The organism is Desulfobaculum bizertense DSM 18034, assembly GCF_900167065.1.
In the GTDB taxonomy this organism is placed as follows: Bacteria; Desulfobacterota; Desulfovibrionia; order Desulfovibrionales; family Desulfovibrionaceae; genus Desulfobaculum; species Desulfobaculum bizertense.
In genome coordinates, this window is record NZ_FUYA01000002.1 from 42,817 (window position 1) to 99,581 (window position 56,765).

General features: G+C 52.6%; 51 protein-coding genes, 5 tRNA genes and 1 other RNA gene (1 of these 57 running past the window's edge). 24 read left to right on the top strand and 33 right to left on the bottom strand.

Annotated elements, in window-relative coordinates; genetic code table 11:
- Positions 1-3 precede the first annotated feature (3 nt).
- The 16 genes from B5D23_RS03110 (at position 4) to B5D23_RS03185 (ending at position 14,555) form a co-directional block, all read left to right on the top strand.
- Positions 4-79 (top strand) — tRNA-Lys (locus B5D23_RS03110).
- A 185-nt stretch (positions 80-264) separates the two neighbouring features.
- Positions 265-1,203, top strand: coding sequence for an ABC transporter substrate-binding protein (locus tag B5D23_RS03115; protein ID WP_159445886.1), 939 nt, complete (start codon positions 265-267; stop codon positions 1,201-1,203).
- 116 nt (positions 1,204-1,319) lie between these two features.
- A tRNA-Lys gene (locus tag B5D23_RS03120) sits at positions 1,320-1,395 on the top strand.
- Between the two features lie 407 nt (positions 1,396-1,802).
- On the top strand, positions 1,803-2,171 hold the full coding sequence (locus B5D23_RS14890) for a DUF5658 family protein (RefSeq protein WP_144012522.1): 369 nt from the start codon (positions 1,803-1,805) through the stop codon (positions 2,169-2,171).
- Positions 2,172-2,310: 139 nt separating this feature from the next.
- A complete protein-coding gene (locus B5D23_RS03130; protein ID WP_159445887.1) occupies positions 2,311-3,252 on the top strand; it encodes a MerR family transcriptional regulator in 942 nt (313 codons plus the stop codon).
- A gap of 18 nt (positions 3,253-3,270) precedes the next feature.
- A complete protein-coding gene (locus B5D23_RS03135; RefSeq protein ID WP_078683954.1) occupies positions 3,271-4,641 on the top strand; it encodes a glycosyltransferase in 1,371 nt (456 codons plus the stop codon).
- Positions 4,642-4,760: 119 nt separating this feature from the next.
- Positions 4,761-5,603: a ribonuclease H-like domain-containing protein gene (locus B5D23_RS03140; RefSeq protein ID WP_078683955.1), complete on the top strand. Its 843-nt coding sequence runs from the start codon at positions 4,761-4,763 to the stop codon at positions 5,601-5,603.
- A 27-nt stretch (positions 5,604-5,630) separates the two neighbouring features.
- Positions 5,631-6,269 carry an HAD family hydrolase gene (locus B5D23_RS03145; protein ID WP_078683956.1) on the top strand — a complete coding sequence of 213 codons (639 nt, stop codon included), beginning with the start codon at positions 5,631-5,633 and terminating at the stop codon, positions 6,267-6,269.
- 3 nt (positions 6,270-6,272) lie between these two features.
- Entirely contained in the window at positions 6,273-6,914 is a 642-nt protein-coding gene (locus tag B5D23_RS03150; RefSeq protein WP_078683957.1) for a phosphatidylserine decarboxylase family protein, read from the top strand.
- A 17-nt stretch (positions 6,915-6,931) separates the two neighbouring features.
- Positions 6,932-7,687: a CDP-diacylglycerol--serine O-phosphatidyltransferase gene (gene pssA, locus B5D23_RS03155; protein WP_078683958.1), complete on the top strand. Its 756-nt coding sequence runs from the start codon at positions 6,932-6,934 to the stop codon at positions 7,685-7,687.
- 285 nt (positions 7,688-7,972) lie between these two features.
- The gene (locus B5D23_RS03160; RefSeq protein WP_078683959.1) at positions 7,973-9,964 is read left to right on the top strand and encodes an ATP-binding cassette domain-containing protein; all 1,992 of its coding nucleotides are present in this window, start codon (positions 7,973-7,975) and stop codon (positions 9,962-9,964) included.
- Between the two features lie 64 nt (positions 9,965-10,028).
- Positions 10,029-10,427, top strand: a complete 399-nt coding sequence (locus B5D23_RS03165; protein WP_078683960.1) for a (deoxy)nucleoside triphosphate pyrophosphohydrolase — start codon at positions 10,029-10,031, stop codon at positions 10,425-10,427.
- A gap of 11 nt (positions 10,428-10,438) precedes the next feature.
- Positions 10,439-11,326, top strand: coding sequence for a methylenetetrahydrofolate reductase [NAD(P)H] (gene metF / locus B5D23_RS03170; RefSeq protein ID WP_078683961.1), 888 nt, complete (start codon positions 10,439-10,441; stop codon positions 11,324-11,326).
- 50 nt (positions 11,327-11,376) lie between these two features.
- Positions 11,377-12,411 (top strand): aspartate-semialdehyde dehydrogenase, encoded by a 1,035-nt coding sequence (locus B5D23_RS03175; RefSeq protein ID WP_078683962.1) that lies wholly within the window; start codon positions 11,377-11,379, stop codon positions 12,409-12,411.
- Positions 12,412-12,433: 22 nt separating this feature from the next.
- A complete protein-coding gene (locus B5D23_RS03180) occupies positions 12,434-13,375 on the top strand; it encodes an aminotransferase class IV (protein ID WP_078683963.1) in 942 nt (313 codons plus the stop codon).
- Between the two features lie 91 nt (positions 13,376-13,466).
- Positions 13,467-14,555 (top strand): glycosyltransferase, encoded by a 1,089-nt coding sequence (locus tag B5D23_RS03185; RefSeq protein WP_078683964.1) that lies wholly within the window; start codon positions 13,467-13,469, stop codon positions 14,553-14,555.
- A gap of 50 nt (positions 14,556-14,605) precedes the next feature.
- Here B5D23_RS03185 and uvsE read toward each other — a convergent pair whose 3' ends face one another.
- Positions 14,606-15,541 (bottom strand): UV DNA damage repair endonuclease UvsE, encoded by a 936-nt coding sequence (uvsE, locus tag B5D23_RS03190; protein WP_078683965.1) that lies wholly within the window; start codon positions 15,539-15,541, stop codon positions 14,606-14,608.
- Between the two features lie 38 nt (positions 15,542-15,579).
- Positions 15,580-16,230, bottom strand: coding sequence for a Tim44 domain-containing protein (locus B5D23_RS03195; RefSeq protein ID WP_078683966.1), 651 nt, complete (start codon positions 16,228-16,230; stop codon positions 15,580-15,582).
- Positions 16,231-16,505: 275 nt separating this feature from the next.
- Between B5D23_RS03195 and B5D23_RS03200 the strand changes: the two genes are divergently transcribed.
- Positions 16,506-17,042, top strand: a complete 537-nt coding sequence (locus tag B5D23_RS03200) for an MFS transporter (RefSeq protein ID WP_144012523.1) — start codon at positions 16,506-16,508, stop codon at positions 17,040-17,042.
- Positions 17,043-17,062: 20 nt separating this feature from the next.
- Here B5D23_RS03200 and B5D23_RS03205 read toward each other — a convergent pair whose 3' ends face one another.
- Together B5D23_RS03205 and ffs are read right to left on the bottom strand one after the other, a co-directional pair.
- Positions 17,063-17,836, bottom strand: coding sequence for a DUF4198 domain-containing protein (locus B5D23_RS03205; protein ID WP_078683968.1), 774 nt, complete (start codon positions 17,834-17,836; stop codon positions 17,063-17,065).
- A gap of 207 nt (positions 17,837-18,043) precedes the next feature.
- Positions 18,044-18,139: signal recognition particle sRNA small type (gene ffs / locus B5D23_RS03210), an RNA gene on the bottom strand.
- 143 nt (positions 18,140-18,282) lie between these two features.
- Between ffs and B5D23_RS03215 the strand changes: the two genes are divergently transcribed.
- Positions 18,283-18,645: a hypothetical protein gene (locus tag B5D23_RS03215; RefSeq protein ID WP_078683969.1), complete on the top strand. Its 363-nt coding sequence runs from the start codon at positions 18,283-18,285 to the stop codon at positions 18,643-18,645.
- A gap of 452 nt (positions 18,646-19,097) precedes the next feature.
- Here the strand turns inward: B5D23_RS03215 and B5D23_RS03220 are convergent.
- The 12 genes from B5D23_RS03220 to B5D23_RS03275 form a co-directional block, all read right to left on the bottom strand.
- A tRNA-Ser gene (locus tag B5D23_RS03220) sits at positions 19,098-19,189 on the bottom strand.
- A 127-nt stretch (positions 19,190-19,316) separates the two neighbouring features.
- A tRNA-Ser gene (locus B5D23_RS03225) sits at positions 19,317-19,408 on the bottom strand.
- A 107-nt stretch (positions 19,409-19,515) separates the two neighbouring features.
- Complete coding sequence (locus B5D23_RS03230) at positions 19,516-19,710, bottom strand: hypothetical protein (protein ID WP_078683970.1); 195 nt, start codon at positions 19,708-19,710, stop codon at positions 19,516-19,518.
- A gap of 75 nt (positions 19,711-19,785) precedes the next feature.
- Positions 19,786-20,907, bottom strand: coding sequence for a DegT/DnrJ/EryC1/StrS family aminotransferase (locus B5D23_RS03235; RefSeq protein WP_078683971.1), 1,122 nt, complete (start codon positions 20,905-20,907; stop codon positions 19,786-19,788).
- A gap of 136 nt (positions 20,908-21,043) precedes the next feature.
- Positions 21,044-21,808, bottom strand: a complete 765-nt coding sequence (locus B5D23_RS03240; protein ID WP_078683972.1) for an enoyl-ACP reductase FabI — start codon at positions 21,806-21,808, stop codon at positions 21,044-21,046.
- 95 nt (positions 21,809-21,903) lie between these two features.
- A complete protein-coding gene (locus B5D23_RS03245; protein WP_144012546.1) occupies positions 21,904-22,995 on the bottom strand; it encodes an NAD(P)H-dependent flavin oxidoreductase in 1,092 nt (363 codons plus the stop codon).
- A gap of 336 nt (positions 22,996-23,331) precedes the next feature.
- Positions 23,332-24,231, bottom strand: a complete 900-nt coding sequence (locus tag B5D23_RS03250) for a phosphoribosylaminoimidazolesuccinocarboxamide synthase (RefSeq protein ID WP_078683973.1) — start codon at positions 24,229-24,231, stop codon at positions 23,332-23,334.
- A 105-nt stretch (positions 24,232-24,336) separates the two neighbouring features.
- On the bottom strand, positions 24,337-25,641 hold the full coding sequence (hisD, locus tag B5D23_RS03255; protein WP_078683974.1) for a histidinol dehydrogenase: 1,305 nt from the start codon (positions 25,639-25,641) through the stop codon (positions 24,337-24,339).
- A gap of 233 nt (positions 25,642-25,874) precedes the next feature.
- Positions 25,875-27,287 (bottom strand): outer membrane homotrimeric porin, encoded by a 1,413-nt coding sequence (locus tag B5D23_RS03260; RefSeq protein WP_078683975.1) that lies wholly within the window; start codon positions 27,285-27,287, stop codon positions 25,875-25,877.
- A gap of 309 nt (positions 27,288-27,596) precedes the next feature.
- On the bottom strand, positions 27,597-28,961 hold the full coding sequence (locus B5D23_RS03265) for an outer membrane homotrimeric porin (protein WP_078683976.1): 1,365 nt from the start codon (positions 28,959-28,961) through the stop codon (positions 27,597-27,599).
- Positions 28,962-29,315: 354 nt separating this feature from the next.
- The gene (locus B5D23_RS03270; protein WP_078683977.1) at positions 29,316-30,662 is read right to left on the bottom strand and encodes an outer membrane homotrimeric porin; all 1,347 of its coding nucleotides are present in this window, start codon (positions 30,660-30,662) and stop codon (positions 29,316-29,318) included.
- 444 nt (positions 30,663-31,106) lie between these two features.
- Positions 31,107-32,393, bottom strand: a complete 1,287-nt coding sequence (locus B5D23_RS03275; RefSeq protein WP_078683978.1) for an outer membrane homotrimeric porin — start codon at positions 32,391-32,393, stop codon at positions 31,107-31,109.
- 389 nt (positions 32,394-32,782) lie between these two features.
- Between B5D23_RS03275 and uvrC the strand changes: the two genes are divergently transcribed.
- Together uvrC and B5D23_RS03285 are read left to right on the top strand one after the other, a co-directional pair.
- The gene (gene uvrC, locus B5D23_RS03280; protein ID WP_078683979.1) at positions 32,783-34,612 is read left to right on the top strand and encodes an excinuclease ABC subunit UvrC; all 1,830 of its coding nucleotides are present in this window, start codon (positions 32,783-32,785) and stop codon (positions 34,610-34,612) included.
- 107 nt (positions 34,613-34,719) lie between these two features.
- On the top strand, positions 34,720-35,157 hold the full coding sequence (locus B5D23_RS03285; protein ID WP_078683980.1) for an RrF2 family transcriptional regulator: 438 nt from the start codon (positions 34,720-34,722) through the stop codon (positions 35,155-35,157).
- 489 nt (positions 35,158-35,646) lie between these two features.
- Here B5D23_RS03285 and B5D23_RS03290 read toward each other — a convergent pair.
- Positions 35,647-35,723: transfer RNA gene (locus B5D23_RS03290), tRNA-Arg, on the bottom strand.
- A gap of 137 nt (positions 35,724-35,860) precedes the next feature.
- Here B5D23_RS03290 and B5D23_RS03295 point away from each other — a divergent pair.
- Positions 35,861-36,478, top strand: coding sequence for a UbiX family flavin prenyltransferase (locus tag B5D23_RS03295; protein ID WP_078683981.1), 618 nt, complete (start codon positions 35,861-35,863; stop codon positions 36,476-36,478).
- Positions 36,475-37,176 carry a metal-dependent hydrolase gene (locus tag B5D23_RS03300; RefSeq protein WP_078683982.1) on the top strand — a complete coding sequence of 234 codons (702 nt, stop codon included), beginning with the start codon at positions 36,475-36,477 and terminating at the stop codon, positions 37,174-37,176. The genes B5D23_RS03295 and B5D23_RS03300 overlap by 4 nt, the downstream gene beginning before the upstream one ends.
- A 77-nt stretch (positions 37,177-37,253) precedes the next feature.
- On the opposite strand, the gene B5D23_RS03305 is transcribed toward B5D23_RS03300, so the two are convergent.
- Complete coding sequence (locus tag B5D23_RS03305) at positions 37,254-38,405, bottom strand: hypothetical protein (RefSeq protein ID WP_078683983.1); 1,152 nt, start codon at positions 38,403-38,405, stop codon at positions 37,254-37,256.
- Between the two features lie 307 nt (positions 38,406-38,712).
- On the opposite strand from B5D23_RS03305, the gene B5D23_RS14895 reads away from it, so the two are divergent.
- Complete coding sequence (locus tag B5D23_RS14895; protein ID WP_144012524.1) at positions 38,713-38,934, top strand: hypothetical protein; 222 nt, start codon at positions 38,713-38,715, stop codon at positions 38,932-38,934.
- A 42-nt stretch (positions 38,935-38,976) separates the two neighbouring features.
- Here B5D23_RS14895 and B5D23_RS03310 read toward each other — a convergent pair whose 3' ends face one another.
- Both B5D23_RS03310 and B5D23_RS03315 read right to left on the bottom strand, forming a co-directional pair.
- On the bottom strand, positions 38,977-39,330 hold the full coding sequence (locus tag B5D23_RS03310) for a hypothetical protein (RefSeq protein WP_144012525.1): 354 nt from the start codon (positions 39,328-39,330) through the stop codon (positions 38,977-38,979).
- Positions 39,331-39,463: 133 nt separating this feature from the next.
- Positions 39,464-41,281, bottom strand: a complete 1,818-nt coding sequence (locus tag B5D23_RS03315) for a methyl-accepting chemotaxis protein (RefSeq protein ID WP_159445888.1) — start codon at positions 41,279-41,281, stop codon at positions 39,464-39,466.
- A gap of 385 nt (positions 41,282-41,666) precedes the next feature.
- On the opposite strand from B5D23_RS03315, the gene B5D23_RS03320 reads away from it, so the two are divergent.
- A complete protein-coding gene (locus B5D23_RS03320) occupies positions 41,667-42,278 on the top strand; it encodes a flavodoxin family protein (RefSeq protein WP_078683986.1) in 612 nt (203 codons plus the stop codon).
- A gap of 172 nt (positions 42,279-42,450) precedes the next feature.
- Here the strand turns inward: B5D23_RS03320 and B5D23_RS03325 are convergent, their stop codons facing one another.
- The 13 genes from B5D23_RS03325 to B5D23_RS03385 all read right to left on the bottom strand — a co-directional run.
- Positions 42,451-43,065, bottom strand: a complete 615-nt coding sequence (locus tag B5D23_RS03325; RefSeq protein ID WP_078683987.1) for a histidine phosphatase family protein — start codon at positions 43,063-43,065, stop codon at positions 42,451-42,453.
- Positions 43,066-43,102: 37 nt separating this feature from the next.
- Positions 43,103-44,221 carry a DVU_1551 family NTP transferase gene (locus B5D23_RS03330; RefSeq protein ID WP_078683988.1) on the bottom strand — a complete coding sequence of 373 codons (1,119 nt, stop codon included), beginning with the start codon at positions 44,219-44,221 and terminating at the stop codon, positions 43,103-43,105.
- Positions 44,218-45,264, bottom strand: a complete 1,047-nt coding sequence (locus B5D23_RS03335) for an XdhC family aldehyde oxidoreductase maturation factor (protein ID WP_078683989.1) — start codon at positions 45,262-45,264, stop codon at positions 44,218-44,220. Before B5D23_RS03335 ends, B5D23_RS03330 begins: the two co-directional genes overlap by 4 nt.
- Positions 45,261-46,586, bottom strand: a complete 1,326-nt coding sequence (locus tag B5D23_RS03340) for a DVU_1553 family AMP-dependent CoA ligase (RefSeq protein WP_159445889.1) — start codon at positions 46,584-46,586, stop codon at positions 45,261-45,263. The genes B5D23_RS03335 and B5D23_RS03340 overlap by 4 nt, the downstream gene beginning before the upstream one ends.
- Positions 46,567-47,928, bottom strand: a complete 1,362-nt coding sequence (trsS, locus tag B5D23_RS03345; RefSeq protein ID WP_078683991.1) for a radical SAM (seleno)protein TrsS — start codon at positions 47,926-47,928, stop codon at positions 46,567-46,569. Before trsS ends, B5D23_RS03340 begins: the two co-directional genes overlap by 20 nt.
- Positions 47,918-48,379 (bottom strand): DVU_1555 family C-GCAxxG-C-C protein, encoded by a 462-nt coding sequence (locus B5D23_RS03350; protein WP_078683992.1) that lies wholly within the window; start codon positions 48,377-48,379, stop codon positions 47,918-47,920. Before B5D23_RS03350 ends, trsS begins: the two co-directional genes overlap by 11 nt.
- Positions 48,369-49,061, bottom strand: a complete 693-nt coding sequence (trsM, locus tag B5D23_RS03355) for a DVU_1556 family methyltransferase (RefSeq protein WP_159445890.1) — start codon at positions 49,059-49,061, stop codon at positions 48,369-48,371. Before trsM ends, B5D23_RS03350 begins: the two co-directional genes overlap by 11 nt.
- A gap of 2 nt (positions 49,062-49,063) precedes the next feature.
- Positions 49,064-49,279, bottom strand: coding sequence for a DVU_1557 family redox protein (locus tag B5D23_RS03360; RefSeq protein ID WP_078683994.1), 216 nt, complete (start codon positions 49,277-49,279; stop codon positions 49,064-49,066).
- The gene (locus B5D23_RS03365; RefSeq protein ID WP_078683995.1) at positions 49,276-51,543 is read right to left on the bottom strand and encodes a pyridine nucleotide-disulfide oxidoreductase/dicluster-binding protein; all 2,268 of its coding nucleotides are present in this window, start codon (positions 51,541-51,543) and stop codon (positions 49,276-49,278) included. The genes B5D23_RS03360 and B5D23_RS03365 overlap by 4 nt, the downstream gene beginning before the upstream one ends.
- A gap of 69 nt (positions 51,544-51,612) precedes the next feature.
- Positions 51,613-54,345: a molybdopterin-dependent aldehyde oxidoreductase gene (locus B5D23_RS03370; protein ID WP_078683996.1), complete on the bottom strand. Its 2,733-nt coding sequence runs from the start codon at positions 54,343-54,345 to the stop codon at positions 51,613-51,615.
- Between the two features lie 75 nt (positions 54,346-54,420).
- The gene (locus B5D23_RS03375) at positions 54,421-55,440 is read right to left on the bottom strand and encodes a molybdopterin-binding protein (RefSeq protein ID WP_078683997.1); all 1,020 of its coding nucleotides are present in this window, start codon (positions 55,438-55,440) and stop codon (positions 54,421-54,423) included.
- A 364-nt stretch (positions 55,441-55,804) separates the two neighbouring features.
- Entirely contained in the window at positions 55,805-56,530 is a 726-nt protein-coding gene (locus B5D23_RS03380) for a Rossmann-like domain-containing protein (protein WP_078684312.1), read from the bottom strand.
- A gap of 23 nt (positions 56,531-56,553) precedes the next feature.
- On the bottom strand, positions 56,554-56,765 hold the final stretch of the coding sequence (locus tag B5D23_RS03385; protein WP_078683998.1) for a molybdate ABC transporter permease subunit. It continues 463 nt past the right edge of the window; only the last 212 of its 675 coding nucleotides appear in the window; its start codon lies beyond the right edge, outside the window; the stop codon is at positions 56,554-56,556.

The window sequence follows — 56,765 nt, forward strand, 5'->3', positions numbered from 1 at the left end:
CGTGGGTCATTGGCTCAATTGGTAGAGCAGTGGACTCTTAATCCATTGGTTCGGGGTTCGAGTCCCTGATGACCCACCACGCATATTCAGCGCTGTAAGCATTGCTTGCAGCGCTTTTTTTATGCCCAAAGATTGGGAGAGAAGTTTCGCAATTACGACCACTTGCGTGATGTGCTGGATAATTTTATATGTGATATAGCGAGGGGAAACAGACGAACGAGTGTAGGGCAAGAGTCTATGAATGTGTTGAAGAGTGTAGTTTTAATGCTGGCAATGCTTGTGCTGGCAGACGTTGCGGAGGCCCGTCGGCTGGTTGTGGCGACGGGTTCGGGCGAGATGGCAGGAGCCATATCCGTAGCGATAGCGCGTGGTTTTTGTGCTGAGGAGCGGGTTGATGTGGCAATCCGTCCATATAGTAATAGCTTTGAGGGGCTAAAAGGGATGCTTCGGGGGGAGGCAGACCTTGTAGCTGTGAACCGTACGGGATTCGTGCTGGCAGATCCTGATCCTCAACGCGTCTGTATCCTTGCGATGCTGTCGACGACGGAAAATCAGACAAAGATTTTGTGCCGTCAAAAGTCAGGGATCAACTCCATGAGGGATCTTTTGGGGAAGAAGATTGGTGTTGTGTATGGCTCAAGCGGCCACTATTACCTTGATGCTTTTCTTGAGGCGCATGGGCTGAATCCTCAAAAGCTGCGCATTGTGGAAATGAAGAAAAAGGAAATGCCGTGTGCGCTGGCAACGGGTGAAATTGATGCAATGGCGCAACATGGGGTTCCGACAGAGACGGCGCTTCGCCTGATGCGTGGGCAACCAGTGATAATATTCTGTGAAAACGGGATTGATGTGAAAACGGCATGGCTGGTGAGTACGCGACAGACGGCGCGGGAGCAGGCGGTCAAGATAAAGAGATTGCTGCGGGCGATTGAAAAGGGGAATCAGTATATTCCTCGACGTCCTTATCAGGCGAGCCGACTGATTTCTTCAATTCGGGGCCAAAGCTATACGGGCGTGCTGAACTATATTTCGAATGAAATTCGCTATACGCTGAAAGAGGGGCGTGGCCATGTCCGGGATTTTTCTGTCCTTGAGGAGTGGGCGGAGGAGCACGGATACCTTGAGCGAAGATCGCGCCGCAACTACTCACTTTTCTGGGAGCCGAAGCTCCTGCGGGATGCTTTTCCGGGGGAAATTCGTTAAGATTCGCCTGTGAGCCATGCTGAATTCTAGTTGGAGAAAAAAGAGAAAAATTATTGACAAGGTCCACGTGGCTGAGTAGTTTCTCTCTCACTCCGACGGCATGCCGTCCGAATTGTGGGTCATTGGCTCAATTGGTAGAGCAGTGGACTCTTAATCCATTGGTTCGGGGTTCGAGTCCCTGATGACCCACCACGCATATACAGCGCTGTAAGTTTTTGCTTGCAGCGCTTTTTTTATGCCCGAAAACCCCCGTCGTTTCGGGTGATTCAAACGCCTCCCCCCTCACGCTAGAAGAAAAAAGCGTCACTCTCGTCATCGTCGTGACATAATTCACATTCGGCCTGTGTTAGCCAGGGAAAGTCCCTCTGCTGCTTGTCTCGCGGGTATTTCCGCGAGTTTTTTTTAGATCTGTTAAACACCGATATTGCGCCTGCCGCGACTTTATATACCCTTCTCCTGCTATGGATTAAAAAGCACTTGCATAAAATGAGAAATGCAAGAAGTATGAAGAATGAAAGAGTTAAAGGGCGTGAGCACTGCAATAGAATGTGACAAAGCGGTCTGTGCAATAGGGGGTCAGTTCTATACGGAGGTATATAATGACTGGAACGCAGACTGTGCTTGCTGTTTCGGTGTTCATAGTGTTTGCGGCTTTGCAGATTGCAGACGTGGTGACTACTTCTCGCGTGTTGCGAAATGGAGGTTGGGAGACCAATCCGATCGTGAGGATGCTGATGCGATGCTGTGGAGCTTGGTGGTGGGTGCCAAAGCTTGTTTTGGCGACGGCATGTGGCGCATACATGGCCTTTGTTTCATGGCCAGAAGGACCTGCATTGCTTGTCTTTTTGTGCCTTGTGTACTGCTGGGTGGTGTGGAGCAATGTCCAGCAGGAAAGACGGGGTCGTGTGCATATGTTGCGCGTTGAAGAGCTTCGAGCACAACGCCGCCGTGGTCTTGAACTTTCTTAACACGGTGTTTTGGTGGGGTGAGAGCCGAGTGTGCCTCACCCCGGCGGGCGAAAGTACGTGTCCTGCGGGCGAAAGCGTGGTATGCATGGGATGGGAGTATCTTTCTTTTTTTGCCATGCACGTGCACTGGAGGGCCGCAATGAAACTGCACCTGCCATGTATGAGCCTGCGCGAGGTATCGCGTCAGCTCGACATCCCCGCATCGACAATAACTGCATACCGTGAGCGTTTTAGTACGTTCATCCCCTATGTTCGGCGTGGCATGCGTCGATCGTATCCCCCTGCCTCTCTCGAAATTTTTCGTGAAATCCGTGAGCTTTCTCAACAAAATTTAACGCATCGACAAATCGAACGCCGCCTTGCGATACGCTACTCGAAGCTGCTGCGCCGAGGTGGTGGGGCGGATGGAATTTGGTGCCGAAATGTTCCTGAACTGGCTCGTGCGCTGACCGAAGTCCTGAGCAAGGTGAGTGAGTTGCTCACGGAACAGTGCCAGCTTGATGACCAGTGCGGAGATCTGCAACAGGCTCTGAGGGCTTTGCGCCGTGAAAAGGAACAGCTTGAGGCCCGTATGCAAAAGGATGTAACGGCAAAAGCAAAGGCGCAGGCGAGCCTGACTCATCGTGTTCAGGGCTTGCGGCAGGAAAATCATACCCTGCGTGCGCTGTTGCTGCGAACGTTGAGTACGGCAGGCGGCAGCCAGCATATGCCTCCGGAACAGTTCTTGGTGCTCCCCCTTGTTATCCAAAGCTCTGGTGGTGAATTTCTTGGGGTAACAGGGCAAAAACGCGAGTCGTTCACGTTGCGTCACTTGCTGGACCTTATTCAGGCAGGCTCCGAAGCAAGAGAGGCAGAGTTGCATTCCACGTGGCGGCGCTTTGAGGGGCAATGGAGTTTGTCTGTGCGAATGGAACAGGAAGAAACTCTTGTTCGGGAGCTTGAATTCTCTTTTGAGGAAATGCTGACGCCAAGCTGGAATCTCGTGGCGTGCCTGCGGGATATGCAGCTCGATCAGTCGCCTGTACCGTCAGAGCATGTGGCAGAATTTTTGCGTAAGGTTCGAGACCAGTTCGGAGGCTAGGAGGCCTGGGAGAGCGTCATGTCGGAATCTCGTCAGCTTCATTTGGAAAGCGTGGACCCTGAGAGCGTCCGCTGGCCACAGGAGTATGAACCTGTCGTTGGTCGCAGTGTGATTGAAGAGTTGCGACGCCTGAGTCGCCCCTTGCAGGAAAAAAGCTGGGCGAATGTGAATTCGACAGCGGATGGCGGGGGAGTGGCAGAAATGCTTCGGGGGCTTGTGCCGCTGGCGAGAGGCTTGGGAATAGATTCCCACTGGCATGTGCTTCAGGGGGATGAGCCTTTTTTTCGGGTCACAAAGAAATTTCATAATATGTTGCAGGGCAAAAACCTGCCGTTGTCGCTGGAAGAAATTTTTGGGGCATACCTCGGGACCATAGATGAGAATGCCCGCCGAACCTTCATTACTTCTGATCTCGTTGTTATCCATGACCCGCAGCCTGCTGCGCTCGTGATGAATGGGGTGATCTATGGCAATATGCTGTGGCGCTGCCATATTGATACCTCAGGCCCACAGGAGATTGTCTGGCGTTTTTTGCTCCCATATATCAATCACTGTGCCGGGGCGATTTTTACGATGCCGGAATTTGTGGGGACTGGGTTGCAAATCCCTGTGTACCAGATTCAGCCCGCAATAGATCCGCTTTGTGAGAAGAACCGGGAGCGAACGCTTGAAGAATCGCAGGACACACTGGATGCGCTGTTTGAGCAGGAAGGCATTGACATGGAGCGTCCCATTCTTGCTGCAGTGTCGCGGTATGATATTCACAAGAATCAGGCCACGCTGGTCCGGGCTTTTGCTCAGCTGAAAAAAGAGCATCGGTATGACCCGCGCCCACAGCTTGTTTTTCTTGGCAACACGGCCAGCGATGACCCGGAGGGGCTGGAGGTCTTGGAAGACTTGCAAAAGCTGGCTGATGGCGACCCAGACATTTTCTTTTTCGTGAATGTTCCGGACAACGACGCTGTGGTTGGGAGCCTGCTGCGGGTGGCCGCGGGCTTTTTGCATGTTTCGACCCGAGAAGGCTTTGGGCTGGTCGTGAGTGAAGCCCTGTGGCAGGGCACGCCTGTTGTTGGATCTCGGGTTGGTGGTATTGCTGCCCAGATTTTGGATGGCGAGACTGGGCGTGCTGTCGACCCTCTGGATATTTCAGCTATTGCTGAGGCCATGCACGAGTTGCTGACAGGGCAGGAGCGTTGCGTTGCCACTGCCAGAAAAGGAAAAGAACTGGTGCGTCGGCAGTTCCTTGTGACTGAGCAGATGCGGCGCTATCTGTGCCTGCTGCGGTATTATTCGCATATTGATAGACGTGCTCCAGAGTTTCGACTTTCGGAACTGACCTACAGTGAAGTCCTTGGCGCGATGCGTCCTCGACCCCCGTATTTCCCGTAAATCCTCCTGCACATGCGCTAAAGATCGGAACCCTGCCCGGAGGGGCAGGTCTTGAGTTTTCTCTGTGCTCTGCGTACAAGCTTCGAACAAACACTGTTTTCAAAAAGGACCATATCCGAATGCTTGAACATTCTTTTTGCCTTATTCCGCGCGTTGGCGTTGGCACGGAAGAAAAATACTGGAACGCTGGACTCAGCTCTTGGGATGATGTCTTTGCGCCAGAAGCAGAGCGCCTGCTGAAGACCAAAACCACATGGGTACGGCAGTATGTGGAGGAGGCTCGTGAACGGCTGAATGCTGGCGATGCGTTGTATTTTCAGCGCCTTTTGCCGAGCGCACAGCACTGGCGGCTTTTTCGGGCATTTCGGGATGATGCGGCGTATGTGGATATTGAAACCACTGGCCTTGGCATCGGAGAAGACCACATTACGTCTATTGCCCTGTATGGGCATGGAGAGGTAAAAACCTACGTATATGGTCAGAATCTGGAAGATTTTCAGGATGATATTCGGGACTTTTCTTTGCTTGTGACGTACAACGGCAAAACGTTCGATGCCCCGTTTATTGAGCGGTACTTTCAGATCAAGCTGAATATGGCGCATCTGGATTTGCGTTATATTCTCAAAGCGCTTGGTTTTACCGGTGGACTCAAGCAGTGCGAAAAGCAGATAGGAATGGACCGCGAGGAACTTGATGGTGTGAATGGCTATTTTGCCATTGTTCTGTGGAACGAATACCAGAGGACTCGCGACCCGGAAGTGCTGGAAACGCTTTTGGCCTATAATGCGGCTGATGTCGTGAGCCTTGAGCAGCTTTTGGTACATGCCTGGAACTGCCTGTCTGCCAAAACGCCATTCGGATGCGATTTGCAGCTCCCCAAGGCGACAGAGCCTGTGGTGCCACACACTGCGTCCCGTGCAGTTGTTGAGCGTTTGCAGTCGCGTATGGGGCAGATGTTTTAGCCTCAAGTGTAAAGTGGAGAGAGTGCAATGAGTGCAAGTGCTCGCAAGAATTGTGATGCCGTGATATTTGATTTTGGTGGTGTTCTTGCCGAAGAGGGCTTTTTCAATGGTTTTATGGCGCTTGGTGAGCGCTATGGAAAGGATGGGAAAGAACTTGGTGACATCGCTGTAGATATTGTGCGGAAAGATGGCTTTGCTGTCGGCCGCATTGACGAGAAAGAGTTTTGGACGCGTTTTCGTGAACGGACTGGAATCAGCGATTCTGATGCGTTTTTGCGTCATGAAATTCTTTCCCGATTCATTATCCGTGATTTTATGTTTGCGTATGTGGAGCAGCTTTCCAAGGCTGGTTACAAGGTCGCCATACTGAGCGACCAGACCAACTGGCTGGATGAAATGAACGAGTCCAAGGGCTTTTATCGTTTCTTTGACGTCGTGCACAATTCCTACCGGACTGGCACAACGAAAAAGGAACTCAAGGCCTTTACTGCGCTTTTGGAAGAGCTGGACCTTGCTCCTGAGCGTGCGCTGTTTGTGGATGATTTTGCTGGACACATTCGCCGTGCCCAGTCACTTGGTTTGAAGACCATCCTGTATACGGACCGCGAGTCCTTTGAAAAAGAATTTTTAGCGTTGTGCCCCGATCTGGGGAAAGAACAAGGATAGTACATGCAGAAACCCTCCATTGGAATGAGTCTCGAAGGTATGCCCTTCTTTGGGCTTTGTGTCCTGTTGACTTTGGTTCTCGCTATCTGCGAGCTGCCATTTTTGGCGCTTCTGGCATTTATCGTCACCGCGTTTGTCGGACACTTTTTCCGAGATCCTGCCCGCGTTGTGCCGCAGGACAAGGGCGTTGCTGTTTCTCCTGCTGATGGCAAAATCTGCAAGATTGCCCGCGAAGCTGATCCGCTGACTGGCGAAGAGCGCACGGTCGTCTGCGTCTTTATGAATGTTTTCAATGTTCACGTGAACCGTATCCCGGTGACCGGAACTGTTAAGAAACTGCTGTACATCCCCGGCAAGTTCTTCAATGCTTCTTTGGACAAGGCCAGCAAAGACAATGAGCGCCTTGCTATGGGTGTTGAGGACGAAGACGGCCAGCACTGGACTGTTGTGCAGATTGCAGGTCTCATTGCCCGCCGCATTGTATGCTGGGCAGAAGAGGGCGATAGCATTGTCCGTGGTAATCGTTACGGACTTATCAAGTTTGGTTCACGGCTTGACGTCTATTTACCCGAAGACTATGTCTCTGACGTTCAGGTAGGCGATATCGTCTTTGCGGGTCAGAGTGTTCTGGCTCGGAAAAAATAATGAGGAAAGGGGAAGAAATGCACGCAGAAAAACACAAGCCCGTACGTAAGGGCGTTTATGTCTTGCCCAACCTGTTTACAACAGCAAGTCTGTTTGCAGGATTTATGGGGATGATGTGGGCGTTTGAAGGTCGTTTTGAAATGTGTGGCATTGCCATTCTCCTGAGTGGTCTTTGTGACGGTCTTGATGGAAAGGTTGCTCGTCTGACAGGCACGTCCAGTGATTTTGGCGTGCAGTACGACTCTTTGGCAGACCTTGTTGCCTTTGGCGTCACCCCCGCTATTTTGACCTATCAGTGGCTGCTGCATGATTACGGTCGCCTTGGTCTTATGGCTTCGTTCTTGATTATTGCCTGTGGTGCTTTGCGTCTGGCCCGATTCAACGTTGCGGCCCCGACAGCATCCAAAAAGTATTTCATTGGCCTGCCTATTCCGGCTCAGGCCTGTACTTTTGCAACACTGGTTCTTTTTGCTCCGTATATTCCGGCAGAAATGCAGCGTTTCCTGCCCGGCTTTGTGCTGGTGCTGACGTATGTGCTGTCCTACCTGATGGTCAGCCGGGTTCGCTACATCTCTTTCAAAGAATACGGTTTCCTCAAAGCGCATCCGTTCTCTTCGGCTGTGACTGCGACCCTGATTTTTGTCATGGTGGCATCCGAGCCTAAGGTTCTGGGCTTTGTGGGAATGTTTGCCTATATTGTGTCAGGCCCTGTTTTGAGCCTGATGCTCATGCGCCGTACAAGCATGTGCGACGCTCAGGAAAAGCTCTCCTAAGTTTTTCCGTGCCGGGATGACCGGCGTTTTCCCTACGAGGAATTCCGAGGCGCTCACGTGTACCGCACAGGTCATGTGCGCGCCTCTTTTTTTTCTTTTTTGCAGGGCGTCGCGACGCTGGAGCAGGGCTTTTTCGTTTTCCATACAGGAAACACTTTCGTCGCAGCGTATTCCCTGTTACGAAGCGAAGCTGTGGCGCACTCCGCGCCATATTCAAATAAACACCACACAGTGCCCCAAAGCAGCAAAACTTTGCGTATTGGGGAGATATAAGCAGATATTTTTATGTCGAGAGTTTCTATTCAGAGTCTTTCCAAGTCCTTTGGGGGCCGGGATCTTTTTGAAGCCTTTTCCCTTGAGATTACCCCCGGAATGCGTCTTGCTGTTTCTGGCCCGAATGGCTGCGGCAAATCGACGTTTATCAAAATCCTTGCAGGCATCGAAGGTGCTGACACAGGCAAGGTGAACATGGCCAAGGACGTACGCCTTGGGTATTCCATGCAGGAGCTTGCCCCGCAGGACCTGAAGCGGACGGTCCTGAACTTTGTTCTGGATGTTCTGCCGTCATGGCAGGAGTTCTGGGACAAATGGGACCGGGCAACAGAGGCCGGAGACCAGAACGCACTGAATGCGCTGAGTCTGGAACAGGCCGCGCTGGAACATACCTATGGCTACAATCCTGAGCACAAGGCCAAGGCTGTGCTGTCTGGACTTGGGTTTTCTGAAGAGAAATGGAACTCGACGCTGGAAGCCCTGTCCGGTGGTTGGCGTGAGCGTGCAAAGCTTGCCCGTATTCTTGTTGCAGGTGCTGACGTCCTGCTGCTTGACGAACCGACCAACCATCTGGATCTCGAAGCTGTTGAGTGGCTTGAAGATTATCTTCGCTCTTTTGCTGGCGTTATCGTCTTTGTTGCGCATGACAGGGTTTTCTTGGACCGCGTGGCAACGCATGTTTTGTTCCTCGGTGGCAACAGGGCTGTCCTGCGGCCCGGTACCTTCTCGCAGTTTCTGAGCTGGTACGCAGAGACCGAAGAGCAGCGCAAGCGCGAAGAGCGCCGCATTGCGGGTGAGATTGGGCGCAAAATGGATTTTGTGCGCCGCTTTCAGTACAAGGCAACAAAGGCTCGGCAGGCGAATAGCCTCAAGAAGCAGGTCGCCAAGATGGAGAAAGAGCTTGAGGGAGTGAAAAATCCCCTCATCAAGAAGCAGCGTGAGCTGTCATTCCGCTGGCCAGAGCCTGCCCGCGGGAACAAGACTCCGCTTGCTGTTCTGAATCTGTCGCTTTCCTATGGGAATGGCCCGCGCCTGTGGAACGATATTTCTTTTAATGTGTATGACGGGCAGAAGATCGCGCTTGCTGGTCCGAATGGCTGCGGCAAATCTTCTTTGCTCAAGTGCATCATGGGGCAGCTCCAGCCTGATACTGGGCGCATTGAAATCGGAACAAACATGGTGATTGGCTATTACAGCCAGCATCAGGCCGATACCCTGCAGCTCGACAAATCGGTGATTTTTGAAATCCATCGGCTTTCTGACCCCAGAACTTCCGAGGAAGAGCTTCGAAGCGTTCTTGGTTTGTTTATGCTGGGTGAGGAGTTCTGGGAGCGTCGCGTTTCCGAACTGTCTGGTGGTGAAAAAAATCGTCTGATTTTGGCAACGCTGTTTTTGAAGCGCGCCAACTTCCTTATTCTTGACGAACCCACCAACCATTTGGACCTTGAAAGCCGTGAGGCACTGATTCAGGCCTTGCAGGACTATACAGGCACAATTTTGATGGTTGCACATGACCGTCATTTGCTTTCTGAGGTTGCAGAGCAGGTCTGGTGGTTGCGTCCGGATCGGGTTCAGGTCTTCCTTGATGGCTATCAGGGCTATGACCGGGCCAGAAAAGACGAGGCGCAGCTTGGGCAGAATGGTGATTCTGAGGCTGACGATGAGAAGAAGTCCGCGCGGGCAAGCCTGAGCCGGGCTGAGCAGAAAGAACTTAAGCGCAGGCAGGCCGAAGCTCGGAATGTGATTTATCGGGAACTGAAACCCAAGAAAGCCGCCTACACCAAGCTTGAGGAAGAATTTGAAGCTGTGCTGGAAGAGCAGGGGGATGTTGAGCAGGAACTTGCTGACCCCTCTGTGTACGCTGATGTTCCTCGTTCCACGGACCTGATGAAGCGCTTTAAGGAGCTTCAGGACCTGTCTGAGAAAAAGATGGTGGAGCTGGAGGAACTGGAAGCTGAAATTCAGGAGCTGGAAGCCCGTCGCGAGGAGCTTGGTGGCGCTTGATTTTCAGAAACTTCCGTCCTACGCTGTTATGTTTAGTAACGAATTCAGTGTGTAAGGAGTTCCTATGTCTGGACAACTTGATGTTGTCGCTGCCATCCTGTGGAAAAATGGACGCTTTTTGGCAATTAAACGTCCCGAAGGAAAGCCGCAGGCAGGTTTTTGGGAATTCCCCGGAGGAAAAATTGAAGCGGGGGAAAGCCCTGAAGAGGCGCTTTCGCGTGAGCTTCAGGAAGAACTGAACCTGACCCCGCTGAGCTTTCGTTTCTGGACAGAAAAAGTTCATGCCTATGATAATTTTCGCGTTCGGCTTCGCTTTTTTCATGTTGATGAATTTCGCGGGCCGCTCGTGGCGCATGAAGGGCATGAGTGGATGTGGATTGAGCCAAAAGAACCAGTGACTGTGCCATTTCTTGCCGCAGATGTGGACATTGTTCATGCCTTGCAGGAGCAGACAGTGGCATAAGGGAGCAGGATGTGCGCATAAAAGATCTCATTCCCCAGAAAAAGCCGTTCATTTCGCTGGAGTTTTTCCCGCCCAAGAAAGAGGAGTCCCTTCCGGGATTTTTTGAGACGGTTGAGAAACTGCGCGCCGTGAATCCGCTGTTTGTGTCTGTGACCTATGGAGCTGGTGGCAGCACACAGGATAAAACACTGGAAATTGTCCGCCGCCTCAAGCAGGATCACGAGCTGGAGCCTATGGCCCACCTGACCTGCGTTGGCGCCAGCCCGGAGCGGATTCAGCGCTTTTTGAATCAGCTCGAAGAGGCTGAGGTGAGCAATGTTCTGGCTCTTCGTGGCGATCCGCCGCAAGGTCAGGAGCGTTTTGTCCCGGACAGCGAACATTTTTGTCATGCCTCGGATTTGGTGCGGTTTATCCGCGAGCGGCACCCGGAAATGGGTGTTGCTGTTGCCGGATACCCGGACGGACACCCCGAGTGCACGACCTTTCGTGAAGATTATGGATATTTGAAGAACAAGCTTGCTATGGGCGGTGACTTTGTCATGACCCAGATGTTCTTCGACAATCGGTTGTATTGGAATTTCGTCGACATCATGCGTTCGATGGGCGTGACAAAGCCCATCATTCCCGGCGTGCTGCCCATTATGAGTTTGCAGTCGGTGAAGCGCATTCTGCAATTTTGCGGAGCGAGTATCCCCGGAAAGTTCCTGCTCGACCTCGAAGCCGCGGACGCGCGTGGAGGTCAGAAGGCCGCCTATGAAGTGGGTATGGCATGGGCTAGAAAGCAGGTCCGTGAACTTCTGGAAAAAGGTGCTCCCGGTGTCCATCTCTATACCCTGAACAGGGCAGAGGCGGTTCTGGATATTGTAGGGTCACTCGGCAGCAGTGCCGAAGTCGACTAAAAAAAGCTCAACCCGTCGTGTCGCAACCGTCGGGAAAAGGAGTTATTCGCATGGGTAAGGATTCTTTTGTAGTCGCAGTGGTAGGTGCAACCGGAGCCGTTGGTCGTGAGATGCTCAAGACTCTCGAGGCTCGCAAGTTCCCTGTCAGCAAGATCGTTCCTCTGGCCTCCAGCCGTTCTGCTGGAAGTGAAGTGGAATTTAATGGTGAAAAAGTGATCGTTCAGGAGCTGACCGAAGACTCTTTTGAGGGTATCGATCTGGCTCTGTTCTCTGCTGGTGGTGCTGTTTCCGAAGAGTATGCACCTCTGGCAGCCCGTAGCGGCTGTGTTGTTGTTGACAACTCCAGCACCTGGCGCATGGATGACCAGTGCCCGCTGGTTGTTCCTGAAGTTAACCCAGACGATCTGGACTGGCACAAGGGCATTATTGCCAACCCGAACTGCTCCACCATTCAGATGGTGGTGCCGCTCAAGCCTATCCATGACGCTGCAAAGATCACGCGTATCGTTGTATCGACCTATCAGGCTGTTGCTGGTGGCGGACAGAAAGCTATGGACGAAATGACCACTCAGGTGCGTCAGATGTTCAACTTTGATCTGGAGTCCATCGAGCCGAAAGTCATGCCGTACCGCATTGCTTTCAACTGCCTGCCGCAGATCGACGTCTTCCTTGAGAATGACTACACCAAGGAAGAGATGAAGATGGTCCACGAGACCCACAAAATTTTTGGTGACGACAGCTTTGGCGTTTCTCCGACAGCTGTTCGTGTTCCGGTATACATTGGCCACAGTGAGTCTGTGAACATTGAGACCGAAAAGAAAATGACTGCTGCTGAATGCCGCGCCCTGCTTTCTCAGGCTCCGGGCGTGCGCGTGCTGGATAATCCTGCTGAGAAAATTTATCCTATGCCTATTGAGGCTGTGGATGAAGATGATACCTTTGTCGGTCGTATCCGCGAAGACAATACTGTTGAAAACGGCCTGAACATGTGGATTTGCGCTGACAACCTGCGCAAGGGCGCTGCACTGAATGCTGTGCAGATTGCCGAAGAGCTGGTGAAGCGGGATTTGGTCCGCGTGCCCTAGGTCGGAAGCTCGAGGAGGGGAAATGATTCCTGTTCTGGATTCCGAAGAGTACCTGAAAAAGATGCTTTCGGTGCGTCGCCCGGGTTCGGATGACGTGCTTGCATTTTATGAGCACCGCCTTGGTGCCATCTGCAAGGACCCAAAGCTGATGCTTATGCCGTGGGATGACCATCTGGTTCACCGTGGTGATGGCGTTTTTGAAACGCTGAAATTCACGGGGCGTCGGATGTATCTTGTGGAGCAGCATCTCAAGCGTATGAAACGCTCGGCTGAAACCATCCACCTCCAGCCTCCCTGTACGTGGGAGCGTCTGCGCGAAGTGCTTTTTGACGTCGCAAAGGCAACTGGGAAGGATGACGGGCTGATTCGTGTCTTGCTGGGACGTGGTCCCGGTGGCTTTGGTATCGCTATGGATGAATGCCCCCTGCCAAGCCTGTATGTGGTTGCCTATGCCCTGCATGACAAGCCAGAGGAGTGGTACGAGAAAGGCGTTACTGCTTTCCGTACCTCTTACCCGGCCAAGCAGAGCTGGATTGCCACCATTAAGTCAGTCGACTACCTGCCGAATGCCCTCATGAAGCAGGAAGCAACTGACAAAGGCTATGACTATCCGATTTGTTTTGACGAACATGATTTCCTTGCCGAAGGCGCAACGGAAAACATGTGCATTGTTGACCAGAGCGGCACTATCATTGTCCCTGAGTTTGACCGTGCACTTGCCGGAACAACCCTGTTCCGCGCTCTGGATCTTTTGGATGGCGAAATTCCCGTCGAGTTCCGTAAGATTCAGGAAAATGAGCTGTATGGAGCACGCGAGATTCTGGTGTTCGGCACCACCGCGGAATGCCTGAGCATTGTTCGCTACAACGGCAAACCCATTCAGGACGTGCGTCCGGGTGCGGTTGCCCGCAAGCTGCGAAAGCTCCTGCAGGATGATATTGCGAAAAACGGCGAGGCGTTTTAGCCCCGCTGACTCGTGCCCAGTATGGGCGTTTTGAGGCGCCGGGGTGAGGTTCACCCCGGCGCTCATGCTTTCTCTAAAGGACAAATTTTTCATGCCTAAACCTGAAACCATCCTCCAGCTTGACCTTGGGCGGGAATGGCGAGGCGGCCAGCGGCAGGTCTTGTACCTGTGCCGTCACCTTGCGCATTCTGGAAAGTATCGCCCCATTATTGCGACCCCAGAGGGAAGCCCTCTGGCAGACGCCGCCCGCGAAGCCGAAGTGGAGGTGATTTCTCTGCCCTCACGCTTTGAGTGGCACCCCGGCAGCATATACAAGCTGTTGCGCCGCATTGCCTCGGACCATATTCGCTTTGTGCAGACGCACTGCGCTCGGAGTGCATCCCTTGGAGCCGCGCTCAAGGTTCTGAGCAGAGAAGATTTTGCGCTCATTCATTCCCGCCGTGTCTCGTACCGGCCGGGCAGGGGATGGAGCCATAAAAAATACGATCTGGCTGACGCTGTTGTCTGTGTCAGCGCAGAAATTGCCGAAACCATGCGCGAAAGTGGCCTTGAGCCTGAGCATGTGTCGGTGATTCACAGCGGTATTGATCCGCGTCGCTATCCTCGGCATGTCATTGAGTCAAAGAACTCGCTGCATGTTGGTATGGTTGGCGCCCTGACCCCGCAGAAAGGACATGGCGTCTTTTTGAATGCCCTTGGGCTGATGAACGCAATGCGTGATGTGCCAGACTGGCATGCAAGTATTGTGGGCGATGGCCGCCTGCGAAAAGATTTGGAAATGCAGGCCAAAAAGCTTGGGCTTGAGGCTTCCGTGCGTTTTCTCGGGTACAGGGAAAGTTCCAGCGTTTTGCCGGACTTTGACCTTTTGGTCGTCCCCAGTGTGGATGGCGAAGGATCAAGCGGCGTCATTAAGGAAGGCTGGGCCGCAGGTGTGCCTGTGGTCTGTTCTGACCTGCCGTCGAACCTTGAGCTTGTCGAACCCGGCAAGAGTGGCGAAAGTTTTCGGTCTCAGGATACGGAGGCTCTGGCGCTTTTGCTTGCCGACCTGATGCAGGATGCCCAGCGTGAAGGCGACTGGCTTCCGAATCTTGTTGCGCAGGGTGATGAGCGGCTCAAGCTCTTTACGGATGTCGCTATGGCTGAGTCGTATATGCGGCTGTATGCCCGATTTGTTGCGTAGCGCTTGCCGCAAACAGAAAAACGTGAGGCCCGGATATTCCGGGCCTTTTTTTATGCATCTGGGGGAATGTGGCAGCCTGCGTTGAGAAGCTGTTGCTGCACCTCAAAAGCGGCGTCCTGTTTGCCCTTGGCTTCGACCATAAGGTCTGCGTCAAAAGGCAGTGCCTCGCAGAGCTGGGCCGTATCAGGAGGATCAATCATGATGGAGTGTTTACCAATCCGTGCATCAGGCATCTGTGAGGAGAGGTGGACTTTGGGGCGGCCGTGCCTGCTGTCGACACGCCACAGGGCGTGGACGCGTTGCAGAAGCCGGGTCAGAGCATCTGGAGAGCTGGCATTCCCTGGAAAAAGATTGTGGTGGAAAATATCGAAAACAGGCGGTGCTCCGGTCTCCTCACACAGGGCAAGTATTTGCTCAAGGGTGAAGACGTGTTCATCATTTTCAAAGATGATGCGGTCTTTTAGGCAGTCCGGAAGGGTGTGAAAAACCTGCGCTGTCTGAGCAAGGGCCTTGTCATGGTCGCCGTAGGCTGCGCCGCCATGAACAACAAGCTTGTGAGACGTATCTAGGCCCATCATTTCCAGAATTTCACAGGAGTAGGAAAGTTCGGCAATGGTATTTTTTACCACTTCTGGACGAGGGGAGTTCAGCACTGCAAACTGGGCCGGGTGCATGGAGTAGCGAAAGCCTTTGGGGACAAACTTTTCGCCTATGGCAGCGAGAGGTTCCCGGAGTACCGCACGCCAGTCAAAAGCTGGATTGTCCCGAACGGCGGGGTGTGAGGCAAAGGGAACCAGAGACTGACCTATCCGAAAAAGACGAAAACCGCCCTCAAGCATCAGCTCCGAAATTTTCTCCAGAGCATCAACATTGCGAAGGGCGGTCTCTATTTGCTTTTCTGGGCTGAGGCTTTGCAGACGAAAGGTGGTGTTGGTACTTAAACCACGCTGGTACGTCACACATGCCCAGCCAATTCGGTGAATCATACGGCCTCACAGGGACTTGCGGCCGTCTGGAAAGGGGGTTACTGCGTGAAGTTCTCTGCTCCTGCCTTGCGCGTTGACGCAAGTTTCCAGTGTGAATTCTGATCCCCGGTATCCTGCTCAAAAATCCAGACTTCCTGTATTTTTGTGGACTGTGTGCTGCTGCCCACGCGCAGGAGCACATCAAAATGGACTGTCGCCTGTTCAATAAGTCCTTCGCGGCTTTTGTCCATCAGGTTTGCATTCACAAGCAAAAGCTCAGTCTTTGCGGAACGGGGTTCATTGATTGAGCGCTCCGTAAACTGCTCGTACGCCTTTTCGGTCGTAAACTGACGCAGGTCATCTAAGTCGCGTGCATCCCATGCTTCACGTATACGGGCATAAGCAAGCTTGGCTCCAGCAATGAACTCTCTGTCATTGTCTTCTGACTGGTGCGCGTGCACATCTGGCCGAAGATCCTCAGGGCGAGGGCGAGAGTTTGCTTGCTGCATGGACGAGTCCGGACCATGAGCTTTGTCGTTTCGCAGGGCATCCCACGAGCGTTCTGCCCGCTTGTATGCGTCCAGAGCACGATGCTTGCCATCACCCTGCTGCTGGTCTTCTTTGTCCTGCGTGTTTTTGCCTGCAAAATAGCGAAGCACAACATAGATGCCTACGCCAATGAGTATGAGGTCGAGAAGATTTGCTCGCATGATCTGTGTCCTAGTGCTTAGGGAAACGGATTGAAGAAGGGGCCTGTTCCGGAGTTCTGTTCCGTGTGGAGAACCCTGCGACCGTGGCAAGCTTGGACCATACGCCGCACATGGCGTATTTTTTGAAACATGAAAAACCTACGGGCGCACTGTGCTTTACTAGCTCAAGTATGCCATTAAGACTGCGCGAAGTACACACCCCTTTTGCCCATCCAGCGCGTAAGGCGCTTGCTGAGCGTGTATACTCATGCGTATAGTTAGGCTGGGAGACTCTCTTGATGGGATTACATGTCATTGAATCTAAGTTACGCATCAGAAGCTTTTTGGGTGCCAATTTTGCTGGAATCATCGCGGGCTGTGTTGATGCCTTTGCGCTTTCTTTGAGTGCAGACCAGTATTTTGCCTACGCTGTGCTCGGTGCGTTTTTTCTTGTGTTTGCCGGGTATGTCGGTGGATTCTCCGGCGCCTATGCAGCAGCTTTTTGGAGCTGGGTCAGGCGGGGGAAGCTTGTCGACATGAGTACAGACGGCGTGCTGATGTTCTTTTGTTATGGGAGTTTTTTGGGCTTTATTGCAGGCTTGCTTTTTTCGGACTGGACCGTTGTCCGGTATTGGACGGCTGGTGGTGCGTTTATGGGAGGATTTTTAGCGGGGATGATGAATACCAGCTCTGCGCTGCTTTTTGAGCTGGCAGTTGCAGACGATTCTCCAGAGCAGGCTCACAAAGATGCTCGACGCAGAAGGGCTCATGAACGACTGGACCCCTCCGAGCCTCGCAAAAGCAAGACCCGGAAGGGTGGCAGTGGGATGTAGAGCATCGACGTTATGGGATTTTATTTTTTCCAGGCGTGCATGTAGGTCCAGAATACGGCACCGAGTTCCACGCTTTTCTTTTTTCCGTCTGGGGCAGGAAGTGTAAAATCTGCTTCCGTCAGTGCTGCAAATCCCCACCAGCCGGGCTGTGGGCATGTGAAGTGAAAAACACCGTTTTGGTCGGCTATGATGACCTGGGTTTCACTAAAGGGTGTTGCTGGGCTGAAGCGGCCCTTATTATACAGCTCGACTTCAACTTCGGCGTTTGGCACGGGTTTGCCGTCAACAATCACCTGACCCACAAATGTGTTCCCCGCCATGTTTCCAAAGGGGCGGAGCAGAGGAACAATTTCAGTCTTCAGTCCAAGAGGCTCATCCCAGCCGGTATCAGCACCAAAAGCAGGGACGCAGACTTTTGTATAGTGCTGGATAAAGCAGTCCTCAGCTGGCTCCCAGTAGGGCTTTGGCTGCATAAAAAATGAATATACTCCCGGGCGCTTAAATGTATAATCAATGCTCCACGCGCCGTGCTTCATCACTTTTGTGGCCTCAAGCTTTTGCGTCAGGTCATACATTTTCCCGTTGACGAAGACGCCAGCTTTTTCAGGTCGCACAAGCTCCATTCCGTCACCTGCAAATGGGTGCGAGAATGAGTAGGTGATTGTGGCTGTTTTTTGCTTCATGGTGGCAAAATCTGTGGACGGAATGACCATTCCAAAGTGGGCAGAAGCAGGAAGGGTTAGGCCAAGGATACAGGCCACGGTCGCAAGCAGGGCAAAGAATCGGGCTTTCATAGCGCCTCCGGTTTGAGTTGGAGTGAATAGCACTGCATACGATATTTAAATTAGTATGTAAATAGGGTTTATTAAAACCTATAGTGTCAAACTCTGTGCTATGAAACCATAAAAAGTGATTGTGTGGCGGGGGCGAAAGGGGGGTGCTTTTCGGTGCGCAGAAGAATTTTGGGCATAAAAAAAGTGCCGATTCTTTCGAATCGGCACCTTCTAGGGAAACCGAGCACCCAAGACCAACCGTTACCGCTGCTCCTTCTCAGGCCTGACGGGGTTGGCGGCGACCTTGCCACCCGGCTTCCCTCGTGGGCAACATCTATTGCGGTTTTTCCGCAAACTGTCAAGTGATTGTTTGAATTCATCAGAATTTCAGGGCATACTTACTCTGGTAAGATTGCAGGCTGATGCCTTGGGACATTCGTTCGTTTAAATTTCAGGAGGAAGCTCGTATGCGTATATTTTGGATTGTGGCGGTTTGTCTGAGCCTTTTGGCTATCACTGGCTGTGCCCATCAGAAAAGAACGCTCAAGTCGACTCGGGGACTGTGTTATGCCTATTCTGGTGGCGGTGACATGGACCGTGGCCCCGGTGGCTGCATGTATCAAATGGATATTTGTGACGAGTTCATGATGAATGTTGACGGTTATGACGGTAATCTTCCCGAAGCCTTACAGAGCATTGACGAAACCTATCAGCGCTTGAGCCGCATTCACGGCAACGACGGGTGTTTGCAGTATGTCCGGAGAGCTCGCGATCTCGCTCAGCAGTACTGCCGCGCCCATGCGAAGCCTACTGCTGATATGACTGAGTAACCGGGGGTGGGATTTTATTGGGACGCTGTCCCAAGCCCTGCAAGGGGCGCTGCCCCTTGACCCCGCCCAAGGACGAGGCCCTTGGGAATCCCGCTATCGCTCAAAAAAACGGCTGAATGGGATGAAAGCTTTGCTTTCCTCTCCATCAGCCGTGTTTTTTTTGAGCTAGTGGGCGTCCCGTGTGTTCTTTTTCTTTGCGCTCCAATCCTTTCTTTCTGAACGCGAGCGTTCAAAAAGAAAATGGTGGCGAACGCACGGGAAAGAGACTCTCGACGTTATGCCCAACAAGTTTGAATTCCATTCACGCGAAGCGTGGATGGAATTCAAACTCGCTGAGGATACGTAAGGGAATCATTCCCTTACGCGGGGTCCGGGGCTGGCCCCGGTTTCTTCTTCTTTGGGCACAAAAAAAGCGACTTCTGAAAACAGAAGTCGCTTTATTGTAGTCATACTGGCGGAGAGGAGAGGATTTGAACCTCCGATACCCGTTAGGGTATACACGCTTTCCAGGCGTGCTCCTTAAGCCAGACTCGGACACCTCTCCGCGTCGTTTCGACGAAGAGGATTACTATAGGAGTCTTTTGGTCTTGGCAAGAGAAAAAATGAAAAAAGTTTCAAACATATAAAAAAACGGCCTCTGTAAAAAACAGAAGCCGTTTGTATAATCACGGTGGCGGAGAGGAGAGGATTCGAACCTCCGATACCCGTTAGGGTATACACGCTTTCCAGGCGTGCTCCTTAAGCCAGACTCGGACACCTCTCCGCGTGAAGAGAGTTGTTAAGGAATCTCTGCAGCTTTGGCAAGTGTTTTCCGTAAAAAAAGCGAAAATAAATTTTGTGTAGCGAAAAGGGGGAGGGGGTGAGCCACACTTATTCAGGCTTTTTTTCTTCGGTTTCTTCTTGTTTGAGCGGAGTTTCCTGCTCTTTGTCGACTGGTGGTTGTTTTTCCCACTTGCAACTCCCTGGCAAAGAACCGCAATTTTTAATTCCAAGCTTAGGGAGAATGACCTTGTTGAGCAAAAAATACAGTGCAACAAGAATGATAATGGCAATTATATAATCCATAAACGGTCTCCTTGGCTGAAGGTCTTGGAAACAAAATTCATTTCCATAATACCGTTCATGGACGATACGTCAACATTATCGAGAGGACTTCCCGTAGAAAGCTCGTATTGCGTTACAAACTGTATGTATTTCAGACTCTTCGAGTCCTGGATACATGGGGAGACTTAAAATTTCTCCAGCGATGCGTTCTGTGATGCTTAGGTCATCGGCAGAGAAGGGTGTTTCTCCATTGGCGAAGAGGGTCTGCCTGTGGCCGGGGATTGGGTAATGGATAGCAGTTCCAATTCCCTGTTCCTTGAGGGCAGCCATAAGCTCATCGCGACGCTCGGCGCGAATCACATAGAGATGATAGACGTGCTCACATCCTTTGCGAACTGCGGGGGGGGTGACCTGTGGGCAGTCGGAAAGTGTTTCCGTGTAGGCTTTGGCAATTGCCTGACGCTTTGCGGTTTCATCGGCAAGGTGCTGGAGGCGAATGCGTAAAAATGCTGCCTGCATTTCATCCATGCGGCTGTTCAGACCGGGAGTGACACTTTCATAGCGGTGGGCTTCGCCATACTGCTTGAGCAGTCGCAGATGCTCTGCAAGATCATCACTGTTGCAGACCACAGCACCGCCATCGCCAAGAGCACCAAGGTTCTTGGTTGGGTAGAAAGAGAAGGCGGCAATGTCACCTGTCTGGCCAGCTTTTGCTCCGTTGTACACAGCTCCGTGAGACTGGGCGCAGTCCTCAAGCAGGGGGATTTTGTGCGAAGAGCACAGCTCGCGAAGCGGGCCAAGATCGCAACACTGGCCATAGAGATGTACCGCCATGACGGCCTTGGTGCGTGGAGTTATCATGCGCTCGACGCTGGCAGGCGAGAGCGTGTAATAGGCTTCTTCGATTTCGGCAAAAACCGGAGTCGCACCTGCGGCGAGCACGGCGTGATAGCAGGGGAGCGCCGTGTGTGAGGGAAGAATGACTTCGTCGCCTTTTTTGAGTTTCAGGGCGCGAAGGGCGAGAATGAGGCCATCAGTGCCGTTGCCAACTGTGACAGCGTGCTTGAGGCTGAGCCAAGCGGCAAATTCAGTTTCAAAGGCGTCGACTTCGGGACCCATGAGGAACCAGCCGCGATCCAGGATGTCTTCAAAAGCCTGCCGAAACTCCGTGTGGTACGGGGCAAGCTGAGTTTTTAAGCTATTAAAGGGAATACCCATATGTACGTTCTCCGTTCGTGATACGTGTCTTCTGTGTTTGTACCTGTGGACCATGTGCTTTGTAAATGTTCGGCACAAAAAAGGGGAGAGCAAAAGCTCTCCCCCTGTCGGGACAAAAGAATCTGTTCGAAACGGACTAGATGCCCATAATGTTGTATCCGGCGTCGACGTAAACGACTTCGCCAGTTGTTCCAGAGCCAAGCTCTGAGGTCAGATAAATGGCAGTGCGGCCAACATCTTCCTGCGTCACATTCCGGCCCAGAGGGGCGTTTTCTTCAATGTGAGACAGGATGTGCTTGAAGCCGTGAATGCCAGAAGATGCAAGAGTTTTGAGCGGGCCAGCGCTGATGGCGTTGACGCGAATACCTTTTTTGCCAAGGTCGGCAGCAAGGTAGCGGACGCTGGCTTCGAGGGCTGCCTTGGCAACACCCATAACGTTGTAGTTGGTGATGACCTTCTGGGAGCCGTGATAGGTCATGGTAACAACTGCGCCGCCTTCGGACATGAGGTCTTCGAATTCGCGGCAGACAGCAACGAGTGAATAGGCAGAAATATCGAGCGCAAGCTTGAATCCGTCACGGGAGGTTTCAACAAAGCGTCCCTTGAGATCCTCGCGATCAGCAAAGGCAACCGAATGGATGATGACATCCACGGAACCCCATTTTTCGCGAACTTCATCAGCGGCTTTTTTGACTTCGGCATCGTCAGAAAGGTCAGCCTTGAACGTGAAGTCGCCGTCAAGCTCTTCGCAAATGGGTTCAACGCGTTTTTTGATTGCGTCGTTGACGTAGCTCAGAGCGATCTGTGCGCCGTGTTTTTTACATTCCTTAGCAACTGCGTAAGCAATACTTTTCTGGTTTGCCACGCCAAAAATGAGAACTTTTTTCCCTTCGAGCAGCATTCGTGTGTTCCTCCTTTGAGGTGCAAACATAAACGTGGCTGCTCGGATAGGCAACCGAACAGCCACGTTTTTTTTAGCGTAAAAGAGAATGCTGTCTATGCAGGCTGCAAAGCTGGGGCAGACTGCGCAAACTCTTCTTTAAGAGTTTGGACAAGCTCCCTTACGGGAATGATTTTGTCGATGCGCGGAACATTGGCCCCTGCAAAGGCGAACCCATGCTTGAGCTTTCCGCGTTTTGCGTTCGCCAGTGCTCTGGCAATGCAGTACGGACTTTTTTCCGGGTCGCAGGTCTTTACGCAGTGGAAGACGCATTTGAATGGCTTACGTTCGCCATTTTTGCATGCCGTAATCATTTCACTCCGAATGGCACGGCCGGGGAGGCCGACGGGGCTTTTAATGATCTCAATATCGTCTTCGGTGGCGTTGACGTATGCTTCTTTGAACTTGATGTCTGCGTCGCATTCATCCGTGGCAACAAAGCGGGTGCCCATCTGCACACCTGAGGCGCCAATGGAGAGCATTTTTCTGATGTCTGCGCCAGAGAAAACGCCGCCAGCGGCAATGATCGGGATGCGGCAGCCGTGCTTTTCTTCAAAGGGCTTTACTGCGGCAACAACTTCCTGCACCAGATTTTCGAGTCTGAAAGCAGGGTCATCAATCTGCTCAGGCTTGAAGCCAAGGTGCCCACCTGCTTTAGGACCTTCAACGACAAAGGCATCAGGGATGTAATCAAATTTTTTCAGCCATTTCTTGCACAGAATCGTGGCGGCTCGGCCAGAACTGACAATAGGAATGAGACGTGTTTTTGCGCCGTCCGACAGATATTTCGGGAGGTCGAGCGGAAGTCCGGCGCCAGAAATAATGACGTCTGCACCTTCTTTGATGGACGTTTTGACCATGTCGGCAAAGTTACTCAGTGCCACCATGATGTTGACGCCGATAAGGCCGTTGGTCTTTTCGCGGGCAGTGCGAATTTCGCGTGCCAGCGCATCCGTGTGTGCTTTTTCGGGATTTTTAGCGAGTCCCGGCTCGTCGGTTCCAATCATAGCGGCCGCAATAACACCAATGCCACCTTCGTTGGCAACGGCGGATGCAAGGCCAGAAAGGGAGATTCCTACTCCCATTCCACCCTGGATAACAGGGATTTTGGCGACCAGATCAGCAATATGCAGCTCAGGCATTTTGATGTCTGGCATCTGGAAATCCGGCACCCTGAGATTCAGGTGCTTCAGATCTGTCAACTTCATATGAATTTCCTATCTTATTGCGTACGCAATAGTTACGTACAGATATAACGCATGCGCAACGGGTGCGCATTGCAGTTATGGCCTGCACAGGTGGTCCTGTCAAGCAGACAGACTTGTGTACAGCGGAGAGTGGAAAAAATGATGGGGAAAAGGAGGATAAGCTACGCTTTTTCTATACTGCTTCAAACAAATAAACACGAATTGCAGAGTTGGGAAGGGGATCGTGTGGCTTTTGTGTGACAAAAAAGGCCTGCGCAGAGCGCAGGCCTTGTGGAACTACTTTGTAGAGAAGGGGGTTCCTGTCAGGATTTCAAAGGCTTCAGCATATTTGCTGAAAGTCTGGTCAATCACATCCTGAGGCAGAGTAGGTGCCGGAGGCGTTTTGTCCCAGTCCTGAGCAGAAAGCCAGTCTCTGAGGTACTGTTTGTCGAAGCTCGGCTGAGATGCGCCGGGCTTGTAGCTCTTGGCAGGCCAGAAACGGGAGGAATCAGGTGTCAGCACTTCGTCAATGAGAATCAGCTCGCCGTCAACGAGGCCAAATTCAAACTTAGTGTCGGCAATGATGATGCCCTTTTCTGCTGCGTAGTCGCGAGCTGTGGAATAAATCTGGTGAACCACGTCATTAACACGGTCGAGGAGTTCCGCTCCAACTCGCTCGCGTGCCTGCTCCAGAGTGATATTCTCGTCGTGTTCGCCAAGTTCCGCCTTGGTCGAGGGAGTGAAGAGAACTTCCGGGAGCTGCTCGGATTCCTGGAGACCAGCCGGAAGGGCGTAGCCGCACAGGGAACCATGAGCCTGATAATCTTTCCAGCCAGAGCCTGTGATAAATCCACGAACGATGCATTCGATGGTCAGGGGTTTGGCCTTTTTGACGATCACAGAACGACCCTCAAGCTCCTCTGCATAGGGAGCAAGTTCCGCAGGGAATTCTTTGACGTCAGCGGTGATGAGGTGGTTGGGGATGATGTCTTTAAATTTGTCCATCCAGAACAGGGTGATCTGGTTCAGAATGGCACCCTTGTAGGGGATAGGCTCATTCATGATGACATCAAAGGCAGACATGCGGTCTGTCGTTACAATCAGCAGACGATCTTCACCAAGATCATAAATATCACGGACTTTACCGCGCGAAACAAGAGGAAACTCCTGAATTTCGGTACGTGTCACGACCTTCATGAAACTGTGCTCCTTAAAAATGGAAATTGGTATTGGGTGTGTCAGACATACTCAAAATGCGCTGACTTTGAAAGTGCAAAAGACACACCCAAATTCCATAAAGAGCTACTTGGAGCGTTTTTCGACGCTTCGCGCATGTGCTTCCAGCCCCTCGAGGCGTGCAAGCTGGGCAATTTTATGCGCATGCGCTTCCGTAAATGCAGGCTGCGCAGCAATAATGCTTGTTTTTTTACAGAAGGTCTGCACCGAAAGCGCTGAGGAGAAACGGGCTGTCCCAAGCGTCGGGAGGACGTGGTTTGGACCGGCAAAATAGTCACCAACAGGCTCTGGAGTGTGGTGCCCCATGAAGATGGCTCCTGCGTGGCGGATGCTGCCAAGTGTTGCCCATGGATCGCTCACGGCAAGCTCAAGGTGTTCAGGTGCAATGCGGTTGACGATGCCTGCACCAGCTTCGAGTGAGTCGCAGACAATGATTGCGCCCCAGTCCTTGAGGGATGCAGCGGCAATGTCTTTGCGTGGAAGCTCCTCAAGCTGCTGTGCGAGCTGGGCCTGAACGTTTTCGGCGAGCGCCTTGTCTGGTGTAATCAGAACTGCGCTGGCCAGACTGTCGTGCTCGGCCTGAGAGAGCATGTCCGCAGCAAGCCATTCAGCAGAGGCTGAGTTATCTGCAAGAATGGAAATTTCACTGGGACCAGCAATCATGTCGATACCGACTTTGCCCGTGAGTAGCCGCTTTGCCGTGGTTACAAAAATATTGCCGGGTCCTGCGATGACATCAACCGGGGCAATGCACTCTGTCCCGTAGACAAGGGCTGCGATGGCCCATGCACTTCCTGTCTTGTAGATTTCCGTAATGCCGAGCAGGTGAGCCGCGGCCAAAAGTGTCGGGTTGATCGTGCCGTCGGCACGAGGTGGTGTCACGACAGCGATTTCAGAAACACCAGCAACCTGAGCCGGAATGGCATTCATGAGCAGGCTGGAGATAAGCGGTGTTTCGCCTCCCTGTCCGCCGGGGACATAGAGACCGACACGTTCAACAGGTGTCACGCGCTGGCCCAGAATCGTGCCGTCTTCTTTGGTTGTCCACCACGATTTTTCTTTTTGCTGGCTGTGGAAACTGCGGATGTTTTCAGCAGCTTCAGTCAGAATTGCGAGGGTTTCTTCAGAAACTTCGGCTAGGGCAGAAGTGATTTCATGATGATGGACACGCAGCTCGCCCGCCGTGAGGGTTTTGCAGTCAAATTTGCGGCAGTACTCTGCAAGAGCTTCGTCACCGCGTTCCCGAACCGTATCGATAATCTCCTGAACGAGAGCATCGACGTTTTTTCCGGGGTCTTCGCGCCCGGAAAGCCATTCCTGAATGCCGTCGAACTGTGAGGCATCAGGGCAGGCAATAATGCGGCAGGGCATGTGCGTCTCCTTAGAATGTTGAATGTGTGCGCAAAACCATACTGTTGGATGCGCAGAAAAACCTTGTAGGAGAACAGGTATAGAAAAGAGTTGCAGAAAAGTCGAGCGGTCATGGAGTGGGTTGTGGAGATGGGTAGAGGGATTTGGGTAATGTTCTTGAGCCCATCGCAATAAAAAGGGCCGGAGCTTGCGCACTCCGGCCCGGATTGGCGTGGAGAAATTCGGGACTGACCCTAGAAGTCGTACTTCAGGTAGAAAGCAGCCTTGAATGCGTCGTCGTCGGCGTCTTCAAGGTCGGAACCCTTCCAGGTGTCAGAGTCACGATCCATGTAGATGTAACCCAGCTCTGCGATAGCAGCGAGGTTTTCATAGATCATGTACTGAGTGTCAAAGTTGACTTCCACGAAGGAGTCTTCATCAGAAAGAACTGCGCCCAGATCAAAGGGATCTGTGCCAGCAGTAACTGCATCTTCAATAGCTTCGCTATCAGAGGTGCCCTGACCGTAAACAACGATCAGTTTGTGAGTAAGGTCTTCGATGAAGGTGAAGTCAGCAAGGTATGCACCAATGGCCCACATGTCGTAACGTGCGGTGCCAAGAGCGGAATCAAAGCCGCCAGTAACGGCGCCAGAGAAACCAAAGGTGGTCAAGCCAAAGCCAGAGTCGTTCAGGACAGGCATGGCTTCGGAACCATTGTCGAGATCATCGTCTTCACCAGAGCCGTACATACCCATGAGACCAAAGGTACCCCAGCTCACCTTGTATTCGATACCGAGGTCTGCGAACCAACCGGAGCGGTCGTTTTCAGACTCGTCAGCATCAACAGAACCGTAGATGAAATCACCCTTGATCACGATAGGATCGAGGACGGAAACATCAAAGTTCAGGCCGGTCCACCAAACATACATGTCGTCGTCTGCACGGTAGTTCGGGCCAAGAGGTGCCAGGCCGTTGAAGGCAAAGATATCTTCTTCAGCAGTGCTGTTTGCAGGGCTCGGGAACTGACGTTCATACATGTCGTTCCATGCATTGTGGCCGAGGAAGCTGAAGATACCGTAAGGAGTCACGCTCCAGCCGTCGCCCATGAAGTCGAGGCTAAGAGTGATGAGATCCATGGAATCGTCGGGACGAAGTTTGTTTTCGTCGTCAGCGAGGTTGTCATATGCGCGGACCCAACCCAGAGAGGCGGAGAACCAGTCTGTGAAGGGAGCGTTCATGATGATGCCAGCAGCGTCGTCATCAAAGATGGGGGATCCATAAGCGCCCTTCCATGCGACAGGCTGCAGACCAACGCGAACGGAAACAGGGGTGTGAGGAATAACAAAGTTGGTGTAGGCGTGCTTTACGAGAACGCTCAGACCGTCAGTACCGAGGTCGCCACCTTCGTCAACATTACCCCACTGGGAGTTGATTTCAAAACCAAGAACTGCGTTCAGGGCTTCGGAAGAGATGTAGTCAAAGTACACGCGGATACGCTGATCAGCGCGGAACTCGTTTTCGCTGTTGTCCTTAGAGAAGTCAGCATTGTCCAGCCACGTTACGTGGTGAACAAACTGGCCTTTCATCTGGACTTCTTTAGCAGCTGACATGCTGGCAAGACCCAGCACGAACATGGCTACCAAAGCCAGAGTCATAAAACGTTTCATGAGAAAATCCTTCTTTGTTTTGCAGTTAAAGGAACTTCAACCACGCCAAAAGCTCACAATAAGCGAACTTTGAAAGAAGAATATATGTATTTAAGGTTTAAAACAAGTATTTATAAATATTTTGTATGAACTTTTCTATTTATCTTGTGTGGTGGGGGTATTTTCTTGTTCTGTAAAGTTATTTACTTAGTGCAAATTACAGTAATAAACCGGAGTAAGTGTGGGGCAAAAGAGGGAAAAAGAGCAGAAAAAAGGCCGGAGTTTGCGCACTCCGGCCTTTGTAATGGCATTGGTTTTTTTCAGAAAGACCTAGAAGTCGTACTTCAGGTAGAAAGCAGCCTTGAGAGCGTCGTCGTCGGCGTCTTCGCGGTCAGTGCCCTTCCATGTGTCTTCGTCACGATCCATGTTGATGTAACCAAGCTCAACGATAGCAGCGAGGTTTTCGTAGATCATGTAGGTGGTGTCGAAGTTGACTTCGATGAAGGAATCTTCATCAGTCAGGGTCGGAGCGAAGTCGTTGTTGTAGTTAGCAGCATCGATAGCTTCGCTGTCGGTAGTACCCTGACCATAAACAACGATCAGTTTGTGGCTGAGGTCTTCGACGAAGGACAGGTCGAGCAGGTAAGCACCAATGGCCCACATGTCGTAGCGTGCTGCGCCGAGGAAACCGTCCTGGCCACCGGTGGTTGCACCGGAGAAACCAAAATGGGTCAGGCCAAAGCCGGAGTCGTTCAGGACAGGCATAGCTTCGGAGCCGTCGTCGAGGTCATCGTCGTCGCCGGAACCATACAAGCCCATGATGCCGAGAGTTGCAAAGCTGAATTTGTATTCAACACCGAGGTCTGCAAACCAGCCAGAGCGATCATTCTCTTCCTGGTCGGCACGGACGGTGCCGTAGATCACATCACCCTTGAAGGTGAAAGGATCGAGCATGGAAACCTCAAAGTTGAGGCCGCCCCACCAGACATCAAGGTTGTCAGTAGCGTTGACAGGTGTCATGGAGCCAACACCCTTAATGGTGTCGGTAGACGAGAAAGCAGAGTCGCCAGTGAGGTCCATAAGATCTTCACCGAGAGCGGAGTAAATGACGTAAGGAGTTACAGCAAAGCCGTCACCCTTGATGGGCAGCAGTGCGGTAAAGATATCCATGTCGTCATTAGGCTTTCTGTCACTAATGTTGACGTCGTCATAGCCACGGACCCAGCCGAGGGTGATGGCAACGTTATCAGTGATGGGAGAAGAAACGAGGATGCCAGCAGCATCGTCGTCAAAGATCGGGGAACCGTAAGCACCGGGCCATGCGACCGGCTGGAGACCAACACGGACGTTAACCGGAGTGCTCGGCACAACAAAATTGGTGTAAGCGTGCTTGACCAGAACGGTGTTGCCGTCTGTGCCAAGATCGCCACCTTCGTCAATGTTACCCCATTCGGAGTTGATTTCGAAACCAAGAACAGCGTTCAGGGTTTCAGAAGCAACGTAGTCGAAGTACACGCGGACACGCTGGTCAGCAGTGAAGTCGTCTTCTGCGTTGTCATCCTGGAAATCTGCATTGTCAATCCAGGTCAGGTTGTGAACGAACTGGCCTTTCATCTGAACTTCCTTAGCGGAAGCGAATCCAGCCAGTCCCATCACGAAAGCAGCGACCAAAGCGAGGGTCAGAATGCGTTTCATTTTGAGATCCTTGAGAGTTTTGCGTGAATGAACTCTGAGAAAGAACCAACGCCATGTCTCTGTAGGAGACACTGTGTGCGTATAACGAAAAAATGTATGTTTCAAGTGGTATAGCTATATTTCATATAGAAAAGTACAAAAAATTATACGGTTAAAAAAAATAAACAATACAATATCCTTACGCGGCAGGTCTTGTTGTAAATGTGAGGAAAAACAGAAGATAAAAGATTTTTTTGAATCAAGGGAAGCTGTGTCAGGATTTTTTTGGCGCTGAGCGACTTTTCAGAGAGCACAAAAAAGGCCGGGGTTTGCGCACCCCGGCCTGTATTGGCGTCGGATTATGAAAAGAAATCTTTAGAAGTTGTACTTCAGGTAGAAAGCAGCCTTGTATGCATCTTCTGCATCGTCGAGGTCGCTTGCCTTCCAGGTGTCGTCGTCACGATCCATGTGGATGTAGCCGAGTTCTACGATAGCAGCGAGGTTCTCGTAGATCTGGTAGGTGGAGTCGAAGTTCACTTCGATGAAGGAGTCTTCGTCGGTCAGGACTGGAGCAAAGTCATTGCCGCTTACGTCGGTACCTTCAACAGCTTCGCTGTCGGTGGTGCCCTGGCCGTAAACAACGATGAACTTGTGGCTCAGGTCTTCAACAAAGGAGAAATCAGCGAGGTATGCGCCGATTGCCCACATGTCGTAGCGAGCAGAGCCAAGCAGGGAGTCGGCACCGGTGCCAGTAGCGCCGGAGAAGCCGAAGGAGGTCAGGCTGAAGCCAGAGTCGTTCAGGACCGGCATAGCTTCGGAACCGTCGGAGATGTCGTCGTCGTCACCAGTACCGTACAGTGCAGCAACACCGAGGGTACCAAAGCCGAGCTTGTACTCAACGCCGAGATCAGCAAACCAACCGGAGCGGTCGTTTTTGTCTTCGTCAGCAGCAACAGCACCGTAGATCACGTCACCCTTAATGGTGAAGGGATCAAACATGGTGACTTCGTAGTTGATGCCAGCCCAGTATACGTCTGCATTCTCTTCTGCGTCGATAGCACCGATGGTAGCGAGACCAGCAGCTGTATCGTGAGCGTAGAACTCAGAATTGCTTTCGAGAGCGTTCTGGCCAAGTGCGCCGTAGACAGCGTAAGGGGTCACGGCAAAGCCTTCACCCTGAATGTCAGCAGCGAGAGTGAACAGATCGAAGTCTGCATCGTTCTTGTCGCCATTAGCATTGTCAAATGCACGAATCCAAGCAGCGCTCAGAGCAACAGCGTCGTTGATAGGAGCGTTGATGACGATGCCAGCAGCGTCGTCGTCAAAGATCGGGGAGCCATATGCGCCTTTGTAGGCGAAAGGCTGGAGACCAGCGCGGACAGCAACTTCGGTTCCAGGAACAACAAAGTTGGTGTATGCGTGCTTAACCTTAACGTTGTCGCCATCGGTGCCAAGCTGTGCGCCTTTCTGGCCCCAGGAGTGGGAGATTTCAAGACCGAGAACTGCGTTGAGGGTCTCGGAAGCAACATAGTCAAAGTAGACGCGGACGCGCTGCTTTGCGGTGAAGTCATCTTCGCCGTCATCAGCCTTAAAGTTGTGGTTGTCGGACCACTGCAGAGATTCGATGAACTCTGCCTTCATGTTCACTTCCTTAGCGGAAGCGAAGCCGGCCATGCTGAGCACGTATGCTGCAACGAGAGCCAGAGTAATAATGCGTTTCATTTTAGAATCCTTCTTTGTTTTGCGAAAAAGAGGTCTTTTCAGGCCTCCGACGCCTGTCCCCATTGGGAACACTGTCGGACTATATTGGTTTTTCGCAGATTTCAAGGGGATTTCGTCTGGAAATGAAAAAAAGTATAAAAATTTTTACCGTAAAATATTTTATACTTGAATTTCGGTGTATATTTATCGATAGGACGAAATGATTAAGATAGTTATCTATTTTTAAAAAAATAATTTCATACCAAATTATTCTAAAAGAAATGGAAGCGTGCTGTTTTATTTTATGCTTTGTTTTACAAAAATGTACAAAGAATAGAAAGAAAGGCTATGCGGAAAAGGGTACTTTATGTGGAGACTGCCGGATGCTGGACTGGATTTTGGGCATAAAAAAGGCCGGGGCTTGCGCACCCCGGCCTGAAATGGCGTCGGAAAACTGTTTTCTACTTAGAAGCTGTACTTCAGGTAGAAAGCAGCCTTAGCAGCGTCGTCGTCAGAGCCGTTGTCCTTGTCCATGTAGATGTAACCAAGTTCAACAACTGCAGCGAGGTTCTCGTAGATCTGGTAGTTGGAGTCGAAGTTCACTTCCAGGAAGGTGTCATCATCGGTGACAGCGCTGTAGGAAGCGTCCTCGGAGGTACCAGTACCGTAGAGAGCGATCACTTTGTGGGACAGGCCTTCAACGAAGGACAGGTCGGTGATGTAAAGACCAGCAGCAGCGATGTCGTAGCTAGCTCCACCGGAAAGGATGGAGTCAGTACCGGTCCACTGTCCGCCGGTGAAACCGAAGGAAGTCAGGCCAAAGCCGGAGTCGTTCAGGACAGGCATAGCCTCGGAGCCGTTGTCAGCGTCGTCGTCGTTGCCGGAACCGTATACACCAACAACACCAACGGTACCAAAGCCAGCCTTGTACTCAACGCCAAGGTCAGCAAAGTAACCGGAACGGTCGTTGTTGTCTTCGTCAGCAGCAACTGCGCCGTAGATCACGTCACCCTTGATGGTGATGGGATCGAGGACAGTCACTTCGAAGTTCACGCCAGCCCAGTATGCACGAGCGTCTTTGTCAGTAGCGGTTGCGCCGTTAGCGAGGAGGCCGTCAGCAGCCATGATGTCGCGGTCAGCAGCCATAGCGTTAAGAGCACCTTCACCGATAGCAGCGAATGCACCGTAAGGAGTGACATTGAAGCCTTCGCCCTGGACAGGAGCTGCCAGAGTGAAGAGGTCAACGTCGCCAGCCTGTGCGGACAGGTTGTCGTATGCACGAACCCATGCAGCGGACAGGGAGAGAGCTTCGTTGATAGGAGCGTTAACAACAACACCAGCAGCGTCGTCGTCAAAGATCGGGGAGCCGTAAGCGCCCTTGAATGCGAAAGGCTGGAGGCCAACGCGAACAGCAACTTCAGTTCCAGGAACAACGAAGTTGGTGTATGCGTGCTTCACAACAACTTTGTTGCCGTCGGTGCCCAGCTGAGCGCCTTCCTGGCCCCAGGTGTGGTTCATCTCAAGACCGAGAACTGCGTTCACGGACTCGGAAGCAACGTAGTCAAAGTATACGCGCATACGCTGCTTAGCGGAGAAGTCTTCTTCTGCGTTGTCGTCAGCGAAATCGGTGTTGTTGATAAAGGAAACACCGGTGGTCATCTGAGCCTTCATCTTCACTTCCTTAGCGGAAGCAAAGCCTGCCATGCTCAGGACAAAAGCGGCTACGAGAGCCAGAGTGATAATACGTTTCATCGTAAGATCCTTCTTTGTCTTGCTTAGTGATCAGAAAAGTAAAAAAGCTACCGACGCCGTGAACCTGTTGCGCCAGGTTCAGAACTGCTCGATACGTAGTTTTATCTGTTGATACAAGGGGTTTGGAGATAGAAAGGGCGTACTTTTGCAGAGAAAAGTGATATGGGAAAATATATATTCAAATTGGAATCATTCCATATGAAATGAATTTAAAATGCATAATTTCAGTTAGTTAAGTTGCAAATATCAGTTGTTTTAAATGGATGTCTTTTTCTTTCGTTTTGAGCGGTAAAAAAATTTAAACTTTTTTTGTGATAAACCGTGATTCGTCAAAAAAATGTGCTTTTGGCGAACGAGACATTCTTTCCTGCCTCGTGTAAAAAACAGATATGTACGAATTCCATTCTGCAAATTTTCCCCTCACTCCCGGCGTCTATCTGATGAAAGATGTGCAGGGGCGCATCATTTATGTCGGCAAGGCAAAGCGACTGCGGACTAGGCTTGCGTCATATTTTCGGAATGAGGAGCGTCAGACTCCAAAAACTCGGATTATGGTGAGCAAGATTAGCGCGGTTGAGACTCTCAACACCGCAACCGAGAAGGAAGCCCTGCTCCTGGAAGCAAGTCTGATTAAGAAGCATCGGCCTCGGTACAACATCGTTTTGCGGGATGATAAGCAGTATGTCTTGATGAAGTTGTCCAAGCGGCAGGAGTTCCCTCGGCTTGTGATGACGCGGCGCGTTGTTCGTGACGGGTCATTATATTATGGGCCATTTACCTCAGCTCACGCGGCCCGGCAGACTTGGAAGCTTATGGGGCGCATGTTTCCGCTACGAAAATGCGGAGACAAAATGTTTCGGAACAGAATTCGCCCATGTCTCTATTATCATATAGGGCAGTGCCTCGGCCCCTGCGTTCATCATGTTTCGACTGAGACCTATTCTGCAATTGTCCGGCAGGTTGAGCTTTTTCTCTCTGGGCGGACTGGTGAGCTTGCAACTCAGCTCCGGCAGAAGATGCTTGCTGCTTCTGATGCGTTGGATTTTGAGCAGGCTGCCCAGTACCGGGATCAGCTCAAGGCGATTGAGGCGACGGTCGAGCAGCAGTCTGTTGTGCTAAGCACAGGTTCTAATCTTGATGTGCTTGGTCTTGCTGAGACCGTGAAAGGACTTGGTTTGGCTCTGCTTTTTATTCGACAGGGCAGGCTCATTGGCAAAAAAGCACATTTTTGGTCTGGGCTTGGTCTTGAAGAGGGGGAAGAGGCTGTTCGCGGCTTTTTATCACAGTTCTATTCAAAAAGTCGTTTTATTCCAGAGCGTATTCTCTTGCCTTGGGAGCTTGATGACGACACCATTCAGCACGTTCTCGAAGATTTTCGGCAGGGTCCTGTTTCGCTTCGCGCCCCTCGTTCTGGTGCAGAAAAGAAGCTTGTTGAGTTAGCCCGAGCCAATGCTGCGCAGGCTGCCCCCCGTGAAACAGATGATCCCCTGGACCTTCGGCTCCAGCGTGCCCTTCGTCTTGCCTCGCCACCTCGCCGGGTTGAATGTGTGGATATTTCCCATCTTGGCGGGCAGGGTATGCGTTCGGGCTGTGTGGTTTTTGAGGATGGCCAGCCCGTTCCTTCTCAGTATCGGACTTATCTTTTTGAGGAGCTTGAAGGTTCAGGTGATGACTATGCGGCTCTTGCTGCGTGGGCCGTTCGGCGTGCGCAGTCAGAAGGGCCTCAGCCTGATTTTGTTTTGGTGGATGGAGGAAAAGGGCAGGTTTCTGCCGTCTCGCGGGCTTTAAAAGATGCCGGTTTTGAGGGAATTTGGCCTTTTGCAGGCATAGCAAAAGCTTCCGCCGAAGATCGGCAGGGTCCAGACAGGCGAGCTGGTGTTTTGGATGATCGGATTTTTCTCCCAGGCCGAAAGAATCCGCTCCCCATCCGGCCAGGAAGCCCAGAGCTTTTATTTTTACAGCGCATCCGTGATGCTGCGCATGATTTTGTTATTGGGCGGCAGCGTCAGGGACGAAAGAAACGAATGTTACAGAGTGAACTGTCGAGTATTCCCGGGATTGGTCCGGCTATGGCTCGGCAACTTTGGGAACATTTTGGTTCCATTGATGCAATGTGCAAAGCCTCCGTCGTTGAGATTATGGAATTGCCAGGCTTTGGCCCAAAGAAAGCTGAGTCACTTTATACAGCTCTTCAGCATTTGAAGAAGGTTTCTTCATAACTTTTTGCGAAAAATGTTCGAAAACCTGTTGTCTTGACGTTAAATTCGGATTACTTTAATCGGAAACTCGCGTGTTTGATGCACACTTTTTATCCCACGAGTAGAGTATGAAATTATCCGCACGATCAAGATATGCAACTCGACTGTTGCTTGATTTGGCCATCAATGCCGACAATGCCCCGCTTAAGGCGCCGCTCCTTTCGGAGCATACAGGCATTACTGTTCAGTTTATTGAGCAGATTATGAAGCCCCTTAAACGGGCAGGGCTTGTGACGAGCCAGCGCGGTGCGAATGGTGGGCACACCCTCGCTAAAAATCCAGAAACGATTACCCTCGCCGATATTGTCGACATCATGGAAGAGGGAATTCAGCTTACTAAGTGTTGCGCTGACCCCGCAGCGTGCGATCGTTCCGATGAATGCAAGGCCCGCGATGCGTGGCTTCACGCCTCCAACGCCCTGCGCGAAGGACTTGCCGCAATCTCCCTCGCAGACCTTATGCATTCTCCAATCTCTTCTCATTCTCTCCTCTCGGAAGAAGAATAGAACTGCATGGATGGATGGACAGGAAGAGGGAAGATGTTGGGGGCCAGCCCCCAAACCCCCGCGTAAGGGAATGATTCCCTTACGTATCCTCATCGAGTTTAAAAGCCGTTCAAGCTTCGCTTGAACGGCTTTTAAACTTAATGGGGCTGCCTAAAGCGGCTTTTTTTTCTTCTGCGAGTTGCCACCATTTTCTTTTTGAACGCGAGCGTTCAAAAGAAAATAAGTGCGGTCTGGAAAAGGCAAAAGAACACGCGTTAGGGAAACGCCCACTAGGCCAAAATTAAAGGGCCGGATGTAAGGGAAAGCCAACGGCTTTCACACATCCGGCCCTTTAATTTTGGGCGATAGCGGGATTCCCAAGGGCCTCGTCCTTGGGCGGGGTCAAGGGGCAGCGCCCCTTGCAGAGCACGAGACGGAGTCTCGTAACCAACCCACCCAAGTGCAAAAAAAAAGAGCTACGTTGAAACGTAACTCTTTTTATAACCGATATGGTGGGCAATGCAGGAATCGAACCTGCGGCCTCTAGCTCCGGAGGCTAGCGCTCTATCCAACTGAGCTAATTGCCCGCGGGAGAACGTTAGTATGCCCGAGGGGGGTGAGTTGTCAAGGTCTGTGAGGAAAAAAGGGCATATTTTTCATAGCTCTTAGGGCAGATAAGGGGAGTCTCTTGTCAATCTCAGAGTGGGGATGATAGACAAGAGATATGACAGCACAAAAAAAATCGACGGGAGTAGCGCGCCGAAGGATCGTGCTCGCGGTAACGGGAGCCAGTGGCAGTCCGTACGCGGTCACACTTGCGCGTGCTCTTGGTGAGAATCCTGAGATTGAGTTGCACTGTATTGTTTCTGATGCAGCGAAATACGTTCTGCACGAGGAGCTTGGTGAAGATGTTGAGAGTATCACGCAATATGCGGATGCAGTGTATACGCAGCGTGATATAGGGGCAGGTCCGGCGAGTGGTTCGTGGCGACACGATGGTATGATCGTGTGCCCATGCTCAATGGCATCGCTTGCAGCTATCGCAACGGGACTCGCATCAAATCTGATCCACCGTGCGGCAGACGTGACGCTCAAGGAGCGGCGTCGGCTGGTGCTGGTTCCTCGGGAGACCCCGTTTAATCGAATTCATCTAGAAAACATGCTGCGGGTGGAGCAGGCAGGCGCTGTTATTATGCCGCCGTGCCCTGCTTTTTATCTGAAAGCCCGAACGATACAGGATTTGCTGAATCATTTTTGTGGTCGAGTGCTGGACATGATGGACATAGAACACGAACTTTCTGGCCGCTGGAATACCCCGACAGAAGAGGAGCCTCCTTTATGAGCCTTTCCGTGACATGGTACAGCCATGCAAATTTTCTTCTTGAATATGATGGCGTTCGCATTCTGATTGATCCGTTTTTTACTGGTAATCCTCAGGCCCCGTGTACAGCAGATGAGATTGCACCGGTTGATGCTGTGCTTGTGACCCATGACCATGGCGATCATGTTGGCGATGCTGTTGCACTGTGTGCAAAACATAATGTACCGCTGGTGACGATTGTTGGTACCGCTGAAAAGTTGCAGCAGCAGGGCGTGCCTGCGGACTGTATTGCCAACGGCATTGGGATGAACATTGGCGGAACACTGGAGATAAAGGGCGTTAAGATAACCATGACGCAGGCTTTTCATTCCAGCGAATCCGGTGCTCCGACCGGTTTTATCCTGCGCTTCCCGGATGGAACAACAGTTTACCACGCTGGGGATACGGGTATTTTCTCGTCCATGCAGCTTTTTGGTGAATTGTACTCTATTGATGTTGCCATGCTGCCGATTGGCGGCGTGTTCACAATGGACCCATTGCAGGCCGCCAAAGCCTGTGAACTGCTGGGCTGCTCAACCGTGATTCCAATGCACTGGGGCACCTTCCCGGTGCTGGAGCAGAATACAGAGCATTTTGCGCAGGCGCTTGCTGCCCGTGGGCTGAATGCGGTGAAGATGCTGGCACCAGAACCGGGAACGGCAGTGATTCTGGAAAAATAGAGCGAGTGAAAAGAGAAAAGAAAAACGCAGGAAGCGAAATGCTTGCTGCGTTTTTTTGTGCGCTGTGAAAGGGGAAGCTAGACGCTGAGTTCGTCATCCTTAGGAAGATGCGTGCTGAGGTATTCAATCATTGCAGACTGAACGTCCTCAATGGGCATTTCAACAGAAAGAAGAATCATGGCAATGTCGCGAAGTTCGCGGCCAATGGCTGTTTTGGGTGCCATTTCAGCGAGGGAAGACTGAACAAGCACCTCATGCCTGCAAGGTTCTTCCTTTGCTTCTTCGTCGAGATGCTCTGGTTCGCTGTGCTCTGTCGTTTCCACGAGAGCTTCATCAAGTTCATCATCTTCGAAAATTTCTTCTGGGGCAGGAGCTTCGGGCTGTACTTCCTGAGCCTCTGGAGCTTCTGCTCTGGGCTGTGCTGGGACGTCCTCGGACGGCTGAACCTCGTCGTGGGAAGGGTGCTCTGCTGCGTGAAGCTCTTCGCCGTGAGAGTGTTCAGAATGATGTTCGGGCTGTACTTCCGTCTGAATTTCAGGAGTTGCGTCCTGTGGCTCCGTGCGCTGCTCTTCCTGAATCTGCTCCGGCTGGCGGCGTTCAGGCTCTGGTTGCCTCTGCGCAGGCTGCTCCTGAACAGGGGCGTGTGCATAACGTTCTTCATGCTGGGCAGACATGCGAGGCTCGGACATTCTGGATTCAGGGGCGGGAGCTTCGGAAATCCGATGCTCGGACAGCTGAGGCTCAGCGTATTCGGTGCGCTGGGGCTGGACATACTCCTCACGGCGGACAGGCTGCTGCGGAGCTGTGTACTGCTGGGCTTCGCGGCGTGGCTGTTCGTTACGTGGCGCGGCCTGTTCTGGCGCATCAAATGGCGAATAGTCGCGGGAATGGATATCGTGCGGAGCAGAGCGGTATGTGTCCTGAGAGGGGAAGCTTGAATGTGGTGCTTCTGGGCGGCGCTCTACCTGCTGGCGGCGGACTGGACGAATGGAAGGATCAAAGCCGCTGGCCCAGATGGAGCCTGTGCCAAAGTAGAGCCATTCGCGATTGATTTCTGGATAACACTCAAGGATTTTTTCGAGCAGGCTTACCCGTATTTTTTCCTGACCTTTGTCGGTGAGGTATCCATTAAATGTTGTCTGTGCGACGTCTATTCTACGCGCAAAGGCTGCCCGGCTTCCGCCTTCAACCTGAGCAATGATATTATCGATTCTTTCAAATAACTGCATGAAGTTCTGCCGTGTTTTGCCGGTTTGGATGAGGCTGCACAGCTCTCTGCTGCGAGAGCAATGCATTGAGTATATTTAGCAATACGCGGTCGGGCTATGATGCGTCAAGCCACCGCCCCGGGCGGTGTGGCGAAGAATGATCATGAGAAAGAGGGTTTGGGAGTTTTGTGACAAAGTCCGTGCAAAGGGATGCCGGGGATGTTCATTTTATGATATGAATGAAGAAGGTGGCATTCCTCACCATGCTCTTCTGGTTTTTGTGTAATATAAGAAGCTTACCTGACTATTCGCCACCTAGGGGGAACACATGAGGAAAATCAGTTTGGGACAGGAACAGGATGTTCATCATGATTCATGGGTGGAAAGAAGTTCTCAACCAGTCCGCGTTTTGCGTATTATTGCTATTGGCAGAGAAGGAGAACGGGTAGAAGCTGATCGACAGATTTGTTCTCAGAATGATCTTGCTCTTTTTATGCTCGACGTTCGCAGCTGTGGATACAGGGTCCAGAGCATACGACGATTGTCATAAACGAACCGACCTCGTAGGCGCACTCAGCTGGGTGCGCCTTTTTTATTTGAACGCGTCTGTCTGACGGGCAAATATGCCACGGAAGAAAAGCCCGCGGATTTCTTTGTGCCGTGACATGAGCGCGCCCATTCGCTTGTCATAGAAATGAATTTGCATAAGTCCACGCAGGACAAGAAAAGTCCCAAGGGCAATGAACAGGCAGCAGCCAATAATAACCAGCGTCAGGAGAAGGGCATTGTCGGGCAGGGAGTAGTGACTGGACATGACAATGAGAAAGGACAGCACGGTGAGGGGGAGGACTGCAACGGCAATGCCTGTGCGCAGGGTTGTGTGAGCTGTGCGTTTTTCCGAAAGCAGAAGCAGTACCTGCTGGTATGCGTCTTTGTCACTTTCCACTGGGGGAGCCTGTAAGGGATTCTGTGTTTCTTGTGTCATACTGAGAGAATATAAGAAGCGTTGCGAGAGCACAAGAGGGGCGAGAAACCGTGGGGGGAAAAGCAGGGACGGAAAAAACCGCCCCTGCATGGATTTATGCGTTCTGAGCTTCGTCTTTGAGTTGATTAATGATGTGACCCAGCTCTGAGGTCTGGCTCTGGAGGTCCCTGAGCGCTGTGACCGAGGCTGTAACCTCTTCGGCGTTAAGCTCGGCGATGTTGTTGATGTTGCCGATGTTGGCGTTGATTTCATCGCTGGCCGTGGACTGTTGCTCGGATGCCGCGGCAATGCTTCTGATCTGCTCTGCACTGTCATCAGCAGCTGTTACGATGCCACCAAGCATTTCACCTGATTTCCCAGAGAGCTGGACGGCTTCTTCAAGGTGCCGGAGAGCTTCTGTCATGGACTGCACATTGCTGTTGGACACCTGCTGAATTGCTGCGATGGCACTTCCTACGTCGCGGGTTGCGGCCATTGTTTTCTCGGCGAGTTTGCGGACTTCATCGGCGACAACGGCAAAGCCTCTGCCTGCCTCACCCGCACGGGCGGCTTCAATGGCCGCATTAAGGGCCAGCAGGTTGGTCTGGTCGGCAATGTCAGTAATGACATTCATGATGGTCCCAATGGACTCAGCCTGTTCTTCCAGCTCGGCCATGTTTTCGTTGAGTTCGTTGCTCTTGGTGCGGGTTTCCTCAATCGCCCCAATCGCTTCTCCAACAATAGTCTGGCCTTCAAGGGCTTCGGAGTAGGCTTTGTGACTGGCTTCGGCTGCCTGCGTGGCATTGCGGGCAACTTCAAGCACTGTGGCACTCATTTCTTCCACTGCTGTTGCCGTGGATGCAACGCTTACACGCTGGTTTTCTGTGCCTTTCTGGATTTCTTTGCTTTGGGTTGCAATGCGCCCTGAGGCATCGATGACTTTTTGGACAACAGTATCAAGCTTGTTTGCAGCGGTAAGCATGCCTTCGTTGCGGGCCGTACGAGCCTGATCAAGGGCCTCCTGCGCCTGAGCGCTTGCGTCCTCTGCTGCGCGGGCTTTTTCTTCTGCAACCTGCGTCTTTTGCTGAATCTCAGTCATGTTGCTGCGCAGAACCTGAGCCATTTTCATCAACTCGCGCTCCAGCTCTGCGATTTCGTCAGTGCCTATGCGGTTGAGCTTGATATCAAGATTGCCATCAGAAATGGCTTCGGCCGCGACTGTTGCCCGCTGAATTGGGCCAACAATGCTTTTTGAAACGGCGATGCTAAATCCAATAATGAGGAGTAGCCCTGCTCCCAAAATCATGAGCGTTGATTTGAGGTGTTCAGAAACATTGTCACTCAGTTGGGTGTCTAAGCGGATTTTTTCCTGTTCGATAGTATCAAGGTAGACGCCTGTGCCAATCCAGAACGGAGAGCCTGGAATGGGCGTTGCGTAGGCGAGTTTTGGGGTATTTCCCGCTCCGGGTTTTTTGAACGTGAAATGGACAAAACCACCGCCAGACTGTGCCGCTTTGCTGAGTTCACGAACGAAAAAGATACCATCTTTGTCGGTGGAAGACATGAGGTCTTTTCCTTCGAGAGAGGGCTTGGCTGGTAAAGAAAAAGGAACAGTTCCCTGATAGGCAAAGTAGTAGCCAGAATTGTCTGCGCCAAAAGTGATGTGTTCTGTTGCAGATTTGATAAATGCTTTTTGCTCTTCTGGTGTTTCAATATTTTGAAGAGAACGGGAAAGGGCAGCGGCAAGCGTACGGGTTGCTGTTTGAATCTCATTTTTGTGGCCATCGAGCATTTTTTGTTCCGTGGTATGGATGACGGCATCTCTGATGGCATGAGAGTTCATAAGAAAGCTGAAAACTCCGGCGACGAGGAGTAGCAGCGTGGCACAAAGCACAAACATAATGCGGGTTTGGATGGAAGAGTTTCGAAGCATATTTCTCCTTCGTAGACGATATAGCGGTCGGGCTGGAAAGCAGTGCAAGATCGAAGAAAAACAGAGGTTCATCTTGGTCTATCTGTCCGGAAAAATTATATTTGAGTGCAGTATATTGCAAAAAGAGATTTGTCGATTGAAAAAAGCGTCAAAATAACGGCCGCTTAGAGCTTGCTGGGTGATAGGTACGTGGGCTTTTGTGAGCTGTTTCATAAAAAGTAAAGAAAGAATGATGCTTATGAGAATTGGAGCAGTTTAGTATGCTTTTGGTAAGTACAGCACTTTTTTGTTGGTACTTGCAAAAAAATTTCAGAATAGTGTCTAATGGTGTTTCAGACAAAAACTGGCGCGTTTTTTTGCGTGCGAAAAAAGGAGAGCTGAAACGATGTATGTACTCGCAATAAATGGAAGCCCAAGAAAAGGTGGAAACACTGAAATTATGCTGCACAAGGCACTGGAGCCGCTGAAGGCCGCTGGCTGGGAAACAGAGTATGTCCGCATTGGTGGCAAGGCTGTTCGAGGCTGTCTCGCATGTGGCAAGTGTTTTGAGCTGAAAAATAATACCTGCATTCAGAAGCAGGATGTGTTTAACGAGCTGATGGAAAAGATTGTTCGGGCTGATGCCATTATCTGTGGATCTCCGACATATTTTGCAGATATTACTCCAGAGCTGAAAGCTGTGCTGGATCGCTCCGGTATGGTGGCCATTGCAAATGGCAACTCTCTGCGTGGCAAGATTGGCGCTGGTGTGATTGCTATGCGTCGCGGTGGCGGAACACACGCCTTTGATAGCATTAACCATATGTTCCTGATGTCGCAGATGATTGTTCCGGGGTCCATTTACTGGAATCTGGGCTTCGGTCTGAACAAAGAAGAAGTCTCTGGTGATGCCGAAGCTATGGCAAACATGGAACATATTGGACAGGCCATTGACTGGCTGGGCCGGGCCATTGCTCCTGTGAGGGATGAATACCCTGTTGGGAAAGGCGTTGGCTGATTGTGAGGCACGCATAATTGACGACAAAAAAGGAAGCAAAGGCTTCCTTTTTTTTTGGTCAGTAAGAAGACGCTCCCGGTATCATCAAAAGCAAAGACTGGAGAGAATGTCCTGTGCTGGCTGCGTGATTGAGGCATGCAGCGGATGGGAGCGTCTTCAAAAATCGAGTGGTTTATGCCCCGCAGCCCAGATACTGGGCGAGGGCAGCTGGTGACTGGTTAAATGCTTCGAGAACCCAGCCGTTGCGCCCCTTGGTGAGTACGGAGGCATAGGCGTGACGGGGCATAAAGCTAAAGAGTTTTTGCAGGGGGATGCCAAGGGCGTAGCACAGAAGAACGCGCATGACTCCGGCATGGCAAACCATAAAACTTGTGCCATCAAAGCCCGCGGCCCGTTCCAGTTCTGGAACCGTGCGTTGCTGGAGCTGCAAAAAGCTTTCCCCACCTGGAGCTGCAAAATTCGAGAGGTCTTTTCCTCGGCGTTCGTAGTCTTCTGGCCAGAGGTGCCGAATTTGTTCAAAGGGAAGTCCTTCCCATTCGCCAAGGAAAATTTCCTTCATGTCCGGGCGATACTCTGGAGTCATGAGCCAGTTTTCCACGAGAGGGGCGGCAGTGTCTTTTGCGCGGGTTAGTGGGCTGACAAAAAGATGGTCAGCGCGGTAGTTCTTGAGTGCTTCGCCAAGCTCCTGAGCCTGACGCCGTCCGGTTTCAGAAAGAGGAAGGTCTGTATGTCCAAAAGCGGTTTTAAATGCGCCTTCTGGTTCAGCGTGCCGAATGAGAACGATCATGAAAAATCTCCTTCATATGTCTGCCCTGCGGAGTGTGTCAGGAAGGCGAAGCGCACTGCTCATGAGCACAGAATCCTGTTTCGTGCTCAAAGCGCTGCAAAAGTTTTTGTGCGCGGGCTTTTCTGGCAGAAATGGCGGCAACAGCTTCTGGGTCATGTGCCCAGCGCTCAAGCGTGGCATCATAGCGCTCGGCAAGGGTGACCCGCTCTGTGCCCCGGGTGATTTTGTCGGCCAAAAAGACAAGTTCTTTCTCCGTGATAGGGGCATGTTCTGGAAGAAAACTGTCTTTGTGCGCTCCGACAATATCCGAAATTTGCAGAAAACCATAGCCAGCAAGCAGGGTTCCGCCTGCCCGTTCGTGAGAGCGTTGTCCCTTGGCGACATCGTGCAGGAGGGCTGCGGCCCGAATGAGTTCTGGAGAGACCGTGTCGTGCGCCGTGCGGCTTGCATTGAGCCATTTTGCAAGTTCGCAGGCACATTCGGCGACGGCCTTGCAGTGCTTGCGGGTGTTGTGCGGTGTTCCTGCGAGTTCCCAAAGAGCGGTGACTTCCTCAGGAAGAGGGATTTCGCGCTGGGTAAAACGCTTCTTGGCCCATGCATACTGGTCTGGTGTGTCAAGATCATGAAGAATGCCGTAATCAGGCATTTCAAGATTGGCGTGAGGGAATTTGGAAAGAACTCCCCGCAGACCTCGTGTTCCACCATGGGCAAGGATAGCCGGAATCAGAGTGGCGCTTATGAGCGGCGGGTGTCCCTCTTGCCCCTGAAAACAGGGAATACTCACTGGAGCCTTGCGCTCGCAAAAATTCATGGCCAAAGCACGGATGGTGCAGGGGCGAATGAGCGGGATGTCCACAGGAAGGACAAAAAAGGCATCACAATCTTTGGGGAGAGCTTGAACTCCGGCCTGTATGGAACTGAACATGCCGCTGTCAAAATTGGGGTTGTGAACCACTTGCGCCTCGCAGGATTGTGCTGCGGCCGCAACTCGTTCAGCTTCGTGCCCGGTGACGACAAAGACGTCGAGAGCACCGCCATCGCGAAGGGCGGTGACTGTCCGCTCAAGTACACTGCGCTGTCCGAGCGGGAGGAGCGCCTTGAGGCGCCCCATCCGGCTTGAATATCCGGCAGCTACGACGATGCCGTAAATTTTCATAGTGAGACACCTGCCCGGTCTGCAATCAGCTCGGCATTGATGCTGACGGCGATTTCTTCTGGCGTCTGGGCACCAATAGAAAGACCAATGGGGCAATGGCAGCGGTCAATGTCAGCCTGAGTAAAGCCTTCTTTGAGCAGTGCTGCATAAATGGCGTCGCGTTTCTTTTTACTTCCGATCATACCAATGTATTTGGCCGGGGTGCGCAGGGCTTGCGCCAGAACCGTTTTGTCATGCAGGTGCCCGCGGGTCACGATGACAATAAAGGAATCTTCACGCACAGGGAGGCCCTCAAAGGCGTTTTTGAAGGCGTCGAGGACGAGCACTTCATCGGCTTCCGGGAAGCGCTCCCGATTGGCAAAATCTTTGCGGTCATCCATGACAACCGTGCGGAATCCGATGCTCGCCGCAAGCTTTGCCGTGGGGCGCGAAACATGGCCACCACCAAAAATAAACAGGCTCGGCAAGGGGTGGAAGCAGCGGGCAACCAGTGAGCCGCTTTCTGTCGAAAAAACGAGCGGACGAATGGCTTCGGAAATGCTGTTCGTGAGTTCTGCACTTTGTTCTGCGGTAAGCCCCGCCCAGTCAGGAAGGGCATCAGCCGTGAGCAGTCCCTTGTGCTCGTTTGTGCTGCTGTCTGCCGAAAGCTTGTCCAAGAGTATGGCTGGGCGTCCCTGGCGCAGTTCGGTCAGGGCGTCCTGAATCAGCTGTTCCTCGGCTGCTTCGGCAGGGATATGCTCCAGCAGCACGGAAACCCATCCGCCGCAGATCATGTCAGAGATGGCTGCCTTGCTGTTGGAAAAATCAAATTCCAGAATCTGGGCAGCACGTTTTCCGGCATCAAACATTTTGACGCCAGCCCGGCGAACCTGTTCCTCAACAATGCCACCGCCAACTGTGCCAGTGATGTGCCCATCGCGGTGGATGGTCATTGCACTGCCTGCGGAGCGAGGGGTTGAGCCTTTGCTATCCAAAATGCTGGCGAGGATGAGGTCCTCTCCGGCGTGGAGGGAGGATGCTGTGGAGCGAAGAAGATCTATCATGCGAACTGAACCTCCGTGTGAGTCGAAACACATGTTCGTTTTTCAAACCCGGCGTGGAGTGTTCCGTCTGTTCTGCCGGGAATGATGTGAATGTCAGGGATTGGGGCCATTTTGCAGCAGGGAAGTTGCAGTATGGCGTCTCGAAGCTCCGTCTCTGCTTTGGGCGTTGGGGCCAGCAGATCAGGGCAGATGCTGAGCCGGTTTTGCGGCCAGCTGTATTCAGATGAAAAATGGAGAAGTTTTGGATGGGGCAAGAGAGCATCATCCAGCATGGACTGAGTGAGCCGTGCCCCGTTGGCAAGCGGGACGCCTGCGTTGAGTCGTCCGCCAAGCTCCAGACGGCGCAGATGGGTACCGCGAGGCGCAAAGCCAGAAAGAATGCGTGCTCGGTCCCCTGTGCGATAGCGCAAAAGGGGCATGGCTTTTCTGGAAAGCGTACTCAGGACCAGCTCGCCCCAGCAGTCTTCTGGGCACAGTGCGCCCGTGGCTGGATCAATGATTTCCAAAAAAAGGTCTGGTTCCCGAATGTTCATGCCCTGCCCAGGCAGACTTTCCACCGCACCACCAAGGCAGGTCTCTGTCATTCCCCAGTGTTGGTAGATGTCGCAGCCAAAGGCCTCTCGGATGCGATGCTGTGCTGCGGCAGGACAGCTGTCCCAGCACATGAGCACTGCCCGGATCTGGTTTTTGGGCAGCTTTTGGGCACTCCACATTTGGGCCAGAGCAAAGACATGGGCGGGCGGACCGAGCAGGGCGCGGGCTGAGCTTCTGCGGATTTCTGCGAGCATTTGAGGGATGTCCTGCGGGTCGGCAGGGAATATCGCAGAAGCCTTTCGCTGGGCTATGGCTGAGCGGAAGATGTCTCCCACGCCACCGGGGCGGGTGCCGGGCAGGATGGTGTAGACCGTTTCCTTGGGCGCAAGCAGGGGCCACATGCCATAATGAAAGAACTCTGAGCTTAGGCGCAGGTCTTCGTCTGTGAACGAGAGGCGTTTAGGCGTGCCAGACGTCCCGGAGCTACTCAGCGTGATTGTTCGGGCTATTTCGTCTTGCGGAACGCACAGAAATGCATCGGGATTTGCCCGAAGCTCTGCAGGAGTGGTGAAAGGAAGCTGTGCCATTTCCTGAGGGTCTTGAATGCTACAGGCTGAGATTCCGGCAAGAGTTCTGGCGTAGTGCGTACTGTGTTTTTGAACGTGCCGTATTGTCTGGCGCAAAAGGCTCATCTGCCAGATGCGGACATCTTGCGGAGAGGGAAAGCCTGCGCTCAGGGGCCAGCCCATACGTTGTCCGAGCCAAATATCAAGCGCTGGCTTGAGCATGACACTTTCCCCGATACAGCGTGCGGCCATCGGCAGCCGTGAGGTTGTAGGCACAGAATGGAATCAGGCGACCGTCTGGTGCGGCGACATGGATGCAGCAGCCCTTGAGGCGTTCCAGATCAAGAGTCCATGCGTCCTGAAACGCCATGCCTGAGACCGCGAGAATATGGGTCTTGGCGCGCTGAATAAAGCGGTCCAGATCGTCTTCTGGCTCTGGCTGATTTTTGAGCTCTGGCGCTGCGGCCCACTGTCGGCGAACAAAGGCTCTGGACTGTTCTGCGCCCTCTGCTGCTGGATGAGGTGTACAGCAACAGTTTGATTTGGAGCTGAGGCGGTGTAGCGTGCCGTCTTCCAGTACAAGATAGTTGGCGTGAAAAGAGCAGAGTTCATGCTCACAGGCAGGCGGTAAAAAATCAGCGGTCGAAACAAGGCCATTGCTTTGGGCTTCCAGCCCGGCCATGACTTCTGGCAGAGTGATGCGCTCCACATCGGATGGTGCCTTGGGGTAGCGGCCAAAGTAGCTTACAGGCTGAAAATGAATGCCCCGGACTCCCGGTGCATGGGCAATGGCGAGTTTGAGCATTTCACCGAGATTATGGTCATTGACGCCGGGGACGACCGTGGGCACGAGGACGACGCCGATACCAGCGGCACACAGGTTTTCGATGGCCCGGAGTTTGGTTTCATAGAGCGCACGACCACGGATGCGGGAATATATTGCGTCTTCTGTGCCGTCGAACTGGAGAAAAACAGAATCAACACCAGCTGAGGCAAGGCGTTGTGCAAAGCCCGGTTCGTTGGCCATGCGGAGTCCATTGCTGTTGACCTGAACAAAGGGGAAGCCATGCGCCTTGGCGCATTCCGCGATCTGCGGCAGGTCGTCACGAACCGCAGGCTCGCCACCAGAGAGCTGGAGATTGCAGTCTCCGGCTGTGCGTCGAACTTTTCCCAGCAGGGCGTCCAGCTCTGCAAGATTTGGATCGGCTGGAACCTTTCCTCCGGCAGAGGCAAAGCAGACAGGACAGCCAAGGTCACAGCGCCACGTGATTTCGACCAGCGTGGTGCAGGTATGCTGGCGATGCTCTGGGCAAAGGCCACAGTCAAAGGGACAGCCTTTGGAAACATCATGGTCCATAACTGGTGGTGCAGAAGGGGACTTTGGGCGTCTCCAGCTGTGAAATTCTGGAATACCGCGCCAGACTGGGGTGCTGAATGTTCCATGCTCTGGGCAGGTTTTGACGAGGCGGGTTTCATTTCCCACCAGCTGACGCGTTGCGGGGATGCGTCGCAGGCACACCGGACAAACGCTTTGGGTGTGCTCAAACTCAAGTTTAGAAGCCATTGGACTCTTTGCCTTCTGTTGGATCAATGCTGTTTTCCTGTAAAATTTCTATGAGCTTGACGTAGGCTTCTGACAGGAGGCTTCCGCACTCCAGCGGGTTTGGCCCTGTACAGCCGGGACCAAGGATGTCTTCGCAGCGGATGCCTGCGTGCAGAGCGTGAACCTTGGTGACAAACCAGTCCCTGAACATTTCCTGAAGCATGGGGAGCTGTTCGTGGGATTCGTCAAAATCAGTTCCTTTTCCCAAAAGCATGGACAGGGCACAGAGTCCGCCTGTGAGGATGCCACAGGTTCCAGAGCAGTCTCCTCCCCCCATACACAGGCCCTGCATGGCCCGAATGAGATCGGGGTTTTCGCGCTGCATGTTTTCCAGCATGAGCACAAGCATGATTTGCGTGCAGCAGTAGCCTTTTCCATGAAGCTCCATAATTCGGATTTCTTCATTGTTCATGATGGACCTCCTTGGATGGAGTTTGTGCCAGAAGCAGGGCATAGCCCGGACGGCAGCATGTATTGCGGAATTCTTCGGGCAGGCAGTCTGCAAAAATAAGTTGTGCCGCCAGCTCGGCAAGACAGCGGCTGTGGTCCTCAAGCAGAAGGAGCGAGAAGCCTGTGCGCTCCAAATGCTCCAGCGTCTGAGGGAGATCAAGCGCTCGTGATGCGCAGCCCTGTCCTGTGCTCTGGCTTGTCGTCTGATGTGTTCGCAGGACGAGATCAGAAAGCAGGAGTACCCCTGAGGGGCGAAGGACACGGCGAATTTCTCGCAGGCAGGTGACCTTATCCTGCACCAGAGAAAAAACGCATTCACAGTTGACCGCATCAAAGCTCGCATCCGCAAAAGGAAGAGCCTCTGCCTGAGCCTGCACGGTCTGTGCCTGTGCGTCCATGTCTGTCGTGCTCTGGAGCTGGGCAAAGCGTGCATCGATGCCGATGGGCTTCATTCCGCAGTCCTCTCGCAGGGTGGACATGCTTGTTCCCAGTCCGCAGCCGATGTCGAGAATCTGGCTTCCGGCTGGAAGCTTGGCACATCGAACAGCGTGCTGTGTCAGGGCAGTCCCCCCCGGTCGAAGGGGACCACCTGTAATGCGCCGGAGTTCGGGACGCTCCCATAATGGGACACTGGAGAGTGGCACGTTTATTTGTCCTCCAGCAGGCGTTCGACCTCCAGCATTTTTCCTGTTGCAAGGTCTTCCGGGATGAGCACAAAGCCGCATTTAGGGCAGCACGGCAGCTCTACGTGAAACTGGCTGGAGAGGTATTGCAGGTCAACGGCCTGAAATACGAGAGGCTCGTCGCAGACTTCGCAGCGCCATTCCGAGAAATCATCTTTGAGAACTTTGAGCGTGTTCATGCGTCAGCTCCAAGAATGTTCATGCGGTGACTCCAGACTCGGTGAACGAGAAAGGCTCCATTGTCCTGTTCCTCGTACTCCACCCAGTATGTGACATTCGTCGGGCGGAAACGGGTGAGGCTGTGCCCTGTCTTGACGTTTCGGAGAGATTTTTTGCTCTCTTTGACAGCGTGCAGAGCCTTTTGAATGTCCGTGAGCAGAATGCGCCGTGATGCCATAAGGCTCTCTGCCTCAGGCGTCAGTTTTACAGCGACAGACTGATATGCCGGGCGGGGCGCTGCGGAACGGTTCCAGAGTTCTTCCAGAAGCTGTTCCTTGAGGCGGACCCGGTTTTCCCGACGTTCGGAATCGCTGGGAGCAGGGCGAGAGACTGGCGTTTCACTTTCGGGGAAGATGAGGTCCAGCATGTGAAAAGATGCCTTGCCTGCCTTGGCAAAGAGGTCTCGGCACATGGCGCAGTAAGTGACGCCGTCGTTATCAAGCGCTGCGGCCCGTCGCTGGCTCACCGTGGCAGCAAGCAAAGGATTGGCATCCGCGAGCAGACCTCCAAATCCACAGCATTCCGTGGTCACTCCGGTGAGGCGAGGCTCTGTGCTTGTTACGCCAATTTTGTGGAGCAGGTCGCGGACTTCCTGCTGGAGTCCCGCGTCATAGCGGGCAGTGCAGGGGTCATGCAGGCACAGGGGCTGTTCTGGTCTGGCAGGAGCCAAAGCCGCAACGTGTGCGTTGAGCACTGACCAGAGAGAAATGCACTCAGCCTCAGGAAGCGCGGAACCAAGCGTTTCAAGACAGGATGGACACGCGACAATGAGTTTGGGGCGTCCCATTTTTTCCCAGTGCAGGCGAAGGGCGGCCGAACTTTCCTGAAAAAGTGCGGTTTCTCCCGCCCAGTCAGCGGGAGCACCACAACAGTGCAGGAGAAGTCCTACACCACCGTCGAGCTGTTCGCGGAGGAACGCATAGCTTTTGAGTATGCTGTCTGGGGAGGACGCGGACAGCTGACAGCCTGGGAAATAGGCCCATTCGCTTTGGGTTTCACCCGGTGCATGTTCAGCGTAGGAACAGGCGTCACTATTGGCAAAGGCCATGTCGCGCAGGGCAAAATCATGAGCAGACTGTGGCATGACTTCGTTGTTGACAAGCTCTCGGCGAGCACCAAGGCACAGCTCTGCCATAGGGAAATCTTCTGGGCATAACTCCGTACACAGATCACAGAGCATGCAGGAGTTAATCATGGTGTTGGCTTGCCGGGTTCCCTTGACGATGGAGGCGTTATTATAAATCTGTCGGGCGTAGACCTTGGGGTAGCCACCAAATTCTTTGAGGTAGGCACAGTTGTTAACGCATTCCATGCACTCGCACTGAAAGCAGCGGGCTGCTTCCTGCTGAGCCTGATCCTGCGCGTACCCTGCGGCAGGAATGGGAACTGGAGCCAGCTCGGTTTCGTTTTCAATGTTTGTGTAGAGCCGGGAGGTGTAGGGCGCTTCTTTTTCTCGGCCAAAGCCGAGCGCAGCATTTTGCAGTGCTCGCTCAATGGACAGCGCGGCCTTGTGCCCAAGGGCAGCGAGAAGCGCTGGAGAGCCAGTGGCCATGTCTGCTGGAGCGGCAAAAAGACGTTCCCGGTCACAGGCAAGCGTCAGAGGGTCAGGAAGAGAAATATGAAGCAGCTCCGCAGGGAGCACTGAGGGGTCGGCAAAGACTGCATCGACATCATCCAGAAGAGATTCCGCATGTTCAAGCGACGGAGATTCGCCTTCGTGGAATCGGACTCCAAGTGTGCTGAGCTTTTCTAGCTCTGCGGAGACGATTGTGTCAGCAAGGGAGAAGACCTTGAGACCATCGTCTTTTTTTGTACAGTATAGCTCGACAGAAATGCCTTTGCGGGCCAGATTCCAGGCCGCAGAAAGTCCGGGAAGACCAGCGCCAATGACTGCGGCGCGTTTACCTCGGGAGGGAAGAGGGCGCAGAGCTGGGGTGCGAGTTGCGTTTTCGGCGCAAAAACGTTCAAGGGCGGCGAGTTCAATACTGCCGCCTTTTTGTGCCCGAAGGCAGGCTCCTTTGCACGGAGCATCACAGATTCGGGCCAGAATGCCGGGGAGAGGAAGCGTCCGGCAGAGGATTGCCCATGCCTCATTTATTTTACCAGTAGACAGGAGTCGACAAAGTTCCCGCGCGTCAACGTGCAAGGGGCATGATGCCTTGCATTGCGGGGCTTCTTCCTGAATACAGTGGGCTTCAAAACGGCGAAGCGTTTTCTGATCCATGAGTTTTCCCCAAAAAAAAGCGGCCACGGCCGCACGCAGAGTTCTGCATACGACCGTGACCAGAGTATGTTATTTTGCGAGGCCTTTTTCCTTGAGGCCAGCAAGCACCTTTTCCGGACGGGCCGGGAGCTTGGTGATGCGAACACCACAAGCATCATAGATGCCGTTGATAACTGCTGCGTGAGGTGCGGAAAGCGGAAGCTCACCAACACCGGATGCGCCGTGCGGGCCATCCTTACGAGGCGTTTCAACGTAAATCACTTCCATGTCGTCCGGGATATCCTTGATGTACGGGAATCCTGCACCGATCATGGTGGAGTGCTTCTTGATGTCTTCATAATCCTCAGTCAGAGCCAGACCGATAGCCTGAGACAGGCCACCGTACATCTGACCGTCAACCACGAGGCGGTTACAGACCTTACCAATATCAGCAACAGCCTTGCAGTGCTCAACAACAGCCTTACCAGTCTTCATGTCGACGGCCATTTCCATGAGGAAGAGTCCATACATGTAGTTGGCAAAAGGTGCGCCCTGACCGTTTTCGTCGCAGTCCGTTGCCGGAGCAGTCCACTTGCCGTGGAAGTGCACAGGCTGCTTGGCTGCAACGAGGTCAGCGTAGGTGCCGTAGCTGCCGTCTTCCTTGCGCAGGGCGTCAAGGAGAATTTCGCAGACAACGCGGATGGCGTTACCAACCATGACCTGAGAGCGGCTACCGCCAGCCGGGCCACCATTGGGGCAGGTGCGGGTGTCGTTCAGGACAAGGTGAATCTGTTCAGGCTTGAGGCCGAGCGGACGCAGGGTCTCGTGAGCTGTTGCCAGAGTACCCATGTCGGCGCCCTGACCGTGGTCATGCCATGTAACGAACACGGTGACGGTGTTGTCTTCGTTCAGCTCAAGATCTGCCTCAGCAGTATCCGGGCCGTCCAGACCGCAGCCGTACACGCCAAGAGCGATACCAACGCCGCGCTTCACGTCGTCAGTGGTGGTCTCGGCAACACGTTTCTTTGCTGCTTCGTAGTGAGGGCGCATGGCCTCAAACACTTCTGGCAGGCTCAAGACTTCCGGAACCTGACCGGTCGGCGTCGTGGAGCCTTCGCGGTAGACGTTCTTGAGGCGCAGTTCAAATGGGTCCATGCCCAGCTTTTCTGCCAGCTCGTCCATCAGGACTTCGGACGGGAACTCACTTTCTGGTGCACCGTAGCCACGGAATGCGGAACCCCATGCATGGTTGGTGCAGACGGTACGGCCTTCACCACGGATGGCGGGGATGTCGTAACCAGCACCGATGAACTGTGCACCGCGAAGGGTCAGCAGGTCACCAAATTCGGAGTACGGACCGTGGTCAACAGACCAGTCGCTTTCCATGCCAAGGATTTTGCCGTCCTTGGTGGCAGCAAGACGCAGATCCGTGAAGAACGGGGAGCGTTTGCCGGTGTAGGTCTGCTGCTGGTACCAGGTGTATTTCAGGAAGACCGGGCGCTTGGTGACCATTGCGGCAACACCAACCAGAGCTTCCATTGTGGGGCTGAACTTGTAACCAAAGGTGCCACCTGTGGGGTTCTGCACCATGATGAGATTTTCCAGCTCAACGCCAATGCCGGGAGCAATCATTGCGCCGTGCAGGTGCAGGCCAATGGACTTGGAGTGGATGTTGAGTTTGCCGTCGTCATCAAGGAAGGCAAAACCAACATCAGGCTCGATGGGCATGTGTGGCTGGCGGCTGACGTAGAAGCTGTCTTCGACAACGGCGTCGGCCTTTTCGAACAGCGGAGCGGTCTCTTCACCCTTGGCAACCTTCTGGGTGAAGTAGATGTTCGGGGTGCCGGGGTGAATTTCGATGGCGTCATCAGCCATGGCAGCCGGGGCACTCATGTACTCGGGGAGCTGTTCCAGTTCGAGGTGAACATGCTTGGCAGCTTCCAGAGCGTGCTTTTCGGAATCAGCACAGACGATGGCAACAGCGTCACCATACTGGAAGATTTTTTCATCATTCAGGATTGGGCGTTCCCAGCCATCACCCTTGTTGCTCGGGAAGGTGATGAGACCTGTGATGCGGTTTTTGCCGGGGACGTCTTTTGCCGTGATGATTTTGAAGACGCCGGGCATCTTTTCTGCTTCGGCAGTGTCAATGGACAGGATATTGGCGTGAGAAACTTCTGCCTGAACGAGAGCGCACTTCAAGGTTTCCTCGGGCATCTTGAGACCGAGGTCAGCGCCGTAATCCAATGTGCCTGTGACCTTTGCGATAGCAGACGGACGGGGGTATTTCGTGCCCCAGATGCGGCCGTCTTCGGGGACCTTAAAGAGCAGGTCGTCGAGTTTCATGTCGCCACGCATAACAGCAGCGGCGTCCATGACGGAGTCAACAATCGGTTTGTAGCCGGTGCAGCGGCATGCATTCCGATGCTTCTGGAACCAGTCGCGGATGTCTTCGCGGCTGGGAGAAGGATTCTGGAGCAGCAGAGCATAGGTGGACATGATGAAGCCGGGTGTGCAGAAACCGCACTGTGCTGCACCGTGTGCCATCCATGCAACCTGAATGGGGTGGAGCTGCGTGGGGGTGCCGAGACCTTCCAGAGTGGTGATTTCGGTGTAGTCAGCTACGCGCTTCATCTTGAGGGTACAGGTACGTTTCAGCTTGCCGTCAATGATGACGGAGCAGCTGCCGCACTGACCAGTTCCACATCCAATCTTAACGCTTGTTAAACCAAGGTTTTCGCGAAGAACATCGGCAAGGCTCTTGTCCTGTTCGACAATCACCATGCGCTCAACGCCATTCACCTTGAGGGTACGTTTGAGCATGAAGCGATCCTCCTTCTGAGTACTTCAGTTACCACTTGTGGGCAGAGATTCATCTGGAATGCCTGTCCATCCCGTTTATTTGCCAAAGGAACACAGGGGGAAACGACAGGTTTCGCATCCCGCACAGAATCCACCGTGGCATAAATCAACGATATCCTCCCGCGTGGGATGTTGCCCGGCAACAATACGGGGGACGACGAGGTCAAAGATACTGGCGCGGTAGTACATGACACAGCCGGGCAGTCCAACGATCGGAACGCCATCCAGCTCGGCATACATGAACATCACGCCGGGGAAAGTTGGGGAGCCATAGGTGATGACCTTGGCGCCTGTTGCACGAATGCTGGCAGGGGTCTGGTCATCTGGGTCGACGCTCATGCCGCCCGTCACCACAACCATTTCTGCGCCATCGTGAATGGCATCCAGAATGGCTCGGGAGGTCACTTTCGGGTCATCGCCAACAAGTGTCTGGCCAATAACCTCGGAATTGAGCGCCTTAAATTTTTTGCGAATAACAGGACCAAATTTGTCCTTGATGCGTCCGCTCAGAACCTCTGTGCCGGTCGTCACCACACCGATCTTGAGGTGCCGAAATGGCGTGACACTGACAATGGGTCCTGCTTCTCGACAGATTTCCTCGACCTGCTGAATTTTTTCTTCCTCAACAACCAGCGGAACGACACGGGTTCCGGCAACGTCGCGGGCTTTGGAAATTTGCAGTCCATCATGCATCGTCGCCAGCACAACATCCTGAATGGAGTTGATGCGCTTGAGCGCTTCGACGTTAATGGTGAGGAGTCCGGGTTCTGCTGTCATGTTGATGCGGCCTTCGCTCACATCAGAAAGCGTGATCCCGGGGCCTGCTGCGGCTTTGGCAATGCGGTCTGCAGCTTCATTTTCATGAAGCTGACCGTCCTCCAAAGTCAGGACGTAGACATGTTCCTTGCCAATATCGAGCAAGGTTGGAATGTCTTCTTCTTTGATAATATGCCCTTTGCGGAATGCCGGCCCTTTACACTCGCCGGGCACAATGCGGGTCATATCCTGACAGAGCACGCTGCCAATAGATTCTTGAACAGGAATTGCTTTCATCATGACGTTGCGACTCCAGGTCTTTCAGCCCAAAGAGGCTTTCTCTATGTTTGCGTTGAAGAGAGAAAGCCTCTTGGCCGATATGTACACATAAGCATATGAAGGTGATTCTTTATATGCTCAAAAGAACACAACAGGTCAACAGCATAAAACTCAAAAAATTGGGGAGTTCAGAAAATATGGTGCAGGGAAAATTGCGGAAACAAAGGATTGGCGGGAGCTGAGAGCTTTTTCAAAAAAAGTCGCTTTTCTGACACTTTTTTTGTTCGTTATGTCACGAGTTGAGGGTGTTTACTCATACAATGGCCGGAATACCTGTAGTATCCCGGCCAGGAAAAGCAAATTATCTGGAGTGGAAAAGAAAAGTTTATGAACTTTGGCAGCAGAACCTGTCCCAGCCCATGATGTCTGCTGCGGCAGAAATCGTTGTTCCATAGAACAGGACAGGTGTGTCTGTGATAAACTTGTCCACTGTATCGTTTGCAATTGTCGACCCGGTCACAAGCAGAAGATCTGCCCAGTCTATTGCATCCTGAGTTGTGTCTGGTCCTTCAATTGTGGGGCCGAGTTTTGCTGTCCCAATATTATCTGGATCAAGATCAATCACACGCATGGAAAAGCTTTTTGCCAGTTCTTCGATCATGCTGGGCTGGTAGCCAATTTGTGTGATTTTTGTTTCTGGTCCGTAGTGTTCGCGGATGTGTTCAGCAAGCTGTGGAGAGCATTTTGCCGGGCCACCATCTTTGCAGTGGATGGTGTGAGTCGTGTGACCAAGCTCGCGTTCAACAGCATTGAGCGTGGCAACAAAAATTGCGCGGCGGAAGGAGTTCTGGAGCGGCATTTCTGCGATTTCACGCAAGGGACCATTAAAGTTGCCAAAGTGGTCAGTAAAGGCCTGCCCTGCGGAATTGCGGAAGCGAGCTTCCATGAGCCGCTCTTTTCCTTGCTGGAGTGGAAAGTCATCCCGCTCCGGGTTGCCAATGGCTTCTTCAACAGTCAGCGTGCGTGCAGACACGGCGATTTCTTCATCCAGAATACCTTCTTTTTCCCACCGGGAGCGGACAATATTCTGAATTTTTTCAAGTGATGTCATTTCTCTTGGACCTCCGGCCAGCATCAGATGGCTGACCATTTTTTCAGCGCAATAAACATGCAGATGGATGCTGCTCCAACAATGCAGGACAGGAGTGCTGCCCGTTCAAACTCACCGTTGAAAACAGCATTGTAAATTTCGAGTGAAAGCGTGTTGGTGCGCCCAACAATATTTCCTCCGAGCATAAGCGTCATGCCCACTTCGCCAAGGGCACGGCCTGTCGCGAGCAGTAAGC

Bases quoted from the DNA above. Each gene is read 5' to 3' on its own strand.
- B5D23_RS03330 (WP_078683988.1), bottom strand. From the start codon at position 44,221: ATGAAAATTTACGGCATCGTCGTAGCTGCCGGATATTCAAGCCGGATG.
- B5D23_RS03340 (WP_159445889.1), bottom strand. From the start codon at position 46,586: ATGCTCAAGCCAGCGCTTGATATTTGGCTCGGACAACGTATGGGCTGG.
- B5D23_RS03240 (WP_078683972.1), bottom strand. From the start codon at position 21,808: ATGCTGCTCGAAGGGAAAAAAGTTCTCATTTTTGGCGTGGCAAACCAG.
- B5D23_RS03145 (WP_078683956.1), top strand. From the start codon at position 5,631: ATGAGTGCAAGTGCTCGCAAGAATTGTGATGCCGTGATATTTGATTTT.
- B5D23_RS03185 (WP_078683964.1), top strand. From the start codon at position 13,467: ATGCCTAAACCTGAAACCATCCTCCAGCTTGACCTTGGGCGGGAATGG.
- B5D23_RS03150 (WP_078683957.1), top strand. From the start codon at position 6,273: ATGCAGAAACCCTCCATTGGAATGAGTCTCGAAGGTATGCCCTTCTTT.
- uvrC (WP_078683979.1), top strand. From the start codon at position 32,783: ATGTACGAATTCCATTCTGCAAATTTTCCCCTCACTCCCGGCGTCTAT.
- B5D23_RS03380 (WP_078684312.1), bottom strand. From the start codon at position 56,530: ATGACATCACTTGAAAAAATTCAGAATATTGTCCGCTCCCGGTGGGAA.
- B5D23_RS03285 (WP_078683980.1), top strand. From the start codon at position 34,720: ATGAAATTATCCGCACGATCAAGATATGCAACTCGACTGTTGCTTGAT.
- B5D23_RS03235 (WP_078683971.1), bottom strand. From the start codon at position 20,907: ATGGGTATTCCCTTTAATAGCTTAAAAACTCAGCTTGCCCCGTACCAC.
- B5D23_RS03350 (WP_078683992.1), bottom strand. From the start codon at position 48,379: ATGAACAATGAAGAAATCCGAATTATGGAGCTTCATGGAAAAGGCTAC.
- B5D23_RS14890 (WP_144012522.1), top strand. From the start codon at position 1,803: ATGACTGGAACGCAGACTGTGCTTGCTGTTTCGGTGTTCATAGTGTTT.
- B5D23_RS03375 (WP_078683997.1), bottom strand. From the start codon at position 55,440: ATGATGAAAGCAATTCCTGTTCAAGAATCTATTGGCAGCGTGCTCTGT.
- B5D23_RS03270 (WP_078683977.1), bottom strand. From the start codon at position 30,662: ATGAAACGCATTATTACTCTGGCTCTCGTTGCAGCATACGTGCTCAGC.
- trsS (WP_078683991.1), bottom strand. From the start codon at position 47,928: ATGGCTTCTAAACTTGAGTTTGAGCACACCCAAAGCGTTTGTCCGGTG.
- uvsE (WP_078683965.1), bottom strand. From the start codon at position 15,541: ATGATTCACCGAATTGGCTGGGCATGTGTGACGTACCAGCGTGGTTTA.
- B5D23_RS03250 (WP_078683973.1), bottom strand. From the start codon at position 24,231: ATGAAGGTCGTGACACGTACCGAAATTCAGGAGTTTCCTCTTGTTTCG.
- B5D23_RS03360 (WP_078683994.1), bottom strand. From the start codon at position 49,279: ATGAACACGCTCAAAGTTCTCAAAGATGATTTCTCGGAATGGCGCTGC.
- B5D23_RS03115 (WP_159445886.1), top strand. From the start codon at position 265: ATGCTGGCAATGCTTGTGCTGGCAGACGTTGCGGAGGCCCGTCGGCTG.
- B5D23_RS03320 (WP_078683986.1), top strand. From the start codon at position 41,667: ATGTATGTACTCGCAATAAATGGAAGCCCAAGAAAAGGTGGAAACACT.
- B5D23_RS03205 (WP_078683968.1), bottom strand. From the start codon at position 17,836: ATGAAAGCCCGATTCTTTGCCCTGCTTGCGACCGTGGCCTGTATCCTT.
- B5D23_RS03295 (WP_078683981.1), top strand. From the start codon at position 35,861: ATGACAGCACAAAAAAAATCGACGGGAGTAGCGCGCCGAAGGATCGTG.
- B5D23_RS03175 (WP_078683962.1), top strand. From the start codon at position 11,377: ATGGGTAAGGATTCTTTTGTAGTCGCAGTGGTAGGTGCAACCGGAGCC.
- B5D23_RS03165 (WP_078683960.1), top strand. From the start codon at position 10,029: ATGTCTGGACAACTTGATGTTGTCGCTGCCATCCTGTGGAAAAATGGA.
- B5D23_RS14895 (WP_144012524.1), top strand. From the start codon at position 38,713: ATGAGGAAAATCAGTTTGGGACAGGAACAGGATGTTCATCATGATTCA.
- B5D23_RS03135 (WP_078683954.1), top strand. From the start codon at position 3,271: ATGTCGGAATCTCGTCAGCTTCATTTGGAAAGCGTGGACCCTGAGAGC.
- B5D23_RS03195 (WP_078683966.1), bottom strand. From the start codon at position 16,230: ATGCGAGCAAATCTTCTCGACCTCATACTCATTGGCGTAGGCATCTAT.
- B5D23_RS03160 (WP_078683959.1), top strand. From the start codon at position 7,973: ATGTCGAGAGTTTCTATTCAGAGTCTTTCCAAGTCCTTTGGGGGCCGG.
- B5D23_RS03265 (WP_078683976.1), bottom strand. From the start codon at position 28,961: ATGAAACGCATTCTGACCCTCGCTTTGGTCGCTGCTTTCGTGATGGGA.
- hisD (WP_078683974.1), bottom strand. From the start codon at position 25,641: ATGCCCTGCCGCATTATTGCCTGCCCTGATGCCTCACAGTTCGACGGC.
- B5D23_RS03325 (WP_078683987.1), bottom strand. From the start codon at position 43,065: ATGATCGTTCTCATTCGGCACGCTGAACCAGAAGGCGCATTTAAAACC.
- B5D23_RS03370 (WP_078683996.1), bottom strand. From the start codon at position 54,345: ATGCTCAAACGTACCCTCAAGGTGAATGGCGTTGAGCGCATGGTGATT.
- B5D23_RS03130 (WP_159445887.1), top strand. From the start codon at position 2,311: ATGAAACTGCACCTGCCATGTATGAGCCTGCGCGAGGTATCGCGTCAG.
- B5D23_RS03140 (WP_078683955.1), top strand. From the start codon at position 4,761: ATGCTTGAACATTCTTTTTGCCTTATTCCGCGCGTTGGCGTTGGCACG.
- pssA (WP_078683958.1), top strand. From the start codon at position 6,932: ATGCACGCAGAAAAACACAAGCCCGTACGTAAGGGCGTTTATGTCTTG.
- B5D23_RS03335 (WP_078683989.1), bottom strand. From the start codon at position 45,264: ATGATAGATCTTCTTCGCTCCACAGCATCCTCCCTCCACGCCGGAGAG.
- B5D23_RS03180 (WP_078683963.1), top strand. From the start codon at position 12,434: ATGATTCCTGTTCTGGATTCCGAAGAGTACCTGAAAAAGATGCTTTCG.
- B5D23_RS03300 (WP_078683982.1), top strand. From the start codon at position 36,475: ATGAGCCTTTCCGTGACATGGTACAGCCATGCAAATTTTCTTCTTGAA.
- B5D23_RS03275 (WP_078683978.1), bottom strand. From the start codon at position 32,393: ATGAAACGTATTATCACTCTGGCTCTCGTAGCCGCTTTTGTCCTGAGC.
- B5D23_RS03230 (WP_078683970.1), bottom strand. From the start codon at position 19,710: ATGGATTATATAATTGCCATTATCATTCTTGTTGCACTGTATTTTTTG.
- B5D23_RS03305 (WP_078683983.1), bottom strand. From the start codon at position 38,405: ATGCAGTTATTTGAAAGAATCGATAATATCATTGCTCAGGTTGAAGGC.
- B5D23_RS03215 (WP_078683969.1), top strand. From the start codon at position 18,283: ATGCGTATATTTTGGATTGTGGCGGTTTGTCTGAGCCTTTTGGCTATC.
- B5D23_RS03315 (WP_159445888.1), bottom strand. From the start codon at position 41,281: ATGCTTCGAAACTCTTCCATCCAAACCCGCATTATGTTTGTGCTTTGT.
- B5D23_RS03260 (WP_078683975.1), bottom strand. From the start codon at position 27,287: ATGAAACGTTTTATGACTCTGGCTTTGGTAGCCATGTTCGTGCTGGGT.
- B5D23_RS03365 (WP_078683995.1), bottom strand. From the start codon at position 51,543: ATGGATCAGAAAACGCTTCGCCGTTTTGAAGCCCACTGTATTCAGGAA.